The following is a 56,733-nucleotide window of genomic DNA, read 5'->3' on the forward strand; positions in this document are numbered from 1 at the left end:
GCACATACAAAGAAGCACAACGCTTGCGCGGTTCGATCAGCACGTATGCCTGTGAACTGGATAATAAAGGAGTAACGATTGATGAATAAGATTCCCCTTATAGATAAAAGAAGTTTACTAGCTTTACTTAGTTTAGTTGTCATCGTCTTTCTGGCAGCTTGCGGAAACTCCAGCAGTGCATCAGGTGAACTAAAACAAATTCGCTTGGATTATGCCTACTACTCCCCAGCAAGTCTGGTGATAAAGAATAAAGGATGGGCAGAAGAAGCATTCAAGGATTCTGACATCGAAGTAACTTGGACACTCAGCCAAGGATCTAATAAGGCACTGGAATTTTTGAACAGTAACAGCGTTGATTTCGGATCTACAGCAGGAAGTGCCGCCTTGCTTGCCAAGGCGAATGGCAATCCGATTCAAGGTATATATCTGGCATCAAAACCAGAATGGACAGCATTGGTTGCTGCTAAGGACAGCGATATCCAAGAACCGGCAGATTTGAAAGGGAAGAAAGTCGCCGCAACTGTCGGGACTGATCCTTATATTTTCCTTCAGCGTTCTTTGCAGGAAGCTGGTTTGGACGAACAGGATGTTCAAATTGTAAATCTGCAGCATGCAGACGGAGCTAGCGCTCTACTGTCAGGTGATGTAGATGCATGGGCAGGACTTGACCCGCATATGGCGAAGCTTGAATTGGAAAATGACGCCCAGCTTTTCTATCGTAACGAAGATTTCAACACATATAATTTCCTGAATGTTCGGGAAGAATTTGCTGAAAATCATCCTGAAGAAGTGAAGGAAGTCTTGAAGCTTTATGACAAAGCAAGAGCATGGATCGAAGAGAATCCGGAAGAGACAGCTGAGATTGTTGCCAAAGAGGCGGGAATCAGCCAGGAAGTTGCTGCAAAACAGCTGGAACGGAATGATTTCTCGGAATCTGTACCAGGTGATACACAGCGGGAGATTCTGAATCAGTCAGGCGCTGTACTGGAAAAGGCGAATCTATGGAAAGGCAACAAAGATGTAGCGGAAACGGTTGATTCGTATATCGAACCGAAATTCGCACAAGAACTTGGAGAGGAATGATGATTTATGTGGAAGAAATTAAGAACACATCCTGTACTGCTCGGTTCCCTGCTGCCGATTGTTTTGCTGGCAGCATGGGAGATTCTGAGCAGAGCAGGAGTCATTCCTGCCTATCAGCTTCCCGCGCCTAGTGCCATTTTGTCGACTATCATTACATACTTGCAGGATGGTACGCTGCAGGATCATGTATTACTTACTGTTTACCGGCTGTTTGTCGGTTTCATCATCGGAACTATCGTAGCAATTCTATTAGGAACACTTGTCGGCTATTCTGAGCTTGCGGAAAGATTTTTCGATCCGCTGATCCAAGCATTCCGGAGCATCCCATCACTGGCCTGGGTTCCATTATTCATCCTTTGGATGGGTATTGGAGAAACATCGAAAGTTACATTGATTGCAGTCGGTGTGTTCTTCCCTGTTTATTTGAATATCGTTGATGGTATTCGCGGAGTGGATCGAAAACTGATTGAAGTAGGCAGAATGTACGGCCTTGATGGAGTAGCGCTTGTAAGAAGAATCATTCTTCCGGCGTCCCTGCCGTCTTTCCTAACCGGTTTACGAAGCGGTCTTGGATTAGGCTGGATGTTCGTTGTAGCAGCAGAGATTATGGGTGCCAGCCAAGGGCTTGGTTATTTGCTTATTTTAGGGCAGAACACATACGCTCCCGATGTGATCATCGCCAGCATTTTCTTGTTTGCACTGCTTGGTAAATTGACGGATTGGGTACTGAAGCTTATTCAGAAGCGATCGCTTCATTGGCAGGATACAGCATTAGCGAAATGAGGGGGGATCAGTATGACACTACAAGTGAAGGCACTTGGACGACGCTTCGGCGAAAAACAAGTATTGCAGCAAGTGGATTTCTCAGTCGGAAAAGGAGAAATCGTAAGTCTGCTCGGTACAAGCGGATGCGGCAAGAGTACTGTTCTGCGGGCACTGGCAGGTCTTGATTCGGATTATGAAGGCAATATCAGCATCCCTTCTGATCAGCGTGTTGGCTTTATCTTTCAGGAACCACGGCTCCTGCCTTGGAAAACAGTCTTAGCCAATGCCACTTTCGGCTTGAAGGGCGACCGCAAAGAGAATGAGGCAAAGGCACGGCGGTATTTGGAGCTAGTTGGATTGAAAGATGCAGAAAAACTATATCCACGGGAGCTTTCCGGCGGTATGGCACAACGGGCAGCTATTGCACGCGCGCTTGTGACAGAGCCCGATATCCTGCTTCTGGATGAGCCATTCAGCGCGCTGGATGCATTTACGAAAATGCAGCTGCAAGAGCTGCTATTGAAGATCTGGGAAACAACTGGCGCAACAATTATTCTCGTTACGCATGATATCGATGAGGCTTTGTATCTGAGTGATCGTGTACTGCTCCTGCAGGGGCGGCCATCGACTTTGGCCAAGGACTTGAAAATAGCTTTATCAAGACCGCGTTCCAGAGGGAGTGCAGCGCTAGGAAAATGGAAAGAAGACATTCTGGATTCACTGGAAGGGAAGGAACAGACATATGACTACAGCCTTGTCACCGAAATCGGACAGAAAGCATAATCTGCCAAGCTATCAAGAGGCAGTTAACACCCATGACTGGAAGGCGCTGGAAGAAGAGTTGTCCAGCAGGAAAGATGGCAAATGCAACGCATCCTATGAAGCTGTCGACCGTCACGTCGAGGAAGGCTATGGTGCGAAAACGGCCTTGCATTATGTGAAAGATGGAGTGCTGCAATCCAGTTTGACATTCGAACAGCTGCAGCAGAAAATTGAGCATTATGCAAAGGTCCTCCGCTCACATGGAGTGGAAAAAGGCGATCGCGTTTTTATCTTTTTACCGAAGAATCCGGAATGCTATGTTGCTATCCTGGCGACGATCCGCATCGGTGCCATCGCAGGTCCTTTGTTTGAAGCCTTCATGGAAGATGCAGTGCGTGATCGGATCAATGATTGCGGTGGTACGCTGCTCATAACGGATCAGGACTTGATAAACCGAGTACCGGCCGAGGATATCCCTTCCTTGCAGGAAATTCTTTTAATAGAAGAAATTGATGCAGCCGAGCCTGATGCGGCTGTTTCTGGAGAAGTGGAGTGGGTCGACAGAGAAGACGGTCTGCTGATACATTATACGAGCGGCTCGACTGGTAAGCCGAAGGGCGTCCTGCATGCCCACCGTTCTTTCATCCATCATGCTGTATCCGGCAAGTGGGTGCTTGATGTGCAAGATGATGATGTGTATTGGTGCACGTCCCATCCAGGTTGGGTGACTGGCAGCGTCTACGGTTTGTTCGCGCCATGGCTGAACCGAGCGACGATAGTTATCCAAGGAGGACGCTTCCAAGCAGAATCATGGTACAAAATCATTGAAGAGCTTAAAGTAACGACACTTTATAGTGCACCTACTGCTTTCCGTCTGCTCAAGGCAAAAGGAGATTTGTACAAGGATTATGATTTATCCAGCTTGCGTCATATCCTCAGTGTAGGAGAACCGCTCAATCCGGAAGTCATTACTTGGGCGTGGGATAACTTACAGCTGCGTATCCACGATACGTGGTGGATGACAGAAACCGGCGGGCATATCATTGTAAATCTGCCTTCTGAACCCATCAAACCGGGATCAATGGGTCGTGCATTCCCAGGTATTCAGGTTGGTATCCTCGATGAAGAGGGGAATGAGCTGCCGGCGAATTCAATTGGTCAGCTTGCCGTTAAGACCCCATGGCCGGGTCTTATGCAGGATATCTGGGGCGACCGAGGAAAATATGAGAGTTACTTTGTTTATCCAGGCTGGTATATTTCGGGGGATCTAGCATTGAAGGACGAAGAAGGATATATCTTCTTCCAAGGCCGAAACGATGATATGATCAATTCTTCCGGTGAGCGAATCGGTCCTTTTGAAGTAGAAAGCAAACTGATTGAACATCCTGCAGTTGCAGAAGCTGGGGTAATCGGAAAACCAGATCCTGTTCGCGGGGAAATCGTCAAAGCTTTCATCACGTTGCGTGACGGGTATGAGGAAACACCAGAGCTGCTGGAATCTTTACGACTGTTTGTCCGTAAGAACCTGGCTGCTCATGCTGCTCCAAGGGAAATCGAAGTAATGCAAGAACTGCCGAAAACACAAATCAGCGGGAAGATCCTGCGCCGGGAATTGAAGCAGCAGGAAATAGAAAAACAATCAGCTCTAAAAACGCCTTCCAAATAAGGAAGGCGTTTTTTAATTTGTTTTCACCACAAGTCAGCTCAAATAATTGATAAAAGTGAGCATAGGTTGTCAATGAAATGCAGCGAAAGGAGTTAGAGGATTTGTTATTTTTCTTTGAAAACGCTTCCTGTAAAATTGTGAGAATACTCACTAAACAGCGAGGGGATAAGCGCTTATAGAGTTGTTGTAGAGTCAAAAAATAATTTTTGTCTTTTTTAGGTAAAGCCCTTTACATTCTCAAAAAAAGGATTAATATAGAGTGAGTTTGATTTTAACGAAAAGGAGAATGTCTGTTGGGTAACCCAACTTCTACATCTGAGCAAACATTGTTTCGCATCTCTTGGCCGCTGTTTATTGAATTAGCACTTCATATGGGAATGGGTATTGTTGCTACACTGATGCTGAGTCATTACTCAGATTTAGCTGCTGCCGGAGTCGGCGTAGCGAATCAGCTGATTAGCATTTTTATTTTGGTTTTTAACGTCACGTCTATTGCTTCTATGATCATCATCGGCCAGAAGCTCGGTGCAGAGGATTTGGCGCATGCCCGGCAGACAGCTCGGACAGCGTTCGGTATGAACTTTTGGTTTGGCTTGATCGTTTCTGCTGTTGTCGTTTTGTTCGGTTCTGTATTTTTAAGTTTCTTTGATTTAAAAGGTGAGACACTCGCTTATGCTACCACCTTTGTGAAAATATGCGGTGCATCTTTATTCTTGGAATCTCTATCATTAACACTTAGTGCAATCTTACGGGCAAATGGCCGGACGAAGGTTTCCATGGTTGTTGCCGTATTGATGAATGTTCTGAGTGTGCTAGGCTATATGATTGCTATCTTTGGATTGTTCGGTATGCCGATCACCGGTGTTGTCGGAGTATCCTGGACAATCGTGATTGCCCGTATTTTTGCGGTTGTTGTATTGTTCTACTTTGTTTATCGTTATCTGGCAATCCGTTTTACAGGTACACATTTGATTAAGCTGAACGTACAAGATATCAAGGATATCCTGGTAATCGGTGTACCTTCTGCTGCAGAAAACTTATCTTATCAATATTCGCAGATTGTCATCACAGCTATTGTAGCGAATTTCGGCGATGCTTCACTGGCTGCGCGTGTATATATCAATAATATTTCCATGCTATGCTACCTGTTTACATTGTCTATTGCGGAAGGTACGCAGCTGCTTGTATCTCGATATATCGGCGGCAAACAATTCGATCGTGCGCTCAAACGAGGCTTGCGTACACTGAAGATAGCAATGGTTGCTTCTTTCATTGTTTCATTAGGATTTGCATTGACTGGAGCACCTATCCTGGAAATGTTCACAGATGATCCGGCTATTCTGGCAGTAGGTATCCCGATCCTTTGGGCAGTTGCCTTCACGGAGCCTGGCCGTGCAATGAATATCGTCTTGATGAGTTCACTCAAGTCTGCTGGAGATGCGAAATTCCCAGCAATCATCGGAGTCATCAGCATGTGGGGTATTGCTGTACTCCTTAGCTACACACTTGGCGTATCTTTTGGTCTTGGTTTACTTGGGGTCTGGATCGCGATGGGTGTGGACGAATGGTTCCGCGGCTTCTTCGCTTACCGGAGATGGCGTTCCCGTCCTTGGGAAAAGAAAGAACAGGCAGCTGTACCAGAAACTGCATTAACATAATATATAGTAGGAAGGCATCGACTTGTGGTCGATGCCTTTTTGTTATGAAAATGTTAAGTTAAAAAAATATATAAATAAATTGTTTATTTCGATGGATTTAAGTTGAATATAGCGAATCTTACTGTTATGATAATCGTGCAAGAGGAATTTTTTTTATAGCAAGTGGGACAATATATGACATACTGGGACATTTTTGACCCATTAAGCTTTATGAAGAAGGGGTATGTTATGCGATCGATAATAGATCTACAAAAAAAGCTTTTCCCGGATGTTCTGGCAATTATGCAGCGAAGATACGGAATCCTGCAGTTTGTCAAAACAATGGGACCGCTGGGACGTCGCACACTTGCTGAAAACATGAATCTTGCAGAACGAGTCGTCAGAGGTGAAATTGACTTCCTTCAGAACCAAGGATTGATCTATATCACGACAAAAGGGGTACAGATAACCGAGTTCGGTCTGGAAGTTCACGAGCAATTGGAAGCTTTTATGCTCGAAGCCTCTGAAATAAGTGTTTTGGAACAGCGAGTCCGGGAAACACTAGGAATAGATAATTGTATTGTTGTCCCCGGTAATAGTGATACCCAAGATTGGGTAAAACAAGAGATGGGAAAACGGTGTGCCCAGCTTCTGGAAAAGACATTGCATCCGAACTATACGGTTGCAGTGACAGGAGGCACCACCATGGCCGCGCTGGCAGCAGCGATGCCGCCGATTCATACAGCTGAAAATGTCATGTTCGTACCTGCCCGCGGCGGTATTGGTGAGCAGGTGGAAAACGAAGCGAACACAATTTGTGCTGCTATGGCAAAGCGAGCCAGAAGTCAGTACCGGTTGCTGTATGTTCCTGATCCGATCGGGGAAGAATCATATCAGACAATTATCGAAGAGCCTTCCGTTAAGGAAGTCCTGTCCATCATCAACCGTTCGAATGTAGTCATTCACGGTATCGGTGACGCCATGACGATGGCGGAGCGGAGACGGACGCCTGCGCCGCTTGTCGAAAAGATAAAAAGCGGTGTTGCAGTAAGTGAGGCATTTGGTTATTACTTCGACGCTGAGGGGAATGTAGTCCATCGTGTCCGCACAGTCGGATTACAGCTGGAGGACTTAGATAGAGCAGAACATGTAATAGCTATTGCAGGCGGTGCCTCGAAAGCTCGTGCAATCGCCTCATACTTCAAACTGGGAAGAAACAATATTCTGGTAACGGATGAGGCGGCAGCGAACCAGTTAATAAAGGGCCATTGAACCCTTTAATCATTCAGTTATTACAAGGAGGAAATTTTCATGACAGTAAAAATTGGTATTAACGGTTTTGGACGTATTGGACGTAACGTATTCCGTCAGGCGCTAACTAACAGCGAAGCAGAGGTAGTTGCAATTAACGACCTTACTGATGCGAATATGCTTGCCCATTTGTTAAAGTATGATTCTGTACACGGTATCCTTGATGCAGAAGTATCCGTAAACGGCTCTAACTTAGTTGTTGACGGTAGAGAGATCAAAGTTCTTTCTGAGCGCGATCCTGCTAACCTTGGCTGGGGAGATCTTGGTGTAGAAGTAGTAGTTGAATCTACTGGTATTTTCACAAATGGTGAAGATGCGAAGAAACACATCGAAGCTGGAGCGAAAAAAGTTATCATCTCTGCACCAGCTAAAGGTGAAGACCTAACTGTCGTAATGGGTGTTAACGAAAACAGCTATGATCCATCCGAGCATACTGTAATCTCTAACGCTTCTTGTACTACTAACTGCTTGGCGCCGGTTGCAAAAGTACTTCATGATGCATTCGGAATCAAACGCGGTCTAGTAACAACAGTTCACGCTTACACAAATGACCAGCAAATCCTTGACTTGCCGCACAAAGACTACCGTCGTGCACGTGCAGCAGCTCAAAACATCATCCCAACAACTACAGGTGCTGCGAAAGCTGTATCTCTAGTATTGCCTGAATTGAAAGGTAAATTGAATGGTATGGCTATGCGTGTGCCAGTTGCTGATGCTTCCATCGTTGACTTGGTTGTTGAATTAGACCAAAACGTATCTGCTGAGCAAGTTAACACTGCATTGAAAGACGCTGCTGAAGGCGATCTTAACCACGTTCTTGGTTACAGCGAAGAGCCGCTTGTTTCTTCCGACTACATCGGAAACAGAAACTCTTCTACTGTAGATGCACTTTCTACAATGGTATTGGAAGATAACATGGTGAAAGTTGTTTCTTGGTACGATAACGAAATGGGTTACTCCACTCGTTGTGTAGATTTGGCTGTGTTCTTGAAAAGCAAAGGCATCTAATTCTTAACGAGCAGTGGTAGAAAGGGAGGGGGGAGCACCTCCCTCCCTTTTAACCTATGCCTGTTCTTTTTCTGTGTATTCGACAAGAAGGAACAGAACCTGCCAATGGCGAATACATAGAAGGAACAGATACATAGGTAACAAGTATTCGAGGAGGCGTAGATATGAACAAGAAATCAATCCGCGATATCGATGTAGCCGGCAAGAAAGTTTTCTGCCGTGTAGATTTCAACGTACCAATGGAAAATGGCACAGTAACCGATGATACACGGATCAAGGCTGCCCTTCCGACAATCAAGCATCTCACAGAGCAAGGTGCAAAAGTTATTCTAGCAAGCCACCTTGGCCGTCCGAAAGGCGAAGTAAAGGAAGATTTGCGTTTGGACCCTGTTGCACAGCGTCTTAGCGATTTACTTGATAAAGAAGTTGCAAAAGTAGATCAGGTTCATGGCGAAGAAGTGAACGAAGCAGTAGCTGAGCTAGCTGACGGCGAAGTACTTCTTATCGAGAACGTACGCTTTGAGCCAGGTGAAGAAAAGAATGACCCTGAATTGGCAAAAGCTTTTGCTTCCATGGCAGATGTGTATGTGAATGATGCATTCGGTGCTGCACACCGTGCGCATGCTTCTACAGAAGGTGTGGCAAAACATCTTCCAGCTGTTGCAGGTTTGCTTTTGGAGCGTGAGCTGGAGGTACTTGGCAAAGCACTATCCAATCCGGAACGACCATTCACAGCTATCATTGGCGGTGCAAAAGTAAAAGATAAAATAGGTGTAATCGATAACCTGCTTGATAAAGTAGATAATCTGATCATCGGCGGCGGCTTGGCTTATACATTTGTTAAGGCACGTGGCTACGAAATCGGAAAATCCTTGCTTGAAGAAGATAAGATCGATTTAGCAAAAGAATTCATGCAAAAAGCAAAAGACAAAGGCGTCAATATGGTTATGCCTGAGGATGTTGTTGTTGCTGATGATTTCTCGGAGGATGCCAACAAGCGTGAAGTGAGCATTGAAGAAATTCCTGCTGACTGGGAAGCTTTGGACATCGGACCGAAAACTCGTGAGACCTACAAACAGATTGTCAAAGACTCCAAATTGATCATCTGGAACGGACCAATGGGTGTGTTCGAGTTGAATGCGTTCTCTGGTGGAACAAAAGCAGTGGGTGAAGCATTGGCAGAAGGAGAAGGATTCTCTATCATCGGCGGTGGTGACTCTGCTGCTGCAGTAGAGAAATTCGGCCTTGCTGACAAAATGGATCATATCTCCACTGGCGGCGGTGCCAGCCTTGAATTCATGGAAGGTAAGGAGCTGCCTGGTGTAGCTGCATTGAACGATAAATAAAAAGACTGAAGGGATGGAGAACTATGCGTAAAAACGTCATCGCAGGAAACTGGAAAATGAATAAGACAATTTCTGAAGCAAAAGAATTCATCGAAGCGACGAAAACGAAGATTCCATCCAGTGACAAAGCAGAAGCAATTGTTTGTGCACCAGCATTGTATTTGACTGAGCTAGTGAAGCTTACAGAGGGTACGGACCTTAAGATCGCTGCTCAAACAATGCATTATGAAGAAAGCGGCGCTTTCACTGGTGAAATCAGCCCGACAGCGCTGAAAAGCATCGGTGTGGAATATGCGGTGATCGGACACTCCGAGCGTCGTGAATACTACAACGAAACAGACGAGTCTGTAAACAAGAAGACACATGCAGCATTGCAGCATGGAATCACTCCAATCGTCTGCATCGGCGAAACGCTTGAAGAGCGTGAAGCTGACAAAACGAACGAAGTAGTCGGCGGCCAAGTCGAAAAGGCTTTGGAAGGTCTGTCTGCTGAGCAAGTTTCAACAGTAATTCTTGCTTATGAGCCAGTATGGGCTATCGGTACTGGCAAAACTGCAACTGCACAGCAAGCGAATGAAGTCTGCACCTTCATCCGTAATGTTGTGAAAGAGAAAGTATCTGCTGAAGCAGCTGATGCTGTACGCATCCAATACGGGGGAAGCGTAAAGCCAGCAAACGTGGACGAACTTCTTGCAGAATCTGATATCGACGGCGCTTTAGTCGGCGGTGCAAGCCTGGAAGCAGATTCCTTCCTAGCGCTTGTGGAGGCTGGTGCAAAATGAGTCAGGACAAACTAGCTGCCCTCATCATCCTCGACGGATTCGGTATCCGCGATGAAGAAAAGGGTAATGCAGTGAAGCATGCCAAAAAGCCGAACTTCGACCGTTACTGGAACAAGTATCCGCATAACGAACTTACTGCTAGCGGAGAGGCTGTTGGTTTGCCGGAAGGCCAGATGGGTAATTCAGAGGTGGGTCACTTGAATATCGGTGCCGGACGCATCGTGTATCAAAGCTTGACTCGCGTGAATAAATCCATCAAAGATGGCGACTTCTATGATAATGAAGTGCTTCTTAAAGCAGTCGACCATGCGAAAAAGAACAACAAGAGTCTGCACCTCTTCGGTCTTTTATCAAATGGCGGCGTGCACAGCCATATTGAGCATTTATTCGCTCTTTTGGAGCTTGCGAAAAAGCATGACTTGGAGAAAGTGTACATCCATGGTTTCCTTGACGGCCGTGATGTCGGTCAGAAAAGCGCCAAAGAATTCATTGATCAGACAGAAGCTAAAATCAAAGAACTTGGTGTTGGAAAGATTGCAACACTTACAGGCCGCTATTATTCCATGGACCGCGACAAACGCTGGGATCGTGTGAAAAAAGCGTACGATGCGATGGTTTACGGAGAAGGACCTGCCTATAAGAGCCCTTATGACGTCATCGAAGATTCCTATAAAAATGAAATCTATGATGAATTCGTCCTTCCATCTGTCATCACAGAGGAAAACGGTGAACCGGTAGCGAAGATACAGGATGATGATGCTATCATCTTCTATAACTTCCGTCCGGACCGAGCTATCCAGATTTCCCGGACATTCGCAAACAAAGACTTCCGTGACTTCGATCGTGGTGAACACCCGCCAACGATCAATGAATTCGTCTGCATGACGAACTTCAGTGAAACGGTAGACGGCGATGTTGCGTATAAGCCAGTCAACTTGGATAACACGGTTGGTGAAGTGCTTTCCCAGAACAACATCAAACAGCTGCGCATTGCAGAAACAGAGAAATACCCGCACGTTACATTCTTTATGAGCGGCGGCCGCGAAGAAGAGTTCCCTGGTGAGGATCGGATCCTGATTAACAGCCCGAAAGTGGCAACATATGATCTGAAGCCTGAAATGAGTGCTTATGAAGTGACGGACGCGTTACTTGATGACTTGGATCAGGACAAACACCAAGCGATCATCTTGAACTTCGCAAACCCTGACATGGTTGGACATTCAGGTATGCTGGAACCGACTGTGAAGGCAATTGAAGCAGTTGACGAATGCCTCGGTAAAATCGTCGACAAGATTATTGAAAAAGGCGGTCACGCCATCATCACGGCTGACCACGGCAACTCGGATGAAGTAGTTACGCTTGAAGATAAGCCAATGACTGCCCACACGACCAATCCGGTTCCTGTAATTGTGACAAAAGAAGGCGTTGAACTCCGCAGCGGCGGTATCCTGGCTGATTTGTCCCCAACATTGCTGGATCTATTGGATGTTGAGAAACCAAAAGAAATGACAGGCACAAGCCTAATCCAAAAATAAGAGGAGAGAAAAAATAATGCCATACATTACTGACGTATATGCACGCGAAGTCCTTGACTCCCGCGGTAACCCTACTATCGAAGTAGAAGTACTAACAGAATCCGGAGCTTTCGGTTCTGCAATCGTTCCAAGTGGTGCGTCCACTGGTGAATACGAAGCAGTTGAGCTTCGTGACGGCGACAAAGATCGTTACCTTGGCAAAGGTGTTCAAACAGCAGTTGCTAATGTAAACGAAAAAATCGCTCCAGAATTGATCGGTATTGATGTTACTCGCCAAGTAATCATCGACCAGCTTTTGATCGAGCTTGATGGTACTGAAAACAAAGGTAAACTAGGTGCCAACGCTATTCTTGGTGTTTCCATGGCAGCAGCACATGCAGCAGCAGATCATCTTGGAGTACCTCTTTACACTTATCTTGGAGGATTCAACTCCAAAACACTTCCAACACCAATGATGAACATCCTTAATGGTGGGGAGCATGCAGATAACAACGTTGATATCCAAGAATTCATGATCATGCCTGTAGGAGCTCCTACATTCAAAGAAGCACTTCGCATGGGTGCGGAAATCTTCCACAGCCTGAAGAAAGTTCTTCAGTCTAAAGGCTTGAACACTGGTGTAGGTGATGAAGGTGGCTTCGCACCAAACCTTTCTTCTAACGAAGAAGCTCTTGAAACAATCGTAGAAGCAATTAAAGCTGCTGGTTACAAACCAGGTGAAGAAGTACAGCTTGCAATGGACGTTGCATCTTCTGAGTTCTACGAAGATGGCAAATACAACCTTAAAGGTGAAGGCGTAGTTCGTTCTTCTGAAGAAATGGTTGCTTGGTACGAAGAAATGACAAACAAATATCCAATCATCTCTATCGAAGACGGTTTGGACGAAAACGACTGGGAAGGCCACAAGCTATTGACTGACCGCATCGGCGACAAAGTTCAGCTTGTTGGTGATGACCTATTCGTTACAAACACAAAACGTTTGAAACAAGGTATCGAGCAAGGCGTTGGTAACTCCATCCTTGTTAAAGTGAACCAAATCGGTACACTTACAGAAACTTTCGATGCTATCGAAATGGCGAAACGCGCTGGCTACACAGCTGTTATCTCTCACCGTTCTGGTGAATCTGAAGATGCAACAATCGCTGACATCGCTGTAGCGACTAACGCTGGCCAAATCAAAACTGGTGCACCATCCCGTACTGACCGTGTTGCGAAATACAACCAGCTTCTTCGTATCGAAGATGAGTTGAAAGCATCCGGCATCTACGGCGGACTTGCATCTTTCTATAACTTGAATAAATAAGTTGAAAAAAGAGGATGAGCTCATATGAGCTCATCCTCTTTTTTAATGCAAATAAGGATTTTCGTTGCTTTAAAAAATAGCAGGCGCTAGAATAAATAAATGAGGAAAGCGCTTTCTGAACAATTGAGTTATATCAGATAGGAGTGATCAGATGTCAAATCAATATCCGGTACTAAAAGATGCGGAACCTTTTCACTTCGAGGGAAACCGTATAGGAATTCTCGTATCCCATGGCTTTACAGGATCTACTCAGAGTATGCGTCCTTTGGGAGAGGCATATGCCCAAGCAGGTTATACGGTATGTGGACCGCGTCTGAAAGGCCATGGAACACACTATGAAGATATGGAACAAACAACGTATAAGGATTGGATAGCTTCGATTGAAGAAGGCTATCACTGGCTAAAGGAACGTTGTGATACAATCTTTGTTACTGGCTTATCAATGGGAGGAACTCTGGCATTATATATGGCGGAAAATTATCCGGATATCCATGCCATCATTCCAATCAATGCAGCAGTAACCGTGCAATCGATGGAAAACGTGCATGAATTAAGAGGAGTAAGGTACCTGGATGCTATCGGTTCAGATATCAAAAACTCTGAAGTGAAAGAGCTGGCTTATGAAAAAACACCGGTTCAGTCTGTCAAAGAAATCCTGCAATTGATGGAGAAGGTAAGAGGAGATCTTACTAAGATTACCTGTCCCGCACTGATTTTTGTTTCAGATGAGGATCATGTCGTACCACCAGTAAATGCACAGCTTATCTACGATGAAATTGAATCTGAAAGCAAAACAGTATACCCATTAAAAAACAGCTATCACGTCGCCACCCTTGATTTTGATCAGCAAATTATTATAGATAAAACACTCGAATTTATTGCATCAACCTTATAGTCTTATAGAACATATGCTCCAGAAGAATTGCCGGGCAAGGCCAGCAGTAAAGAACTGGTCCTGTCCCGTTTAATGCGTTAACATATAGTAATATCCAGAAACGTACTAAGTATGTTCTTGATAAAAATGAAGAAGAATACAATAAGAGCCTTAGTGCATAGCACTATTGGACAGCAATGCAGTAATGAGCATAACGCTTGTTGAGCCTGCATCAGGCTGATAATATAAAGCGAATGGTTTCATTGAAGGAGGAATTACATAATGGCACAATCATTACAAGGAAAAAGAGCTATCATTACAGGCGGCGGACGCGGCATTGGAAAAGCACTTGCAGAGGCACTTGCAGCAGAGGGTGTGCATATTGGCTTGATAGGCCGTACAGAAGAGCATGTAAAAGCAGTAGCTGCTAGTATAAATGAAGTGAAAACAGCTTACGCTTCAGCGGATGTTTCCAATCTGGAAGATGTCACAGCAGCAGTCAACAAGGTGAAAGAGGAATTGGGCGGCATTGATATTCTAATCAATAATGCAGGTATCGCTAAGTTTGGCGGATTCATGGATCTTGATCCAGAAGAATGGAAGCATATCATTGACGTAAACCTGATGGGTGTATACAACGTCACACGGGCACTATTGCCAGACTTGATTGAGCAAAAATCTGGCGACATCATCAACATTTCATCCACAGCAGGCCAAAAAGGTGCTCCAGCTACAAGTGCTTACAGTGCATCTAAGTTCGGTGTACTAGGTTTGACTGAATCACTTGCTATGGAAGTGCGCAAGCACAACATTCGGGTAACTGCCTTGACTCCAAGCACAGTGGCAACCGATTTGGCATTTGAAAACAAGCTGACAGATGGCAATCCTGAAAAAGTCATGCAGTCTGAGGATATTGCAGAGTTTGTCGTAGCACAGCTGAAATTAAACAGCCGCACATTTATTAAATCTGCGAGTCTCTGGTCTACAAATCCATAAGATATAATTAGTAAAGCGGGACATTCGATAGTTGTTATCGAATGTCCCGCTTTTTTTGTACGCTTCATCTTGGGGACTTGTGTTCCAGGGCACGAAATCGGGTATAGGAAGAGGGAGAAATTCTTTTCTTAGAATTAGAAGCCATACCTATTAATTAGGATAGAGCATGTACTAGTACATATGCTAGCTCATGACCTCCTTTTCGGAGGGAAACATGCCATTAAGGAGGAGAATCATCATATGACAGTTAGAATCGGAGTAATTGGAACAGGTGCTATTGGAAAAGAGCATATGAATAGAGTAGAACAAAGATTATCTGGAGCGAAGATTACGGCCGTTACAGATGTTAATCCAGCAGCTACAGAAGAGGCTCTTACTGAGTTGGGAATCAAAGCTAACTTTTATCCGGACGATCAGGCATTGATAGATGCAGAGGAAGTGGATGCGATATTCGTTACAAGCATCGGACCAGCGCATGAAGCAACAGTACGTAAAGCAATAGAAGCAGGAAAATATGTCTTCTGTGAAAAACCTCTTTCCGTTACCGCAAAGGGCTGCCAAACAATCATGCAGGATGAAATGGAATATGGTAAACGTATTGTGCAAGTTGGCTTTATGAGGCAGTTCGACAAAGGCTATGAGCAGCTGAAGCAAGCCATTGATTCCAAACTAGTAGGGGAACCGCTAATGGTCAAATGCGCGCATCGTGCTCCAGAAGTTGATGCAGCCTACACCACAGATATGGCGATCACGGATACCTTAATCCACGAAATAAATATCCTTCATTGGCTGTTGGCGGATAATTATGTATCTGTTCAAGTCCTATATCCACGAAAGAATAAACATGCTCTCCCACATCTGCGTGATCCGCAAGTCATCTTACTTGAGACAGAATCCGGAGTTCTTATCCAAGCAGAAGTGTCCGTTAATATTAAATACGGCTATGACATCCAATGTGAAGTAGTTGGAGAAGAAGGAATCGTGAGCCTTCCAGAGACAGAAAATCTTAAAATACGGCATAACGGGAAACAAAGCACCGACGTCTTACAGGATTGGAAAGTGCGTTTTCAAGATGCCTATGATAAGGAAATACAGGTATTTATTAATCAGGTGGCCAAGCAAGAGGCGCTGCAAGGTCCTTCTGCCTGGGAAGGGTATGTAGCTGCAGTTACATCTGATGCATGTCTGAAGGCACAGGAATCCGGTCAGAGAGAGCCGATAGAGCTAGGAAGCATGCCTGCTTTCTATAGTAAGGAAGAAGCAGCAGAAGCTCAGCTATTAAGATAATTGGAATATACATTACAGAAGATGTAGTAATAGGAGGATTATAATGAAACTGGGTTTTAATCAGGCTACAACATTGGAAAATTCAAATCTAGCAACTGACCTCGATATATGTGAACAACAAGGCTATGATTATATAGAAATCCGCACAATGGATAAGCTGCCGGAGTACTTGGAACAGCATTCGCTGGAGGATCTATCAAATTATTTCAAAGAAAATCATATCAAACCTTTGGCATTGAACGCTCTAGTATACTTTAATAATCGCAGTAAAGATGATTATAATCAATTGCTGAACGAATTCAAACAGATGCTGGAATATGCCGACAAATTGCAAGTGCCTTATATTGTTGTGGTTCCGCTGGTTACAAAGGATAAAATACTTAAAAAAGATATCAAAGCAAGCAGTGTGGAGGTACTGAATGAACTAGCCGGTCTTGCAGAACCGTACGGTATTAAGCTTGCATTGGAATTTGTCGGACACCCGGAATGTACAATCAATACATTTGAGCAAGCTTACGATATCGTACAAACAGTCGGTAATTCGAATGTTGGTTTAGTATTGGATTGTTTCCACTTCCATGCAATGAATTCCAGCATAGAAGCATTGAAACAGGCAGATATATCAAGTATATTCATTCTTCATATGGACGATACAGAGGATTTTCCGATCGGAAGCCTTGTAGACGAAGATCGAGTATGGCCTGGACATGGAGTGATAGATTTAAAAGGAATACTATCTGTGTTGAAGGAAAAGGGCTATGAAGGACCGGTGACTGTAGAGCTGTTTCGACCGGAGTACTATGAGATGAAAGCGGAAGAAGTCATTATCAAGGCAAAGGAGACAACATTGGAAGCAGCCAGCAAATACTTTGAATAAAAGAAACAGAGCCAGTTGCATTGCTCGCTGGCTCTGTATTTTTTTATTCAGTTGCCGAAAGAGATGTGACAACTGCTTCAGCTGCTTGTGCAATCAAATCGTCATCTGCTTTTGCATCAGCTTCGTCACGGTCGGACATAATGGCCAATACAATAGGTTCTTCATCAGGAGGCCAAAGAATAGCAATATCGTTTCTTGTGCCGTAAGATCCAGCACCGGTTTTGTCACCGACTTCCCAGTCTTTTGGAACGCCTGCCCGTATAAGTGCATCCCCAGTCGTATTTCCTTTGAGCCAATCTATAAGAAGCTGGCGCTTATCTGCAGCTAGGTGATCTTCTAGCGCAAAAGCACGAAGGCTTTCTGCCATTGCTTTTGGAGTACTGGTATCACGTGTTTCACCTGGTTCTGTATTATTCAGTTCCGGTTCAATGCTCTCGGAATTTGTCACTTGATCGCCAATCTTACGTAATCCTTCTTCAAATCCCTGTGGACCACCGATTTCTTCAAATATTAAGTTAGCAGCAGTATTATCACTGTAACTGATAGATGCCTCACTCAACTCTTTCAAAGTCATACCAGAATCCACATGTTTTTCAGTAATAGGATTGTAGTTTACAAGATCATCACCCGTAAACATGATTCTTTTATTAAGGTCTTCTATTGACTTTTGCTGCAATAAGACGGCAACAGATAATGCCTTATGAGTGGAAGCAAAACCAAAGCGTTCGTTTTCTCGATATGTGACTGTCCGCCCGGAACCAGTATCAATTGCAAAGACACCCAGGCGGGCATCGTATATCTCTTCTAAGCTGCTAAATGATGCCTTGTCATTTGATACGATGACATCCGTTGATTTGGTTTCGCCGGCATCACCCGAACACCCCGCCGCTATATAAAGAAAACAAAATGCAAAGAATATGTAGGTATACTGTTTCAATTTTCTTCTCCCTCTCCGATTTGGATTACAATTGTAGTCATTATTACACTTGTAATCCATAGCTGTCAACTGTACAATACAAATTATGAAGATAGGGGAAGGGAGAGGAAGAATGACATTTGTTCAATTGCTGCTGGCAATGACGTTAGCTTCCGTAACAGTTGGGATCATACTATTTATCCGAAGGTTTCTGAATTCGCAGCTGGCTCCGGCTTGGCGGTATTATTTGTGGTTTTTTCTGTTAGGCACGTTATTCCTGCCATTCCTGCCGCTGAAGCGATTCAGTATAAAACAGCCTACGTCTTTCACAAATACTGATAAGAGTGATGTGGGTAGTGTTGCTTTATCAGATACAACCGGAACTGGATGGATTAATGATTTCGGAAATTCCGTCACAAGAATAGATGCTTCAAGTTTGGACCAGCTAACCAGCGGTCTCTGGATAGCAGGAGTGGCTGTTAGTGTATCGGCTCTTCTATTCACACAGATGAAAGTAATGCACCTAGTAAACAAGGCAGAGGTTATCAAAGATGAAAAGGTAATCGAGTTGTTTCAAAAATGTAAAATGGAGCTGAACATACGGAAACAAATTAAGCTAAAGCAATCAGCTGATGTGTCAGCACCATTCATTTTTGGTTTGTTCCGTGCCTGTGTGGTTCTCCCAAGAAAAAGCGGTAGTTCGTCCAAAGAAATGAAGCATATCCTGCTTCATGAACTGCATCATTATAAGAGCAGACATGTGCACTGGAATTATCTCTTCTTGCTAGGGGGAATCGTTCACTGGTTTAATCCCTTTGTGCGGTACGCGATGAAGGAAATGCGATTAGATCGGGAGATTGCCTGTGATGCTGCTGTTTTGCGCTGTTTGACCGATGAAAAGGAGAAAACTGATTATGGACGGACAATATTGCACTTTGCTGAGAAGTCGAGATGGTCGATGGTCGACCAACATACCACTTCCATTAGAAGTACCAAGCAGCATCTTAAGAAACGTCTGATACATATTATGTCAGGACGTCCTACTGCCAAGAGGCTTCATGTAAAGAGCCTTGCTATATTTACTGTACTGGGCCTTATCGTTGCTTTTCAAGTGCCTGCTTATGCAGCTGTCCTAACGGATGAACAGTATACAATAGGCAGAAAAAATATAGCGGAAGCGAAAGTCAGTACATATCTTAAAGGCGATAACAGCAGTTTTGTTTTATACAGCATGAAACAAGACAAGTATTATATCCATAATAAGAAGCAAAGCATTAAAAGGGTTTCTCCCAATTCCACTTATAAGATATACAGTGCCTTAACAGCATTAGAAGCGGGAGTAATGAAACCAGTCTCCACAGATATGGAATGGGACGGAAACAATTACAAATATAAGAGTTGGAATGCAAGCCAGGACTTACAATCTGCAATGCAGTATTCCGTAACGTGGTACTTTCAGAATGTCGATAGGCAGGTCGGGAAGCAGACCATCAAAAGGATGTTATCAGAATACCATTACGGCAATGAGGATGTATCTGGTAAGATAGAGGACTTTTGGCTGGAATCCACGTTAAAAATATCTCCCTTTGAACAGGTGGAATTACTACATAATTTATATGAAAATAAATTTAATGCAACTCCAAAGAATATTGAGGCAGTCAAGACATCAATAAAGCTGGAAGAAAAGGATGGAGCCGTCCTCTATGGCAAGACAGGAACAGGTATTGTTAACGGAAAGGCAGCTAACGGCTGGTTCATTGGCTTTGTGGAAACAAAAATTGATACCTATTTCTTTGCAACGAACATTAGAGATGGGGATGCAACCGGAAGCAAGGCTGCAGAAATCACACTGAGAATATTGAAGGAAAAGGGTATATATAAATAAGAAAGAGGAATAACCATGACCAAAAATGTACCAAATATTTCAGAATCAGAGTGGGAAATAATGAAAGTGCTTTGGGATAATTCCCCCCGTACAGCAAATGAGGTTGTTACCTCCCTTCAGGGGAAAGCGGATTGGAAACCTAAAACGATTCGCACTCTGCTTGACCGACTGACAAAAAAGAACGTGGTGGGCGTGAATAAAGAACAACGAGTATATACATTTTATCCGCTTTACGCCGAGGAAGAGTGTCAGCGTGCTGAGACTAGATCATTTATCGACCGGATCTATGGAGGAACGATGAAATCGATGCTGGTACAGTTTATTGAAGAAGATGATTTATCGGAAGAAGACATGAAGGAGCTTCGTCAGATTTTGGAGGAAAAAACAAGAGAGTAAACGATAAAAAAACAGCTCTCCATTACGGAGAGCTGTTTTTTATTGACCTGTCTTCTGACGGACAAGCTCTTCCACTTCATCAGCAGTGCTTAGAGTCAATGCCTGTTGGCTTAGCTCTTGCATGTCTGCTTTAGAAAGCTTCGTGATTTGTGTTCTTGCTGGCAGGATGCTTGTTGCACTCATGCTGAATTCATCAAGGCCTAGGCCGAGAAGAAGCGGGATTGCGATTGCATCGCCTGCCATCTCACCGCACATACCAGCCCATTTTCCTTCTGCATGTGCTGCCTCGATGACATTATGCACAAGGTTCAGGATAGCTGGGTGGTAAGGCTGGTACAAGTAGCTGACGCGTTCATTCATGCGGTCAGCTGCCATTGTGTACTGGATTAAGTCGTTTGTTCCAACGCTGAAGAAATCAACTTCCTTCGCAAATTGCTTCGCAGCAACGGCTGTAGAAGGAATCTCAACCATGATACCAATCTCGATAGAATCAGAGACTGATACGCCATCTGCAACAAGTTTTTCTTTCTCTTCCAGAAGGATTGCTTTTGCTTGGCGGAACTCTTCCAATGTAGCGATCATTGGGAACATGATCTTCAGGTTGCCGTATACGCTCGCACGCAGTAGGGCACGAAGCTGCACACGGAAGATATCATCACGCTCCAGGCAAAGGCGGATAGCACGGTAGCCTAGGAACGGATTCATTTCTTTAGGGAGCTGCAAGTAGCTTAGCTCTTTATCGCCGCCGATGTCTAGTGTACGAACTACGACAGGCTTGTCTCCCATGTTTTCAAGAACAGCTTTATAGGATTCGAATTGTTCGTCTTCACTTGGAAGCTCACTCTTACCCATGTAAAGGAATTCTGTGCGGTAAAGGCCAACGCCTTCGCCTCCGTTGTTTTGAACGCCAGCAACGTCTTCTGGTGTACCGATATTAGCAACAAGCTCTACGTGCACGCCATCTGTTGTAATAGTAGGTTCGTTCTTCAGCTTCGCCCATTCTTGCTTTTGCTGTTCGAAAGCTTCTTGTTTCGCTTTGTATGTTGCTAGTTCATCCTCGGTCGGGTCAATGATGACAGTACCTTCGATACCATCAACAATGATCATCACATCGTTAGCAGCAGAAGATGTAATTGACTTCGTACCGACAACAGCAGGAATCTCAAGAGAGCGGGCCATGATAGCAGAGTGGGAAGTACGTCCGCCGATATCAGTTGTAAACCCTTTCACAAATTGCTTGTTAAGCTGTGCCGTATCGGAAGGAGTCAGGTCCTCAGCGATAATGATAACTTCTTCGTCTATAAGTGCAGGATCCGGGAAGGAAACCTGTAACAGATGTGCCATAACGCGTTTCGTAACATCCTGGATGTCAGCCGCGCGTTCCTTCATATATTCATTATCCATGCTGCGGAACATGTCGATGAACATTGTCGCTGTCTCGTCAAGAGCAGCTTCTGCATTAATGTTGTTATTGCGGACATTGTCTTTAACGGGATTGATCAGTTCGGGATCTGCCAATACAAGCAAATGAGCCGAGAAAATCTCGGCATGCTCGTCGCCAAGTGACACACGAGCATTCTCGCGGATTTTCTCCAACTCTTTTTTGCTGATCTCGAGGGCAGCATCCAAACGGCTGATCTCTTCTTCCGCATTCGCAACAGTTGTCTTATCGAAAGAGAGGTCTGGTACAGCTAGATGGTATGCTTTTGCAATCGCAATACCATTTGAAGCTGCAATTCCGTTTATCATGCTCATCGGAATTATTCTCCTAGGCCTTCGCTTTTGATTGTTTCCGCAATTGTGTTGACTGCTTCTTCTGCATCGTCGCCTTCAGCAGAGATTGTGATCTCAGCACCTTGTGGAATACCTAGGCTCATAACACCCATGATAGATTTAAGGTTAACGCTTTTTCCATTGTATGCAAGCTGGATATCGGATTTGAAACCGCCCGCTTTATTTACTAAGATTGTTGCCGGACGAGCGTGTACGCCAGTCTCATCTGTGATAGTCATTGTTTTTTCTGCCATGGTAAATACCTCCAAAGAATTTTTATGTGAATGCTTTCATCCTATTTTTGTGAATGCTTTCATTCTATCTTATTTTATACTTTTCTTAGGTCTTTTTTCAACAGTCCTACAATAATAGCTGTGACAAAAGAACCGATAATGATGGAAAGGAAGTAAAGCAATGGGTTTCCATCTACAAGACTTGCTGAAATAATGCCGCCATGTGGTGCATTCAGGCCAATTGCGAAGAAGGCTGATAGACCTCCTGCTACTGCAGCACCGATAGCTGTCGCTGGAATGACGCGAAGCGGGTCAGCAGCTGCGAAAGGAATGACACCTTCTGAGATAAAGAATGCGCCCAGTACGTATGCTGTCTTACCTGTTTCTCTTTCCTGTTTTGTAAACTTATGACGGAATAGGGAAGTTGCCAGTGCAAGTCCAAGCGGTGGTACCATACCACCGGCCATAACAGCAGCCATGAATTCCAAGTTACCAGCATCAAGCATCGCAATACCAAATGTGTAAGCAGCTTTGTTGATCGGACCGCCCATGTCAATTGCCATCATGGCACCAAGAACGATTCCTACCAATACTAAGTTCGTGCCTCCAAGACCTTCAAGGAAGTCAGAAAGTGCTACATATACTTGTGTCAAAGATGGGTTGATCAATAGCATGATCATACCTGTAATGAAAATACTTAGTACTGGGAAGAAGAGGATTGTTTTCAATCCTTCTAATACAGGTGGAAGACCAGATAGTGCTTTTTTAATACCAAGTGTTACATAACCAGCTAGGAAACCAGCAATCAAACCGCCGAGGAATCCGGAACTAGTTGCATCGCCATGACCATAAGTGACAGCAATCAAACCGCCGATAGCACCAGGTGCGAAACCAGGTTTGTCAGCAATACTGCTGGAGATGAAACCAGCAAGTACAGGAACGATCAGGAAGAACGCTTGGCTGCTTCCGATTTCATTGAGCATTTCAGCAAAGCGGCTGTCCGGGAACAATTCTCCGAATAGGATGCTGAGTGCGATCAGTATACCACCGCCGACAACGAATGGGAGCATGTTGGAAACACCATTCATGATGTGCTTGTAGAATCCGGAACGCTGTTCTTTCTTTTGTCCGCCCTCAGCTGCTGTTTCTGTGCTGCGACCGTTGTTGTGATGAACTGGTGCATCTTGGGCAAGTGCTTTTTCAATCAGTTCTTTCGGTATTTTCAGTGCACGTCCAACTGGTACTTGCAGAACGTGCTTGCCTTCGAATGGGCTAAGATCTACATTGACATCAGCTGCAACGATGATCGCAGTTGCATCTTTAATATCTTCATCTGTAAGACGGTTTTTAACTCCGCCGGCTCCATTCGTCTGGACTTTAATCGGAACATTCATCTCTGCTGCTGTCTGCTTCAGCTTATCCGCAGCCATGAACGTATGTGCGATACCTGTAGGGCAAGCAGTGATGGCAAGTACTTTACCTTGTGTGCCTGGTGCATCCTGTGCCAATTCTACAGCAGGATTTTCTTGTGCTTCTTCTTCACCTAGCTCTTCTTTTTCCTTTGCATCGATGATGCTCATGATTTCTTCTTCAGTCTTTGCATTTTCAATGTTAGACCGGAACGTGCTATCCATTAAGAAAGAAGAGAGTCGGGACAATGTTTCCAGATGCGTCTGGTTTGCACCTTCTGAAGCAGCAATCATGAAGAATAGGTGGGATGGCTGTCCGTCCAATGCTTCATAATCCAAGCCTTCCTTAGAACGACCGAAGGCGATGGCTGGTGTTTTAACAGCAGCGGATTTACCATGCGGAATGGCAATTCCTTCACCGATTCCTGTCGTAGATTGTGCTTCACGTGCAAGGATTGCGTCTTTGAATCCTGCTTTATCATTCAGTTTGCCAGCTTGGTCCAGTTTGGAAACAAGCTCCTCGATCACATCTGCTTTTGATTGAGACCCGAGCTGCAAAATGATGGTATCTTTTGTTAGTAGTTCTGTAATGCGCATGATTAACACCCCTCTTAAATAGATGTGAGTTTGACTTGGCTGACTAATTCTTCTATATATTGTCTCTCGCCGAGGTCATCACTGAATGCCGTAGCACTTCCTGCTGCTACTGCGTAGGTGAAAGCTTGTTCGTAATCACCTGATTTTTCATATGCGGCCAGGAAGCCTGCCACCATACTATCACCAGCACCAACGGAGTTCTTAACTGTTCCTTTTGGTGTCTCTGCTTTCCAGGCATGATCTCTGTTCACGAAGATGGCACCCTCACCACCCATGGAAACAATGACATTTTCGATGCCTGTTTCATGCAGCTTCCCGGCGTAGCTGACGATATCTTCAATAGAAGAAATGGTTGTATCGAAAAGCTCTCCTAATTCATGGTGGTTAGGTTTTACGAGGAACATCTTCTTGCCGATTAAATCACGAAGTGCCGCACTCGATGTATCAGCAATGAACCTAGTTCCATTTTCTTCACAGATATCAGCCATTCTCGCATAGATGTCAGCTGGAACGGAGCCAGGTGCATTGCCTGCCGCAACCAGGGCATCCTGTTTGCCTAGGCTTCTGATCTGTTCGAAAAGCAAAGCTAGCTGTTCAGTTGTGATGGACGGTCCAGGACCGTTAATTTCTGTTTCTCCGCCTGACTTCAACTTAACATTTACCCGTGTCGGTTCATTTATTTCAATGAACTGATGTGCAATTCCAGCACTTTCAAGGGTTTCCCTGATGAAGGCACCGGTAAAACCACCGATATATCCTAATGCCGTTGTATCCACATCAAGTCGTTTCAGCAAGCGGGAAACGTTAATACCTTTTCCGCCAGCAAAATAAGCTGTCTGTGTAGCACGGTTCAAATCTTCTGCTTTGAAATCGGCCACATGCATGATGTAGTCGATGGATGGATTCAGCGTACATGTGTAATTCATGAGTCCACAACCTTTATTGATGTAAGTTTCTTGTAAGCAGTCTGCTGTTTTGAACTGACAGTGTCGACGATAAGTTTCGCCTCTGTCAGATCCGCTATATGGGCGAAGGTTGTCTTGTCCAGTTTGCTGCGGTCAGCTAAAACAAAAGCCTCATCTGATCGAAGCAATGCCTGGCGTTTAATGGCAGCTTCCTCCGGATCCGGTGTTGTATAGCCGTTCTCCGGATGAACACCGTTGGTTCCGAGAAAGCATTTATCAAAACGATACTGGGCAAGTGCTGTCATTGCACCTCTGCCGATCAAAGTTCTCGTTTTATCCTTTACTAAACCGCCGGTTACATACACGGTGATGTCCTTTCCATATAGTGCATCCAAATGTGTCAAACCGTTTGTGACGACGGTTACATTTCTGCCTGATAAGAAAGGAATCATCTGAAATGTCGTCGTACCTGCATCCAAGAAGATGCATTCTTCTTCACCGACAAGACTTGCCGCATAAGCGGCGATTTTTTGCTTACTGGTTTGGTTTTGGGTTTCCTTCTCCGTATAGCTCATTTCGTAGCTTAATGATGATACAATCGTCGCTCCGCCATGTACCCGCTGCAGCAGCTTCTGCTTCTCCAGTTCAATAAGATCTCGTCGTATTGTCGAGATGGAGGCGTCAGTTGCCTTCACGAACTCTGGAATCGTTACAACGCGCTGCTCTTGCAGCATCTGTAAAATCATTTTCTGCCGCTCAGGTGTAAGCATTTCCATGACCTCCTCCTGAACTTAAGTACACTATAAAGGAAACGGTTTCACCTTGCAACCAAAAAAGTTCAAAAAACTTCATTAAAATTCATTTTTCGTAAAAATAGTTCATAATTTTGTCGCATACCGTCGATCGGACAAGAACATCTTGCCAATTATCTGACACATATGCTACAGTTGACACAGGTATTTGCTGTTATAGGAGGTGCTGGGATGCAAACAACTTTAGTAGTTCTATTGATAATCGATGCCATTGCGCTAATCGCGCTAGTCCTTTTACAATCTGGTAAGAGTGCAGGCTTGTCTGGAGCAATATCTGGCGGTGCAGAGCAATTATTCGGTAAACAGAAAGCCCGTGGACTGGACTTGTTCCTCCATCGTGGAACAATTGTAACAGGAGTAATCCTTTTCATTTTGACGTTCCTTTTGGCGTACGTCCTGCAATAATCGAATAGCCAATTTCATCCCTCGTCACACTTCTGTGGTGGGGGATTATTTATTCCCGATGAAGGGAAAACTAGTGCGGAAATCTACTATAAATAATAGAAATAACAGGGGAGATACATATGGTCACAATGAAACAGCCAGAGCCGTTCACATTTGAGGGAGAGGGAGATCGCGCTGTTCTGCTGCTGCACGGCTTTACTGGTCATTCAGCTGATGTACGGATGATGGGCCGGTTTCTTGCTGGTAAGGGATACACGGCGCACGCTCCGATTTATCGCGGGCATGGAAAAACACCCGATGATATCGTTGCCTCCAGTTCGGATGAATGGTGGGAGGATGTCCAAGCTGCTTATCAGCATTTGAAGGATAAAGGCTATGAAAAAATCGCAGTTGCCGGCTTATCCCTGGGCGGGGTGCTTAGTTTAAAACTTGCTTATTCCTATCCGGTAAAAGGCGTTGTAACGATGTGTTCACCAATGTTCTTTGATAACGAAACCCAGTTGAACAAAGGATTCAAGTTATATGCAAGACAACATAAACAGCTGCAAGGTAAAGATAATCAGGAAATAGAGCAGGAATTAGCTGAATTGATGGAAGCACCAGCAACATCAGACATGTTTCAGCGTCTTGGTGCTTTTATCACCGATGTGAGCAAGCATGTAGATGAAATCTATGCACCACTCTTCGTTGTGCAAGCAACAGAAGACCAAATGATCAATACAGACAGTGCGAATTTCATTTATGAGCACGCAGAGTCAGATTTGAAGGAAATCAAGTGGTACGAAAACTCTTCCCACGTCATTACGATGGGGAAAGAAAAGGAACAGCTGCATGAAGATGTGTATCAGTTTCTCGAATCGCTTGATTGGGAATAGTTCATACTAGATGAAAAAAGAGCCGAAAAGAAGGTGAAGCAATAATGGAAGAAATCAAACAGAAAATATTGGCTTATTTCAAAGAAAATGCGGCTAAACCATTAACCGTTGAAGAAATCGAGGAGCAATTGGCGCTCGATGATACAAGTGAATTCACTGTCCTTGTCAAAGGGCTGAATGAACTAGAAGCAGAAGGACAGCTTGTGCGGACAAGAAGCAACCGCTTCGGACTGCCTGAGAAATTGAACCTCGTACGAGGCAAGATCCAGATGCATGCGAAAGGCTTTGCTTTCCTCATACCAGAGGAAGAGGGAGTGGCTGATGTTTATATCCACTACTCCGATCTGCAGTCTGCCATGAATAATGATACAGTGCTGGTACGCATCGAGAATCAGGCTGAAGGCGGACAGCGTCAAGAAGGACAAGTTGTTCGTATACTGGAGCGAGCAATACAGGAGGTAGTCGGTACGTATGAAGATAATGGCCGTTTTGGCTTCCTTATTGCCGATGATAAACGTATCCCGAATGATATTTTCATACCGCGCGGTGCATCAGGCGGAGCGACTGACGGCCACAAAGTAATTGCTAGGATCACAAAGTATCCAGAAGGCCGCATGAGTGCCGAAGGCGAAGTCATCCGAATACTTGGTCATAAGAATGATCCTGGCATTGATATACTGTCCATCATTTATAAGCATGGTATTTCTACTGAGTTTCCCCCAGAAGTACTGGAACAGGCAGCAAATACACCAGATACGATCGATCCTGCCGAGATAGAGAACCGTCGGGACATTAGAGATATGATGACTGTTACAATCGATGGAGCAGATGCAAAGGATTTGGATGATGCAGTTTCTGTCAGCCGTCTTGAGAATGGGAACTATCGTCTTGTTGTTTCCATTGCGGATGTCTCTTATTATGTGGAAGAGAGCTCTCCTATTGATGAAGAAGCTTTGGAACGAGCAACTAGTGTTTATCTAGTAGACCGTGTCATACCGATGATCCCTCACCGTCTTTCCAATGGCATCTGTTCCTTGAATCCACAAGTAGACCGCCTAACCTTGACATGTGATATGCAAATCACACCGCAGGGAGAAGTGGTGGAACATGAGATTTACCAAAGTGTCATCAAGACGAATGAAAGGATGACCTATGGTGAAGTGAACCGAATTTTGCTGGAGGATGATCAAGAGCTGAAAGAACGATATTCAGATCTTGTCCCGATGTTCCAGCAAATGGAGGACCTAGCGGCTATCCTTCGTAAGAAGCGTATGGACAGGGGAGCAATCGACTTCGATTTCCCAGAAGCGCGGGTTGCTGTCGATGAGGAAGGAAAGGCCATTGATGTTATCCTTCGGGAGCGCTCTGTAGCAGAGAAGCTGATTGAAGAATTCATGCTGGCTGCCAATGAAACAGTAGCGGAACATTTCCATTGGATGGATGTACCGGCCATTCATAGAATCCATACTGATCCGGACCCAGATAAACTGCAGAACTTCTTCGAGTTCATTACGAGCCTGGGCTATACAGTCAGAGGGTCATCTTCGGATATTCATCCGCAGACCCTGCAAAAGATCGTGGAACGGGTAAGGGGAACACAGGAAGAAATGATCATCAACCGCCTAATGCTGCGTTCCATGCAGCAGGCGAAATATGATCCGCAAGGGTTGGGGCACTTTGGTTTGGCTACGAAATTCTATACGCATTTCACTTCGCCAATCCGCCGTTATCCCGATTTAATCGTGCATCGGCTTATCCGCACGTATATTGTCAACAATCAGCTGGATAAAAAGACACAGGATCATTGGAAAGAACGGATGCCTGAAATCGCGAGACAGTCGTCAGAACGCGAGCGTGCTGCTGTCGATGCAGAGCGGGAAACGGATGATCTGAAAAAAGCTGAATATATGCAGGATAAGATCGGTGAGGAATTCGATGGCGTCATCAGTTCCGTAACAGGCTTCGGATTGTTTGTCGAGCTGCCGAATACGATTGAAGGTCTTGTTCATGTCAGTTACCTGACAGATGATTTCTATCACTTCGATGATAAGCGTTATGCGATGGTAGGAGAACGTACTGGTAACCAATTCCGCATCGGTGATGAAATCACTGTTCGTGTTGTGAAGGTGAATATTGAAGAGCGTGTCATCGACTTTGAAGTAGTAGGCATGAAGCCGCGCAAGCCGCGTGAGAATCGTGACCGTCCAACTATAATCAAAGCGGAAAAGAAAAACAAGCCAGGTGATCATCGCCCGCCGAAGAACAAAGGAAAGCGGAAACCGCCGGCAAGAGGGAAGAAGAGCAAAAAACGCAATACAAGGAAAAGACCATAAACAACAAACGCCCCGACTTTCATAGTCGGGGCGTTTATTATCTGATATATCTTCCGTAAATGAGCCAAGGATCATCATCTTCCGTAAAGCTGCCACTAAAGGCTGCCGGTATGCTGGAGGCATTTTCGGATGACACATCCAGCTGCGGTACCAGCGGCTTGTCCGATTGTTTGAGATAGTTGAACACAGCAGCCCATAAGCCGTCTTGCTGAAACACATCTGGCCAGAGATATTGGATCTGAGCTATATCCATGCCTTTATGGTCTTCTTGAATTGCCATGACGCGGCTGGAATCAGGATCACGGAATACAGCCAGCTTTTCTATATATGCATCCTCTAATATAGCGGAAGCATAAGGAATCGGGAAATATGCCTCAAATGGATAGAAAGCGGCTTTTGTATCAACAGCAGCTTGTTCGATGGCAGCTCGCTTATTCTCTGTTCCTTCAATCAATTCCCATGGTGCAGCAGAAGGGCTGACAAATTTCTCAGGCGCTTCCATCAGCAGACTGATAAAGGAGCTCTCAGCATGTATATGGAGCTTATCCAGTACCCTCTGAGCAGGAAGATTGGACTTGCGGGTGATCGCACCGACCCAATTCATCGTTGGATCTTTTTCGCAAAAGGCAATAATATGCTGCAGCAAAGCAGTAGCATTTCCTCTGGAATGAAAACGGATATCACTGCGCAATCGGCCGAGAATTCCATTTCCGTTCGGTAAACGATACACTCCCGCCAATGCAGCAATACCTTCTTCCGTTTCCAAGCCGAATAAGGTTTGGGCTGGATTCTCGATCAGCTGAGGGAAGATCCGGAGTACATAGTCGTCCTCAATACCGGTCTGCATGTTGAGCACTGCCCGGTAATCATTTATTGTCAATTGTCTAATGGTTGTCATGTATGTACACTCCAATCAATCGGGATCACTTGTGTATACCCGTTTCAGTATTTGAATCGTTAGGATTATCATACAGTTTCTGATAAAATAAAGCTCGTAGTTAGGAGGAAGAAGTCTATGGCTAAGGGACAAGGTAAAGTACTCGCACAGAATAAAAAAGCTAATTTCGATTATGCGATCGAAGAGACGATCGAGGCTGGTATCGTCTTGCAAGGTACCGAGATCAAGTCGATCCGTGCAGGGCGGGTGAATTTAAAGGATAGTTTTGCTAGGATTGACCGCGGCGAAGTCCGTATCATCAATATGCACATTTCCCCTTATGAGCAGGGAAACCGATTCAATCATGATCCGACAAGGACTAGAAAGCTGCTATTGCATCGCAAACAGATAGATAAACTGATCGGTCAGACACAGCAGCAAGGGTATTCTTTGGTGCCGATAAAGCTGTATATAAAGGATGGCTTTGCGAAGATATTGATCGGTGTTGGTAAAGGGAAGAAGAAATACGATAAGCGTGAAGACCTCAAGCAAAAGCAGATGAAACGTGACGTAGATCGTGCTGTGCGCGACCGCGATTACTAAACTTGCATTTTCTAATAAAGATGATATAATGGAAGTTGTCTGGGATTTGATTATCCTGATTGAACGGGTTACTTCCTGTAGCTCCCATTATCATGGGGACGTTACGGATTCGACAGGGATAGTTCGAGCTCAGGCTGCGTGTCGAGGTTACGGCTCGTAAAACGTTACGCCTAAATATAACTGGCAAAACTAACAACAACTACTCTCTAGCAGCTGCGTAAGTAGCACTGGAGGATCCTTGCTGCTATCGCCCATGTGGCAGATTTGAGGGTCTCAAACTTAAGTGGGCTACGCCATTATTCTCGGCTTGCGGATAATCGGAAGAAGACAATCAAGCTAGCCTCGCTGAAAGCCTGTCGTTAGGTCGAAGCGTGTGCGAACTATAATATAACGACTACACACGTAGATGCCTGAGTGCCGTTATCTTTGGACGTGGGTTCGACTCCCACCGTCTCCACTTATGTGTAAAATCCATTGATATCAAAGGCTTTTGAAAGTCGTGGTAACATTAGTGGTAACAAATAATCTAATTAGCGCCTAATTGTATTATTTCAGCAGGTTTGAAGTCGTCTTCCATTTTGAGGACGGCTTCTTCTTCTGTTGACGGGTATAAGTGGCTGTACACGTTTAAAGTTGTGGCAACATTTGAATGGCCAAGACGTTTTGCAATGACGGAAGCAATAGTACCTTTATTGATCAAGTAGCTTGCGTGCGAGTGACGAAAATCATGCAACCTGATTTTATTTACTTTTGATTCTTTAACCCATCGTTCATATTTACGGTCAAGTGTTGTTGTTGAAATGTGATCATGGAATTCCCCAAATACTACATAAGACATTTTCGGATTACTTTGCGCTTTAAGTTGCGACAATAATCGCATCACATGTTTTGGCATTTTGATTTGCCGAATTGAGGATCGTGTTTTCGGTTTAGTTATCACCCTGTTATAAGCTGTTTTGTCGACATTAATCAGGTTGTTATCAAAATCAATATCAGCCCAGGTTAATGCCAATAGTTCCCCTTTACGCATTCCGGAGTAGTACAATACCATAAATAATGTGTAGAACATAAAGTCATCAACATGCTTGATGAATGTTTTAAACTCATCCAATATCCAAAAATTAATATGCTTGTCTTCCTCTAATTCCACATTTCCGACTGTCCTTGCAGGATTATCTTTTGTATACTCCTGTTTAATTGCATAATTGAATATCGCTGAAAGAACTGTGTGGATTTTCTTAACATGCGACGGAGCAAATTTGTCTATAATACTGTCTTGATAAATTGTTATGTGACGCGGCCGGATAGCGTTTAATTTCTTCTTACCAAAGTAAGGAATCAAATGAATATTAACTATGCTGCTGATTTTTGTGTAGGATGATAACTTTCTTCTCTTTTCATACCAATTCAGATACTCTTCAGCAATCTTCTCGAATGAAGGATTCTCATCATTCATTTCTTCAAAATCAAGAAGTGCTTTTGCTTCAGCTCGTTTTGCTTCTGACTTTGTTTTAAAACCTCTACGTTTTACTTGCTTACCATTTATCCTCGTTATGAAATAAAAGGTCCCTCGCTCACTATCTTTATATACTGTCATGATGATCCTCCTATAGATGAAATAGGCAGCGAAAAAAAAGTATAATTAAACGCTGCCTATGTAATTAATCCAATTCAACGATATAGACAACGACTTTTCCATGTATTCGTAATCCATTATTATCTTTGGGTGAAACATGATCTGTAAATCGAATATCATGTGAATCAGGTCTAAATACAATATGACTGTCGTACTGATAAAACCTCTTTACTGAATATTCATTACCGTCACTGTAAACTACAATATCTCCATTTTTTAAATGATCAAGTTCTGTTTTCTTAACTCCAATTAATGAACCGTTTGGAATAACTTTATTCATGGAATCTCCATTGACCCTTAACATATATACATCTCTGTTGCCTGCCCACTTACCCATGATTGCATCAGGAATTGATATAGACGATAAGTCTTCGTTTGTTATTGGATCCACTACTGTAGGAAGACCAGCTGATACAGAACGCGGGAAATAGTTATATGTGGTTTTAGTTTCTTGAATAGTATTGGAATCATCTTCAGTTATTGCCGATCTATATACTCCGAAATAATCTGCCATAAGTTGAATTTTATCTATTCTGGGATACCGTCCTCCATTTAACCAACTTGATACAGTTGTCTCCGATAGCCCCAATTCTTTAGCCATATCTGTTTGTGTTTTACCTTTTGTTTTCAATAATTTTTTTATGTTATCTGCTAAGATTCGTCGTTGATTGTCTAATGTTTTATTCTGCTTCATCTAATAGCGCTCCTTTCAATGATTATTCTACACAAAAAGTGAAGATAATACAACATCAAAACGTGATTTTACTTCACTTTTTGTGTTGACAGTACACTTTAAGTATAGTAAATTGAACTTACCCGAAGGGAGGCTATTCAATGAATGAACCGATTCTACAAGCAGATTACTCTCTTAGTTTAAAGGCGGCTAGGGTCGAAAGGGGTTATACCCAAGAAGCACTTGCTGAAAGGCTCGGAATCACTACTCGTTCGTACATTAAATGGGAGAATGGCGAAGTCTTGGTGAAGCCGTACATGGTTTATGCAGTGGCTTATGTATTGAAAATGGAACCAGACAGAATTAGGGTTCCGATAGTAAGTTGATTTCATTTATACAAAACTGCACTTTAAGTGTAGTTAGGGGGTGATAGAGTGAATGGCAAACTATATGTCGTTCGTCGCGAGAAGGGTCTTAAGCAGAAAGAAGTTGCAAACATGCTTGGAATACACCCTCAGACATACCATTTAAAAGAAAAAGGAAAAGAGCATTTCACTATTCCGGAGGCTTTAATGGTAGCAAGAATTATGGGTGTAACGTTGAATGATCTCTTTTGGGAAAACAGCGAGGAGGTTGTTGGATGAATGATTTAGTCATGGTCGAACAGAATGGAATTATTTTTACGGATAGCCGTAAAGTTTCAGAAATGCTTGAAAGGCGGCATTCAGATTTAATTCGGGATATCGCAAATTACGTAGAGATTTTAGAAAACGCAAAATTGCGTTCTCAGGATTTCTTTGTTGAATCATCTTACAAAGTTGAAGGAAACAACAAAACATACAAGAGTTACCTGCTGACCAAGATTGGTTGCGACATGGTGGCCAACAAAATGACTGGAACAAAAGGTGTTCTTTTCACAGCTGCTTATACAAAAAAGTTTGAAGAAATGGAGAGGCGCCTTCAGGGGCCAAAGTTACCTGGTACTTACAGAGAGGCACTGCAGCAACTACTACTAGAGGTAGAACAAAAAGAGAAATTGGAAACACAGAATCTTGTACTTTCTCAGCAGGTTCAGGAATTTCAACCAAAAGCCTCCTACTATGATTTGGTTTTGCAGACAAAATCCCTGCTGACCATTACCAAGATTGCCAAGGATTACGGGATGAGCGGAACTACATTGAACCGTAAATTACACGAACTGCGAGTCCAATACAAACAGAGCGGCACTTGGCTGCTGTATGCAGAACATCAGGACAAAGGATACACCCAAACAACAACTCATGTTATCGATGCGGACAAGTCCAAGGTGAATATGAAGTGGACGCAAAAGGGACGATTGTTCTTGTATGAGCTGCTGAAACAAAACGGTATTTTACCAGCAATCGAAAGGGAGGCTGAACTCAGTGGCATACAAGCTTAAACCATATATGGAGATGGAGAAGCCAGAGCTGAGAGAAGGGAAACTCAAGTTACTCGAAAAGGCTTACGCTGAACAACAAGAAGAATTGAACAAAATGAAAGACAATGACGCTCATGGTAATAGAGTGAGTATTCAAGAAGGTCGAGTACATGGCATAGAATTAGCAGCTATATACTTGGGATATGAATTCGTGGAGGTAACTGATAATGTCAAATCCTCGTAAGGATTACTACAAAGGACTGCTTGCTATAGCAGCCTCCGATCATTTGGATTTTACATCAAAAGCTTCAGAAGCTTCGTTTGATGGTGATGAAAAGAGCGCTCTGAGATATCAGCAACGAGCAAATAATTCATTAAACACAATGCTGACTATTCAACGTTGCATAATCCGCTTAGAAGTGGCCGAGAACAATCGGAAGTTGAGGTTAGTGCGATGAAGTTTGATAAGATCGATTACTTTTATCTGATCTTAGGCGGGATGGTATGGTTATTCCTCTACGTATCTGGGATTATCGGAAGCTAATGAAGGAGGTGCTGCGAAGAACATATATAGAAAAAAAGAAAACACTGATCAGCCGCCAAGCAAAGATCAGTGCCTAAAAAAATACCTTAATTCGATTTTACCCATTCGTAACAGATTATTCAAGGGAGGTTCGCAGTATGACTGATGAAATCAAAAAGTTGGTGCGGAATTTTTTGAAGGAAGATCTGGCTAAACAAATTGTTGAACTGCAAAAGACCATCACTGAAATGGAAAAAGTGTTTAACCAAACGGAAGAAGAGAACGTCTCACTACGATCTAGATTGAAGACTATACAGGATAGCAAACTAATTATTCTTACCGACGGCAAGTCCAGTGGAACTCAGGTTATTTGGGAAGGCGAGCCTATCCGTGATTTGAATACAGTCAAGCTATTCGTAAGTCATAAGGCAGTAAATGCTTCAGTACAAAAAATGATTCCATCAAGCGACGGCAGTATTAATCGCCCAATCGTCAACCTGATTGGAGAAGGGTATAAGCCTGCAGCTAAGAAGCAGCATAAGCAAGTTATTAAAGAACCATTGACTAAAACAATATCGCCTAAAGCAAAGGAGACTCATCGAAAAAAGTCTCCAGCCAAGATAATTAAGAAAGCTAATCCTGAACCTGCCACTAAGAAAGAAGTACTTACGACATTCAATCAACCTGATGCATGGACATGCTTCGAATGTGGGGCTGTGAATGATAAATCGAAAAAGAAAAAAGGTAAGGTGCAGTGCTACAGCTGTAAGACATGGACAAAAGAGGATGAGCTTTGAAAATCCCAATTCCTTACTTCTATCACAGTTTAGCTGCTAACGCATATCCAGCAGATACTGACATCGATGAAGTAAGGAAGAAATTTAAAGCCTATGTCACTAGTTATGTCTTAAACACTCATCCAGGATGGGAGTTAGATCGCATAGAAGAGAACTACGCATTACTTAAAAGGAGAGAGTAGCATGGCAAAATTCAGAATGGTTCACACTGAATTCTGGAGTGATCCAAAAGTAATTGAGGAGATGACACCGGAAGACAAATTGTTCTTCCTATATCTCCTTACAAACAGTCGCACTACGCAAATTGGTATTTATCAAATCACAAAAAAGGTGATGGCTTTCGAAATTGGTTTTTCCACTGAATCAGCAAATGCCCTGATGGATCGCTTTATAAATCATCATAAGTTGATTAAATACAACTACGAAACTCGTGAACTTGCAATAAAGAATTGGGGCAAATACAACTTCAATAAGGGCGGGAAGCCAATCGAGGATTGTGTGAAAAGCGAGCTGTCAGATGTGAAGGATTTAAGCCTGATTAAGTATGTTGCTGCTGGAATTGCAAATGAAAAAATACGAACCATCTACGATACGTATTACGAATCGTTAACGGCACGTATTACGATAAGTGGTACTTCAGTAGAAGAAAAACCAGAATCCAGTAATAATGCGGGTTTGAACGATACGTCTACGATACGTACCACGATAAGGGGACAAGAAAAAGAAGAAGAAAAAGAAGAAGAAGAAGAAAAAGAAGAAGAATTAGAAGAAGAAAAAGAAGCGCCTTACGGCGAATCGGATACAACACCTACTCCTTCTGAATCCATTGTATTCTTCCAGAAAAATATAGGAATGACATCCGCATATGTTTCAGAAGAAATCCTTCACTGGATTGACGATGTTGGAGATGAACTTGTGTTATTTGCTTTAAAGCGAGCAGTAGATCAAAACAAACCAACCTGGGCTTATGCGAAAGCCATCTTAAAAAAATGGTTGCAAAACAATATTCGTACTGTCCAACAAGCACAAGATGAGCAGGAGAGATTTACAAACCAAAATCAGCGCAAGCAGAACAATTCTGTATCAAGCAAGCCAGCTGAGATTGTTCCAGAGTGGTTTCAAAATAAAACGATATTCATTGACCCTCCGCTGACTACATCTGAGGAAGCAATGGATGCTGCAGAGATGTTAAGGCAATTCAACGAACAAAAAGTAAAGGACAAGCAGTAATGCAAGCTCATTCTCGGCGGGTCATTATTTTAGAAGATTGCAAGTTTGATTGGGAATGGGAAGATCTCCACGAAGTTGCGGAGAGTTGGGAAGCAGGAGAAGAGCTTGAATCAATTGCTAAAAGGCATGCAGTAAGCCGGCGTTCTATGTTTCTAGCACTCTTTTATCTTGCTGACAAGAAAGTTATAAGCAGGCCTTTTGCTTATAGGATGGGAAGTGGAACAAATGAGTCCAAGTGACTTGAAAAGGCTCAGTGATGATGGATTACGTGAGTTGGCTAAGGATGCCTATTGCCGGATAGGTACTCACTCTGTGAGCGAATATCCAGATGAGAATTACTTAGAGCAGCAGAAGGGCATCATCGCAATGATTTCAGAAGAGCTAACCAGGAGGGATGTCTAGTGACAGAGATTATGACGGATGCAGACAAATGGGTAGCTGAAACAACACGTAGACTCCAGCTAATTAAGTATCTAAAAGCAGCAGGTATTAAGCAGACACCGGTTGGCAAAGCACTTCACAAAGCGTCCTTGGTTGATTTAGAAAGATTGAATATCAGCGTACAATGCGCGAATTCGTGAAGGGGTGGATCAACCTTATCATCGGTACCGGAAGTTAATGATATAGCTGCTACAGGCAACCAATACTACAGCTGCATAACTTGTCCTCTCAAAACAAGATATGCAGCTACTCTGACAAAAAGTACAGAAATGAGGTTGTACCGTGAGTTTAAGAGATATTCTCAAGCTGAATAAAGGAGACATTTTCTACGCTCCTATAAAAGTTGTAAAAGTAAAAAGAGAGATACCGACATCTGTAGTCATAAACGATAGAGAGTATGTGTTGAAGCCTGTTGGGCAGAAGAGGAGGAAGTAGGTACATGAAGAAAGCAATATACTCTTTAATTGCTACAGCAACTATTACAATCATGTATGTAATCAAAAAGGATGAGCACTTAAGTCATTATGAGAAGTTGGATCACGGGGAGGAAGTAGGTTGACCGCATTAGCAAATCATATACTCTGTGAAAAATGCGGCGGCGGTGGATTCTTTGGCGGAGATGAGATTGAGGAGGTGTTTCCATGCGAGTATTGCAATGGAATCGGAAGTCTTACTCCTGAGAAAGCGAAACAAATTAAGAAATGTTCATACTGCGATGAAATAGTAAAAGAGGTTCAACATACTCCGATTGTGTCTGACATGGGGCATGGACACAAGATATGCGAACCTTGCTGGAATATAAGCCGCGATGACATTAAAGGAACATACGGTAGGGAAATTGGAGTATTTAATCCAATCAGGGAGGAATTGTAATGAGCGAACCAGCATTTGTCGGAACTCCACTCGAAGGAAGAAAACGGAGATATACAGTTATAAATGAACAAGATGTGAAAAAATATGTACCTGAGAAAGCGGAAAGTGATTTCCAATTTGAGTTCAATAATATATGTGACCTGATTGAAGAAGGAAGAACCAAAGACGGTAAGCAACGGTACAACTCTTATATTGTTATTAATGTCGTGAGCCATATGTAAATGAAATCATAGAAGTCATGAAACGTCATGGTCACTGGGAGGAATCCAAATGATAGATTTTATCAAACTTGCACCATTTCAGAAGCAGCTGGACGCTCACATCATACAAAAGCGTGGTCTGGAAGGACAAGACCTGCTACTGAATACAATTTTTGCTTTACAAGTCGAAGTCGCTGAGCTAGCAAATGAGGTTCGCTTCTTCAAGCATTGGAGTGCAGATCAAGAGCCAAGATTAACAGTAATAAAGGATTGTGAAGTATGTAATGGAGAGGGACGCTTTAAAGCTATTGACGAATATTACGAATATGAAACATGTTCTCAATGTTCAGGAACAGGTCACGATGGTGTTCGAAATCCCGTTGCAGAAGAGTATGTAGATTGCCTTCATTTCGTGCTATCGATTGGTAATCAACTTGGGGTTGATTGGAAGCAGATAGATGTATCTGATGATGGTACCTTTGGAATTCCAAGAGCATTCGGGCTTTTAATTTCAAGCATATCCTCAATGTGGAAGGCAGCAGATGCTTATAAGATGTCAGGTTCAATAAGAATGAAAATCGAAATGATAAGACTCCTCATGCCTGTAACTGAGTTACTCATTGATATTGGTAGGCTGCTTGATTTTACAGCTCAGGACATCGAATCAGCATACATGGACAAGCACGAGGAAAATTACCACCGGCAAGCAAACGGATATTAATAAAATGGTTTGAGATCAAATTCAATGTTCTTGTCTACCCAGTAGCGATGGCTTGCCTTAGCAGTCAGACGTAGTAGCTGCTGACCGGATAATCGAAAAGTACCGCTGCCATATCTGGTACGCCATTGATATTCACGAGAATCTTCGGTAGTATGTATGACTTTGACGGCCAAACGGTTTGCGCGCCGCATCTGCTCTTGATCTTGCTGAATCAGTCTAATGGCGGCTTCAGTTCTAGCTATGTAAATGCGTTTCCCATGAAGCTCCGACTTCTCATACAGTTTTATGTCATTCTCAAAATTTTTACAAGCCAGAGATAAGCCTATGTAGCCAAGAACAATTTTCAATTGATCATCCAAGGTAATCACTCCTTTATAAGGGCATTATAACACGAACAAGTGTTCTGAATAAGTGCATGAATTACACATATTAATACTCAATTAGACAGTGCGGTGGTATAATGGAACAAAATAAACAGAATGTAGAAATTGATTTGAACACTGATGCAGTATATATGGTCTCAAATGGGACGTTAAAAGAATTGGACAAACCAAAGTCCGGATATGGTAAACAACAACTTACCTGGCAAAAGAATAAGTTGGTTAATGTAGAAGTAAGCTACACAATTAAATAATGCTACTGGAACAACCAGGGCGCTTAGGACGATCCGGAATAGGATGCTCCTTAGTGCTCTTTTTTATTTAAAGGGGAGGAATTACATATGGCTCAACAATTGTCATTTGTGCTGCCTGAAATCGATCGAGTAGGTACTAAGAACCGAGTGGAGAACTTGTTGGAGCAATACCGCATCTTATTGCTGCAGGTTGATATAGAATTTTTACCAAAGGTGACGGCTGGATACAGTCTCGTGCCACCATCAAACACCAATGCCTTTCATTCCTCTACGGAAGATGCTGCCATAAAAATAGTCGATTACCAGAGGAATCGAACTGAGTTTATCCAACGAATGCAGGAGTCCGTTAATCGGCTTTCATATCAGGAGAGAAGCATCATTATTAGGCGGTATATGTTGCACGAAGAGTACTATGATTATGAGGTATATAATGAGCTTGGTATGTCTGAAAGAAAGTATTACCGAATAAAGGCGCGCGCCTTCTTAAGGCTTGCTTTTGCATTGAGGGAAGAAGTGTACGTGCAGGATGGACAGGCGGTGCCGGCGGAATGAAATTTGTACAACCAATTCGGGATCCTGAAGTCATTCGGGTTATGAAAGCATTTTTAAAAGAAAAGAATATGCGCAACTATATGCTGTTTGTTACTGGCATTAACAGCGGTCTGCGTATATCTGATATATTGCCCTTGCGTGTCAGTGATGCTAAAAGAAGTTACTTAAGCCTTAAAGAGAAGAAGACAGGTAAGCAGAAACGATTAGATATGACACCCGCACTGCGTAGGGAACTACGTGAATATATCATCGGTAAAGAGGACCATGAATTCTTATTTAAGAGCCGGGAAGGAATCAATAAGCCTATCGGACGCAGCATGGCATATAAGATATTGCAGGAAGCTGCTGAGTACGTAAGCCTTGAGGAGATTGGTACACATACGTTGCGTAAAACATTCGGGTATCACTTCTATAAACAAACAAAGGATGTAGCTATGCTGCAGACAATATTTAATCATTCCAGTCCAGACATTACGCTGAAATACATCGGTATCAATCAGGACGGCATCGATAAAGCAATGAAGGAATTCAAAATCTAAGCTCATCCCATGATAAAGGGATGGGCTTTTTTGTTTGCCTAAAACTTCCTGCTCGATGATGTCCCACAAATAACCCTGTTAATTATCCATAAATAATGAATGTGTAACTCATTTTGGCAAAGTGGGATGAGAATAAGAGTAGCAAGGGATTCAGCGATTATGTTAGTTACACACAATGTAAGATATGAGTAATTAAACGACACTTTTCTACCAATCCATGGTAAAATGAGGATAAGTACTCATAGGGGCGTTGATTTTATTGGGGCATAATACAGATCATTACTTTTTAATTCGTTTCGGTTCAATTCTAATAACTTGGATTGCACTTGGTGGTACAATTGCTAGTGTAGAGAAACAGTCAACATTACTAAGCGCACTTGTTCTGTTTCTATTGCCCTTAGCCTTGGACTACTTTAGTCATCAACCGCTGCAAGCGAAAAACAGAAAAAGACAAAAAATCGGAGTATGCACTTCAGTAATTTTGTCTAGTCTGTTCGTAGGACTATCTTTTTCTGGAATGAACTTTGAATGGTTAATGGCTATTTTCACAAAGTGGGTACTTTTCGGAACCTGTGGTTTTTTTGTGTATATGGCAATGAACGATTTAGTTGCATATAGTACCATTGAGGAGCTTGAATACAGAAGAAGAGCAAGTGAGCATTATAGAAAAATGCGAGAAACTGAAACTTTGGCTGAAAAAGCAGAGTATTATCGAGGGAAAAAAGGGAATTGAACTAATGGATTGGAATATTATTATTATGGCCAAATTTGAAGGGAGTGAGTATAATGACAATTCTAATTGGGCTGGCTATCTTGCTTTTTGTTGTATTTGCTGGTTTGGTAAGTGGAACAAGGCAAAAATTTGAGTCGAGTGGAATAGACATTACGGGATCAGCGAAATGGTTTTTCTTCATTATTCCATTAGACATCATCTACATCCATTTGAGATTGGCGTTTAAATCACTTAAGAAAGATAAAGGCTTTGCAATGTATATGTTTAAGCTTATTCTCTTCAAATATCCGATAGCTGTAGGCGTACTTATTGAACTAATGCTTGAAGATATGGCCTTTGAATTAAGTGAGAATGAAAGAATAGCTAGGCTTAGAAAACGAAGAGATAGGGTCCGGGTGATAAGAGGCGAGAAGCATGATATGTCTTTATCAGATGTCACTAAAGAAGAAAATTCTGAAAAGCTCATTGAAGTTTATAAAGGTAAACTGGCAATGACAGTATAAAGTCCGCTAAATGCGGGCTTTTTTTATTTCTCTTTATCATCGCATTATTACACTTTGGCAGAATAATGGCAGACAAATGGCAGAATGATGGCAGGTTATTTGGTACTGGATGAGTTAATATGATATTAGGCAATACAACGAAGGCGCACTTCCACAGGATGGAAGGCGTCTTTTTCTATGTTCATGACTGAAGGTGATCAGTATGAAGAAAGACAAACCTAAACCAGAGAAGAAGCGGGGAGTGGCTCGTGAGTTATCGTCAAGTGAATGGCGTGAAATAATGGGCACTAATCGCGACACATACAAGCGCGGTCCGGGCGGAGCATTCAGAAATAAGAGGAGGAGATAATTTGGGTCAACCTGGTTCGATAAAGTATGAGTGTTTAAAGTGTAAATCAACAAGATCAACTACTGGTGAAAAATATGGAGAAGTAATCGTATGCGCGGTATGCAATGGAGCAATGGTAGATCTGTCCAAGATTGCTGAATATAAAGCAGCTGCAGAAACAAAATCAAAGGATAATAAAACAATCTTAATGAGTTCAGAGAATCATGATGGTTGGAAACTTGAGGAGTTATTGGATCAAGTAGAGTACGAGGTCGCGCATAAGATTAACAAGATCATTGACGATCCATCACCACAAGCACAACTGGTTGTAAGGAATAACCTTTCAATCATTGAACATTTGGGTGCAGCTGCAGTATTGCAAAGGTCATCTGGTATTGTACTAGATGCACTAAGAGCAAACGAAGGACCTGCAGGTAAACCGAGGATAGGGAGGGATAAGGGTTGATACCTTTTGATTTAATACGAGATGCCAAAGACGAATATGATTTGCGCCGTGATACATCAGATAGGTTTAATAGTGCTTTGTCCACGTTAGGCTTAGAAAGCAGGGAATCGGATGTCGGTATTATCATAGCCAAACTGAAAGAGTTTCCGGAAGGTGAACAAAAGATTAAGCTAGGCCTAGTACTGTTCGGGACTATGTATGAAGATATGGCTCAACATCTCACTGTAGAAGAAGACCAGGATGAACTGCTAATGATAAAGCTTAGCGATATCAATAGTGTACCTGAAGTATGGTACAAAGGTGAGCGCATTAAACCACTATATAGACTGCGCCTTGACTGGCATACCCGAACTGATGAACCTCTGAAAGATATGAATCAGTTAGACATTACTTATATCGCAAAAGAAGACGGGCCGAACTTCAGGACTATTGGATACAACCTGTGAAGTGTCGTAGTTGTAGCAGCCATATCCAAGCAGGTGATAAGTACTGCAACAGTTGCTGGAGTAAGCAGAGCTTCTACAAGTCCAAAGCATGGGAGCTATGCCGGGCTAAGGTATTAGCCAGGGACAATCACCTATGCCAAGAGTGTATGAAGGTCAAGAGATTAACTCCTGCATCAACAGTGCATCACATCATCCATCTACTTGATGATTGGTCGAAGCGATTGCATGATGACAACTTGATCAGTGTATGTGCTGCTTGTCATAATCGGTTGCATCCAGAGAAGCATGACAAACGAAAATTTAATCAAAAAAAGCGAAAAAGCATTAAAAATAATACAAAAAACAAAGTAAAACCAATGAAAATGGCTCAAAACCCAGACATATACTAAGCCCCCCTCCCTTGAAAAGTATAGGAACGACACAGCGGGACCGGAGGGAGGCCCTTCGTTTTCACCGCAGGAACTTTTCATGAGGGGGGGTAACGCCAGAGGAAGGAGGTAAAAGAATGGCAGTTCCGACAGCAAAATTGCTTCGCGATTATCTCGGAGATTCGTATAAGGAATCAGATGAAGAACTGATTTTACTGTATGTCGAAACCCATAGGTTTTATCGAAAGCTTAAAAAAGAGATTAACAAAACTGATTTGATGTACGAGTATACGAACAAGGGCGGCGCGACCAACCTCATCAAGAATCCTCTGGCGGTTGAGTTGACCAAGACGGTACAAACGCTGAACAACTTATTGAAATCTCTAGGGCTAACGCCGGCACAACGCAAGATTATATCGGACGGCGGTGGCAGCGATGACGGCTTCGACGATTTCTAAGAAAACATCGCTACCAAAAGGCTGGTATCAGCGTTGGTTGGTAGAGCAGAAACAAAAAGGCCATATCCTTGAAGCTGCAGCTAATCGATTACTGACAACCTGGTATGCTGAAAAACTTGTTGCTGGCGATATCTTAGCTAGCAAGAAGAACGTCATGGCAGCTCGGCGGCATCTAAATGACCTACAGAAGCAGGGTACCGATGATTTCCCATGGATATTCGTTGAAGACAAGGGACATCGCCCTATTCGGTTTATTGAAAAATTCTGTCGACCATCTAAAGGTGATTTCAAAAGTTTGGTCATCCAACCTTGGCAACATTTCATATTGGGCTCAATTTATGGATGGGTCCATAAGGATACTGGGATCAGGCGGTTCAGGGAAGCTATTGAGTTTGTAGGTCGGAAAAATGGTAAATCGACTATGATATCTGGTGTTGCTAACTATGCTGTTTCTAAAGATGGGGAGAATGGCGCGGACGTCTATCTCCTTGCTAACAGTAAACAACAGGCCAGTATCATTTTCGATGAAGCAAAAGCTATGGTGAAGAAGTCGCCTCCATTAAGGAAACGATATCAGACGCTCCGATTTGAGATAAAGCATCCTGAATCCTTCTCGAAGATAGAAGCGAGGGCTTCTGATAGTGAAAAGCTGGATGGATTGAACACGCATCTTGGTGTATTTGATGAGATACATGAATTTAAAGATTACAAGCTGATAAACATCATTAAGAAATCTCGCGGATCTCGTAAACAGCCACTGATTCTTTACATTACGACAGCTGGTTATCAGCTGGATGGTCCTCTTGTGAATTACTACGAGCAAGGTGCTGATGTATTAGAAGAAGTCATTGATGATGATCGTACCTTTTATTTCCTTGCTGAATTAGACAGCGAGGAAGAATTTGAAAATCCGAAGATGTGGATTAAGGCCAATCCGAATATTGGGGTCTCATTAGATTTGGAGACATTGGTTGAAGATTGGAACAAAGATAAGCGGACGCCATCTGAACGAACCGACTTCATAACAAAGCAGTTCAATGTCTTTGTAAATGCTGCAGCAAATCCTTTCTTAGAATTCCAAGTCCTTAAACGAAATGAAAAAGTCATTGATATGGAGATTCTGAGAGGAAAAGTTGCCATAGGAGGCTATGATTTATCATCAACTGAAGATTTCACCAGCGCTTGCTTGGAATTTCCTCTCTTGGACACAGGAGAGGTTTTTGTCTTGTCACACTCTTGGATTCCCCAGAGGAAAGTAAATGAGGGTAATGAAAAGATTCCGTATCAGGAATTTGCGGAAGCAGGGTACCTTACGATTGTCCCCGGTGATTATGTGAATGAAGAAGCTGTTTTTGATTGGTTTGTAGAACAAGCAGATCTATATAACGCCGAATTAATCACATATGATCCGGCAAATGCGTTCCGACTGAATAAGGCACTGGAAGCACACGGTTTCCAAACAGAAATAACGCGGCAAGGTTACGTTACTCTAAGCCCGGCACTAAAGGACCTGAAAAATCTTTTTATTGATGGCAAAGTGATTTCGAATAAAAATCCCTTGCTTCGTTGGTATATTAACAACGTTGAGTTGATAAAAGACAGGAACGGTAACCTTTTGCCTACCAAAACCAACCGTTACCGTAAGATAGATGGCTTTGCTGCATTACTGAATGCACATACCAGAGTCATGGAGCGTTTGGTTGAACCTGCAGGCAATGGCGATATTAGCGTCGTTTCCCTTGCAGATTTAATGAATTGAAGGAGGTGAGATATTGAAGTTATATCAGCGTGTCAGAAGTGCAGTGTACGGGGCGTATATGGCTTGGAAAGGAGTAAGTTACGACTTTTCTCCTTGGCGAGGTAAGATATTTTGGGGTATTGAGAACTCTACATTAGCCACAAACGAGACAATTTTCAGCATCATTACAAGACTTTCCAATATCATGGCGACTTTACCGTTGAAGTTATACAAATCATTTGATGTAGTCGATACCGATACATCAGATACCTTGATAAATTCGCCCAATGTAAATGCAACTGGATTTGATTTTATCCGACAGCTGGAAGTATCGCGGAATGAGTCCGGCAATGGCTATGCTTTAATTCAACGAGATATCCGAATGCAAGTTGAAAACTTATGGATCCTGCAATCGAATTACGTTGTTCCAGTACTGGATACAGATACGCGCGAGCTATGGTACGAGGTAATGGGGGCAAACAACCAAAGATACCTCGTTCATAACATGGATATGATTCATGTAAAGCATATTAGCGGCAGCGGCAGCTTAAAAGGCATCAGTCCAATTGATGTATTAAAAAATGCAAATGACTTTGACAAGGCAGTGCGTGAATTCAGTTTAAAAGAAATGCAGGGTGCTCAGAATTCTTTCATTCTAAAATACGGGGCAAACATTGACGAGAAGAAGAGGCAGGCAGTTATTGATGATTTCAAGCGATTTTACCAAGATAACGGCGGTATCCTCTTTCAGGAACCAGGCGTTGAGATCAATGCCTTGGATAGAAAGTATGTAGCTGCAGATACCTTTACATCTGAACGGATAACACGTTCCCGGGTTGCTAACGTATTTAATGTACCTACAACTATGCTGAATGATACTGAGGGGCAAAGTTACTCCAGTAACGAGCAGTTGATGCGTATGTTCGTGGATTTAACACTGATGCCTATTGTCCGACAGTACGAACAGGAATTTAATCGTAAATTATTGACACCGGCCGAGCGCAAAAGCGGTCGGTATTTTAAATTCAACGTGAATAGTTTGCTCCGTGGGGACACAGCAGCAAGGACGTCCTTCTATAACATGATGCTTCGTTCTGGCGGTATGAAGCCGGATGAAGTGCGAAGGCTTGAGGATCTTCCACCAGAAGGCGGAAATGCGGACAAGTTATGGGTTAGTGGTGATTTATATCCTATTGATATGGACCCAAGCCAACGTAAGTCTTCAGCAAGCGCAGCACCATCGAAAGGAGGTGAGGAGAATGAGCAAGGATAAGAAGAATAAAAAAACCAAAAAATATTGGGAGATGAAGATGTCTGCAGGAAGTAATAACACTGCAGACATTTATATTTACGGTGACATTGTACGGTATCAGTGGGAAGAAACTGATGTAACGGCTGCTGGATTCAAGAAAGAGCTAGATGATTTAGGAGAAGTTGACACAATCAATCTATATATCAACTCACCTGGAGGCTCTGTATTTGAAGGTCTGGCCATTTACAACATGTTAGCCCGGCACAAAGCTACGATTAATGTTTATGTCGATGCATTAGCCGGATCCATTGCTAGTGTGATTGCTATGGTCGGGACGATTCATATGCCGAAAAACGCCATGCTTATGATTCATAACCCATGGAATATTGTAGTTGGCAATGCTGCAGAGCTTAGAAAAGCTGCAGATGACCTTGATCGCATTGGCAACTCAAGTGTCCAGTCTTATCTCCAGAAAGCAGGGGATAAGCTGACAGAAGAAAGTTTGCAAGAGTTGCTTGATGCAGAAACATGGCTGTCAGCTGATCAAGCATTATCATACGGTCTGTGTGATGTAGTTCTTGAAGAAAACCAAATGGTCGCTTCCATCAGTGATGAATTTCTAGAACGATACAAGAATGTACCAGAAAAATTGAAGAAACCAGAACAAAGAGCTGGTATCTCAGCTGAAGAACTAGTAATGCGTCAACAAATTGCTGACGCGGCAAAATCAAACAAATCTTATTTGGATGTATACCTAGGAGGTATTTAATTATGTCATTTAAAAGAACAGCACTTCATCAAGCAAAAAAGTACAAGTTGCCACTCGGATTGCAAATTCAATTCTTCAGCAAGCAAACACTGTATGAATTGAAACAAAATATGTCTACTGTCGGTCAGCAGCTTCAAAAGGTGGAGCAAAACCTGGCAGATAAAGCCATGGATACAACAGCCACCATGGATGACATTAAACAGTTGCAACAAGAACGTGATGGGTTGCAGATGCGCTTTGACGTAATCAAACAGCAGCACGATCAAATGGAGAAAGAAACGAAGCAAAAACTGCAGCAGAATCAGAACTCCTTTGAAGGACTCTCCACAGAAGAGCGGACGGTAAAAGCTAAAGCTGAATTCATCCGTGCATCTGTTCAACAGAGACAGATTTCTGATGATGTTAAACAGCTAATTGCTATTCCGGCTGGCAACTCAACAGGTGGAGATAATTTCTTGCCGACAAATATGCAAAAAGAATTGGTTCATGAGCCGTTCGCAACAAACAAGCTGCGTGAAGTATCTAAGGTAACAGGAATCAAAGGCTTGGAAGTGCCACGTATCAGCTACACTTTGGACGATGATGATTTTATTACGGATGAACAAACTGCCAAAGAACTTAAATTAAAAGGTGATACCGTAGCTTTTGGCCGTAATAAGTTTAAGGTTAAAGCTAAAATCTCAGACACAGTCATTCATGGTTCTGATGTAGAGCTTGTCACGTATGTAGATAATGCTTTAGCTTCCGGACTTGCTGCCAAAGAGAAGAAGGATGCTCTTGCGGCAACTCCTAAAGAGGGACTTGAGCATATGTCCTTTTACGAAGGCGCGAAAGTCAAGCGTGTTTCTGGTGCCACAAAGTACGCTGCAATTAAAGCGGCAATTGCGGATCTTCATGAGGATTACCGCGAAAATGCCAAAATTGTAATGAGCTACAAGGATTATACCGATATTATCGAAGATCTTGCTAACGGCAATGCTACGTTCTACCAAGCACAGCCAGAACAAGTACTTGGGAAACCTGCAACCTTCGTCGATGCAGCTACTGAACCAATCGTCGGTGACTTCAATTACTTCGGTATTAACTATGATGCCATGACATATGACACTGACAAGAATGTGGACACAGGCGATTATCTATTTGTTCTTACTGCTTGGTACGATCAGCAACGTACGCTTGATTCTGCATTCCGTATCGCGACAGTAGAAGCACCTACACCCTAATGCGCCCCAAGGTCTGACGCTAAGCTCCAAGTCGGACACGAGTGTGAGTCTGACTTGGGATGCTGTCAGTTATGATGGGGGCATTAAGCAATACGAAGTGTTCCGTGATGGGGCAAGTATCGGGACTAGGGTGGGCACCAGCTTTGCTGATAGCGGTTTGACAGCTGGTACTTCCTATGAATATACCGTTCGAGCTATCTCTAATGATGATTTGTACTCTTCAGAAAGTGATTCACTTACTGTGACAACGGATCCTGCACCTGGAAATGAAGGTACAACGTAATGGCTACAGCAGAAGAATTACTGCCAGAAGTGAAGGAATGGCTTCGAGTGGATGGGGATGATGAGGATAAAACAATTCTAACCCTCCTCTATTCTGCTAAGTCAATATTAAAGGGTTCTGGAGTTCCGGAAGTTACTGATACTGATGATAAAGAGCTTTTCGAGCAATACAAGCTAGCTATATTCCTATGCGCCACTCATTTCCATGAAAATAGGATACCTGTTGTTACGGGCATGACTGCGGCTAATCTTCCGTTTAGTTTGCAGAATATTATCCTCCAGTTAAAGGCAGGTGCATTGCCATATGAACCCCGGGAGACTTGATCAACGTATTACATTCACAGAAAAGGGTTATGTAGAAGATGACGATGGTTTTGGAGTGGAGAAGGATGTGGAGTTTACTAAAGCTTGGGCAGAACTGAAAACACTCCGGGATCGTTCCTTTTATGCAGCTGCACAAACCAACAATGAGGATAACCTTCAGTTTCTAATCCGTTATAGAAAGGATATAGCAAAGCGTGATGAACAAGGAACGCGAATGGGTATCCGGTGGCGGAAGAGAGATTATGAAATTGTCTCTATTACAGACGATGACGGGAAAAAGAAGACCATGACCATCGTTGTTAAGGCAGTTAATGCCAGAATTCAATCTGAAGAGGAACAACCTGATGAGATTTGAATTTGAAGGTATTGATGAATTGATCCGTAAAATTGAGTCGCTTGGACAAGATACCACTCAAGCAAAGGAAAAAGCAGTAGAAGCTGCGGCAAACATCTATCGCGATGAAGTCGAATCTTTGATTCGTGCTCGAGGATTAGTCGCTACGGGTAAGATGGCCAAGTCCATTATCGTAAAGAAAGTTGATGGTGAAATAGCATTCGACGTAGGACCTTCCGATGATGGTTGGTACCTTATCTTTCATGAGATAGGAACATCAAAGATGAAGGCCACGCCAACAATGCTGCCGGCTTTCGAAAATACAAAGGCACAAATGATAAGCGTCATGGCTGAAACCCTGCGGAAGGAGCTGAGGCTATGACCATAAAGGAAATTTTGACACCACTAGGATATCCGGTTGATAAGTTTCGTAGAAGAAGCACCAAGCTTCCGAGTATCTCATACTTCTATGTTCATCAGGGTACTGCATTAGCTGCGGACGACGCAGAGAAGAAGACGAAACATATTGTTCAGGTAGATGTGTGGGCAAATGAAAATATCAATACGGTCGTGAGAAAAATAAAGGAAACGATGATTGCTGCCGGGTACTGGCGAACATTTGAATATCCGGATTATGAAGAAGATACGAAGCTCCTGCATACGGCGCTTCGTTTTTCTATTGATACAAAACCAGAGGAGGAATTATAAATGGCATCTGTTGGCGTTAGTAATTTACACATTGCAAAACTATTGACAGACAATAAGGATGGAGTGACATATGATACACCAAAAAAAGTAGCTCCGTCTATTACAGTCGGAATGGTACCGACAACAAATTCAAACAACCTATACGGTGATGATCAAGTTGTTTCTGCAGACACGACTCTTGGTCCGGTGGAACTCACACTCAACACAACTGACTTGCCGGCAGGCATTGAAGCTGAGATGCTCGGTCATACAATTAATGAAGACGGGGTTATGGTTTCGAACAGCCAAGATCAGGCACCTTATTTCGCAGTTGGGTTCAGCTCTAAGCAGACAGATGACGGGAAAGAGCTATTTGTGTGGCTTTTGAAAGTTAAATTCCGAGTCCCTGATTCCAACCACCAGACGAAGGGTGAAAACGTTGAGTACCAAACACCGACAATCATCGGTTCAGGTATCCCACGTACGTCTGATGGTGACTGGAGATACAAGGTTAAAAGTGGAGACGAAGGTGTAAATCAAAGCAAGATTGAGAGTTGGTTTACACAGGTGTACGATAAGTCAACGGCAGAGGCTCCAGCTTCAACTCAAACTTTTAATACAGAAGAGGAAACAACTGATTCAACAATTTAAGGAGGCTAATTAGCCTCCTATTTTTTTAGAGGAGAGGATAAGTTATGGCGCTGACATTGAAACTTACAATAACTGATGACAAAGGAAAACAAAAAGAGAAATTATACACTATTAACAAGGTGAAGGCTGTGTTTCTTCGAAAGGCTTTAGAACAGGATATGCGCATCGACTATACAGAAATGAAGCTGGAAGTAGTAGATGAGCTTGTTGGATTTTGTGTAGATGTATTCGGACACCAATTCTCAGCTGATGAGTTTTATGAAGGTCTAAACACAGATGAATTATTCCAAACAGTCGGCCGAATCAAAGCATACTGCCGTGGTGTACAGGGTATCACTGAAGCAAATCCTCCAGCTGCTGACGAAGAGATCGAAGAAAATCAAGATACGGAGCCAGTGGGAAAGTAAAAAGTGTCGCTGAGCAGTACAGCGACATAAAAACTTTTTATAAAAGAAGAATGAGTGAAGGGATGTCTATTTCCGAAGTTGACGAGATGGATATCTTTTTCTTTTTTGAGCTTTTCGAAGAGCCACAGGTTTCTATTGAATGGATTTTGTAAGGGGGGTGTCTATTCGTGGCTGAAGAAATTGCTGCTTTACGGACCAAGGTGTCCATGGAGGATGCCCAGTTTACCCGATCAGCTAAGTCAATGGCTGCTGATCTCCGTCAATTAAAGTCAGAAATGAATATGGTTAAAGCGAGCGGCAAGGAATACGAGAACAGTATGTCCGGCATGAAGCAACAGTCTGATATTCTTTCTAGGACTCTAACAGTGCAGCAACAGAAGCTTGCTGAAATAAAGAAGCGGTACGATGAAAGTGTCCGAGTAAAAGGCGCAGATGCGGATGAAACAAAAAAACTAGCAGCTCAATACAATAACGTAGCAGGACAAATCACTAGGACTCAAACAAAGTTGAAGGCTTTAACTGCAGAAATCAAGGAACAGTCAAACCCATGGAATCAGCTGAGCCAAGATATAAGTGCGGCAGGAGATAAGATACACTCTGCTGGAGAGAAAATGTTCAGTACTGGTAGAAGTATGACAGTAGGCGTAACTACTCCTATACTCGGATTTGGGGCGGCGAGTGTAAATGCAGCTTTAGAATTTGATGGAGCTGCAGGTAAGATCCAAGCTCAATTGGGTTCAACATCACAAAGAGCTGAAGAACTAGCCGGTATCAGTAAAGGTCTTTGGAAAGATGCCGTAGCAAACAATGTATCAGAAGCATCCGAAGCTATTCGGACAGCTGATACTCTGCTAAAAGGATTGTCGAATGAACAGCTTGAGAATGTAGCTATTGGCGCCTTAGATCTTCAAAGGGCATTTGAATATGATGTGAAGGAAAGTATACGATCAGCTAAGTCATTAGTAGATAATTTCGGTGTTGATGGTGCGAAAGCTTTTGATTATATTACTGTGGCAACACAGAAAACGGGCGATTACTCCAATGACTTACTTGATACCATTAATGAATACAGCCCTCAATTTAAAGCTGCGGGTATAGATGTTAACGGTATGTTTAACATACTTGTACAAGGTGCACAAAACGGAGCATTCAACATGGATAAGGTAGGAGACGCTGTCAAGGAATTTAACATCAAAGCTAAGGACGGATCTAAGACAACTGCGGATGGATTTAAGGCTATTGGATTAAATGCGGATGAAATGGCCCAGGCAATTGCCAAAGGCGGCGAGGATGGGGAAAGGGCATTTATGGCTACCATCACTGCACTGGCTGCTGTAGAAGACCCGGTAAAAAGAAACACTGCAGGTGTTGCACTTTTCGGTACGCAATTTGAGGACCTTGAATCAAAAGTCATTTCTTCATTGGACCCAACTAAGGATATGCTGGGTGATGTGGAAGGGGCTACGAAAAAAGCCGGAGATGCTATGCGAGACAATTTTGGAACAGAAGCTTTGAAGGTATGGCGCGATTTACAAGAAGAGCTTCTTCCTGTGGGTGAACAGCTTCTTGATATCGCGGAAGATGTCATGCCTCGTATTGTCGATATGGTTGGTGGAATGACAGATGCTTTTAGTAATCTTTCTCCGGAAATGCAAACATCAATCATAACCATAGCCGGTATCACTGCTGCGGCAGGTCCTGCGTTAATGGGACTTGGAGGGTTAGCGCAGGGTATTGGCGGCCTAGTTACAGTCAGCGGCACACTAATCGGCGCAGTGGGCGGCAGTGCAGGATTGGGCGCTACTTTAGCGACTTTAGCTACAGGTCCAGTAGGTATTACAATTGGAGCATTAGCACTGCTTGCAGGTGGAGTTTATGCTGTAAATGAATCCGTTGAGAAGAGTAAAGAAGTAAACTTGGAAAATGCTGAATCAATGATTGAACAACAACAATCGTTTGAAGGTATGATCGGTAAATACGAAGAGCTTAGAAATCAGAATCAGTTAACTAACGAGCAGCTTTTACGGTTCCGTGACATCCAAGCAGAATTGAAGACCGCTTCTTCAGCTGATGAAATTGCAAGATTAAAGGACGAAGCAGGTAAACTTCAAGAAAAGTCTGGTATGTCAAATGATGAACTAAACAGGATGTTGGAGCTTAATGATGAGATTATAGCTCAAGCACCTGAAACTAGCCAGTCTTTCTCGGATAGAGGTCAATCCATTATAGAAAACACGGACCAGTTGGCTGCAGCTAACGAAAAAATGAAAGAACAGCTCGAACTCGAACTCGAACTTCAAAGGACTAAAGCTGAAGCAAAGATGGATGAAAGTATACGAAACCAAATTGAGGCGATGGAAGAGCTAAATCAAAAAATAATTGAGCAGAACGATGCGCAAGTAGAAGTTGCAGCTGCGCAATACAATTTAGATCAACTAAAGAAGCAACAACAGGATGCATACAATGCTGGACACAAAGAAACTGCTGAGATGATGCAGACTCAAATCGACAATCAGCAGGCGCTAGTAGATAACTCAAAAAATGTTGTGGCCGGAATCGCAGATGAAGTGGAAGAGAAAAGGCAGTCATTAGAACAAAGCGAACAAGAAATAGCGAAGAATCAGCAATTGTACGATCAGCTTATTGATTTGCAGCTTGCTCAAGCAGGTATTAATGAAAAGGGTGCTGAAGGCATAGCGCAATTGGACCAATCTATTGAAAAAACTAACAACAAACGTAATGAGCTTATTAACGTAAGACAGGAACAGGGTGGACTTAACGCAAAACAGGAAGAAGAGCTTGAAAACCTAAACACCTCATTGAATAAATACAGTCAGGCAAAATCTTCTATTAAGGAGATTCAAGGTGAACAGTCCACAGTAAACAAAAGAATTGAAGAGGGTGCTGCTAAAGCTGGCGACATGTCTGATACACTCAGTGAATCTGAGGCAAAAAATATCACCTTTACAGGTGATGGTTATGAAGAAGCGAAAATTATTAGTGATGAGACTGATAAGGACACTATGAAAAAAGTAGATGTTACTGACTATGGGAAAGCGAAAGCAATCTCTGATGAAGCCGGCAAAAGTGTAACCAAGAATGTCAGTATTGTTCAAACAATTACACAGAAGATAAAAGGTGCAGCAAAGACAGTCGGTGGTTGGTTTGGATTCGCGGGCGGTACCAGATTTGCGCCTGGAGGTATGGCATGGGTTGGAGAGCAAGGTAAAGAGCTTATGCATACTGCCAACGGTTTGAACTGGGTAGGTGAACAAGGTAAGGAACTTATGTATGTTCCTCGAGGAGCTCAAATAATTCCCCATGGTGAATCAATGAGGATGGCACGCGTAGCAGAGAAGGATTATCCTGGTTATGCTACCGGTACATTGGCGGCTGCATCCAATGTAACAAATAGCCTGGACATGTTTGCTCGATATGCGGTTAGTCGTGTAAGAGTGCCGAGCAGAGAACAAAATACAGGTACTGTAACTATTGATAACAGAAATGAGTTTGATAAAGTTGTGCGTGAATTAAGACAGGTTAAAAGCGTGCTTAATAATATCCTAGCAAAAGATACAAATACTTATTTGGATGGTAAGTTGGTATCAGATCAGGTAGATAGGCACGGATTAGATAAACTGTCCTCAGCTGAAAGGGGGCTTGCTACATGATGTCAGGTATTGCATTCATGGGTAAACACTCCTTTAAGGATTTCGGCTATACAATATCTCCGGACAAGGAAATAGGTATTGCCGAAAAACAGAAGAACTTGATTACTGTTCCATTCAGTAACAGCTCATATGATTTCAGTGAGTTGTATGGTTCGCAGACGTATTCACCGCGGTCCTTAACGTATCCAATAAATATCGTGAATGAGGGCAACCCCTCGAGAAATGCTCTCATTTCGGCTCGTACAAGGTTACTGAACTGGTTGGCTAATTCACCCGGAAAGCAACCTCTACTTGATGACGACTACCCTGGATACTATTTTCTAGCTGAACTTGATCAGGGTGCGAGCTTTCATGACGATTGGCGAACCGGTATTTTGACAGCAAACTTTACTGCTTATCCGTTTATGATCGGTACTCGTCCAGAGGGCAATGATATATGGGATGAGTTCAACTTTGAATTGGATGTTGCTCAACAAGTACGTTTTGACGTTAATAGCAGTTTATCAGTGAACCTCTTGAATGTAGGAACACCGGATGTAATTCCTGAAATCGTCACATCATCTGGAATGTTCTTGCGTAAGGGTAATACGACATTAGAAGTGCCGACTGGCAGGAATAAGAGTG

The 56,733-nt window shown here is 43.0% G+C and carries 66 protein-coding genes and 1 other RNA gene (2 of these 67 running past the window's edge); 57 read left to right on the forward strand and 10 right to left on the reverse strand.

Annotated features, from left to right (window positions below):
• From ACH6C1_RS05025 to ACH6C1_RS05100, 16 genes are all read left to right on the forward strand, one after another.
• Positions 1–89, forward strand: the final stretch of a protein-coding gene (locus tag ACH6C1_RS05025) for a PLP-dependent aspartate aminotransferase family protein (protein ID WP_374075146.1). The gene continues 1,702 nt to the left of window position 1, outside the view; only the last 89 of its 1,791 coding nucleotides appear in the window; the start codon falls outside the window, past its left edge; its stop codon occupies positions 87–89.
• Positions 82–1,083: an aliphatic sulfonate ABC transporter substrate-binding protein gene (locus ACH6C1_RS05030; protein ID WP_286160810.1), complete on the forward strand. Its 1,002-nt coding sequence runs from the start codon at positions 82–84 to the stop codon at positions 1,081–1,083. The genes ACH6C1_RS05025 and ACH6C1_RS05030 overlap by 8 nt, the downstream gene beginning before the upstream one ends.
• 6 nt (positions 1,084–1,089) lie before the next feature.
• The gene (locus ACH6C1_RS05035; RefSeq protein ID WP_374075148.1) at positions 1,090–1,866 is read left to right on the forward strand and encodes an ABC transporter permease; all 777 of its coding nucleotides are present in this window, start codon (positions 1,090–1,092) and stop codon (positions 1,864–1,866) included.
• Positions 1,867–1,878: 12 nt separating this feature from the next.
• Complete coding sequence (locus ACH6C1_RS05040; protein ID WP_374075150.1) at positions 1,879–2,631, forward strand: ABC transporter ATP-binding protein; 753 nt, start codon at positions 1,879–1,881, stop codon at positions 2,629–2,631.
• Positions 2,591–4,276, forward strand: coding sequence for an acetate--CoA ligase (gene acsA, locus ACH6C1_RS05045; protein WP_374075152.1), 1,686 nt, complete (start codon positions 2,591–2,593; stop codon positions 4,274–4,276). The genes ACH6C1_RS05040 and acsA overlap by 41 nt, the downstream gene beginning before the upstream one ends.
• 293 nt (positions 4,277–4,569) lie before the next feature.
• Positions 4,570–5,934, forward strand: a complete 1,365-nt coding sequence (locus ACH6C1_RS05050; protein WP_095224414.1) for an MATE family efflux transporter — start codon at positions 4,570–4,572, stop codon at positions 5,932–5,934.
• 228 nt (positions 5,935–6,162) lie between these two features.
• Complete coding sequence (locus tag ACH6C1_RS05055) at positions 6,163–7,185, forward strand: sugar-binding transcriptional regulator (protein ID WP_095224413.1); 1,023 nt, start codon at positions 6,163–6,165, stop codon at positions 7,183–7,185.
• A 39-nt stretch (positions 7,186–7,224) separates the two neighbouring features.
• Positions 7,225–8,232, forward strand: a complete 1,008-nt coding sequence (gene gap / locus ACH6C1_RS05060; protein ID WP_095224412.1) for a type I glyceraldehyde-3-phosphate dehydrogenase — start codon at positions 7,225–7,227, stop codon at positions 8,230–8,232.
• A gap of 164 nt (positions 8,233–8,396) precedes the next feature.
• The gene (locus tag ACH6C1_RS05065; protein ID WP_095224411.1) at positions 8,397–9,578 is read left to right on the forward strand and encodes a phosphoglycerate kinase; all 1,182 of its coding nucleotides are present in this window, start codon (positions 8,397–8,399) and stop codon (positions 9,576–9,578) included.
• 23 nt (positions 9,579–9,601) lie between these two features.
• Positions 9,602–10,360: a triose-phosphate isomerase gene (gene tpiA / locus ACH6C1_RS05070; RefSeq protein WP_374075156.1), complete on the forward strand. Its 759-nt coding sequence runs from the start codon at positions 9,602–9,604 to the stop codon at positions 10,358–10,360.
• Entirely contained in the window at positions 10,357–11,895 is a 1,539-nt protein-coding gene (gpmI, locus tag ACH6C1_RS05075; protein WP_374075158.1) for a 2,3-bisphosphoglycerate-independent phosphoglycerate mutase, read from the forward strand. The genes tpiA and gpmI overlap by 4 nt, the downstream gene beginning before the upstream one ends.
• 16 nt (positions 11,896–11,911) lie before the next feature.
• Entirely contained in the window at positions 11,912–13,198 is a 1,287-nt protein-coding gene (gene eno / locus ACH6C1_RS05080; RefSeq protein ID WP_095224408.1) for a phosphopyruvate hydratase, read from the forward strand.
• Positions 13,199–13,349: 151 nt separating this feature from the next.
• Positions 13,350–14,093, forward strand: coding sequence for an alpha/beta hydrolase (locus ACH6C1_RS05085; RefSeq protein WP_374075160.1), 744 nt, complete (start codon positions 13,350–13,352; stop codon positions 14,091–14,093).
• Between the two features lie 261 nt (positions 14,094–14,354).
• A complete protein-coding gene (locus tag ACH6C1_RS05090; RefSeq protein ID WP_374075162.1) occupies positions 14,355–15,068 on the forward strand; it encodes a 3-ketoacyl-ACP reductase in 714 nt (237 codons plus the stop codon).
• Between the two features lie 240 nt (positions 15,069–15,308).
• A complete protein-coding gene (gene iolG, locus ACH6C1_RS05095; RefSeq protein WP_374075165.1) occupies positions 15,309–16,355 on the forward strand; it encodes a bifunctional inositol 2-dehydrogenase/D-chiro-inositol 1-dehydrogenase in 1,047 nt (348 codons plus the stop codon).
• A gap of 43 nt (positions 16,356–16,398) precedes the next feature.
• Positions 16,399–17,232 carry a sugar phosphate isomerase/epimerase family protein gene (locus ACH6C1_RS05100; protein WP_374075168.1) on the forward strand — a complete coding sequence of 278 codons (834 nt, stop codon included), beginning with the start codon at positions 16,399–16,401 and terminating at the stop codon, positions 17,230–17,232.
• Positions 17,233–17,275: 43 nt separating this feature from the next.
• Here the strand turns inward: ACH6C1_RS05100 and bla are convergent, their stop codons facing one another.
• Positions 17,276–18,169 carry a class A beta-lactamase gene (bla, locus tag ACH6C1_RS05105; protein ID WP_374075170.1) on the reverse strand — a complete coding sequence of 298 codons (894 nt, stop codon included), beginning with the start codon at positions 18,167–18,169 and terminating at the stop codon, positions 17,276–17,278.
• A gap of 112 nt (positions 18,170–18,281) precedes the next feature.
• Between bla and ACH6C1_RS05110 the strand changes: the two genes are divergently transcribed.
• The gene (locus tag ACH6C1_RS05110; RefSeq protein WP_374075172.1) at positions 18,282–20,033 is read left to right on the forward strand and encodes a BlaR1 family beta-lactam sensor/signal transducer; all 1,752 of its coding nucleotides are present in this window, start codon (positions 18,282–18,284) and stop codon (positions 20,031–20,033) included.
• Between the two features lie 15 nt (positions 20,034–20,048).
• Positions 20,049–20,429, forward strand: coding sequence for a penicillinase repressor BlaI (gene blaI / locus ACH6C1_RS05115; protein WP_374075175.1), 381 nt, complete (start codon positions 20,049–20,051; stop codon positions 20,427–20,429).
• Between the two features lie 39 nt (positions 20,430–20,468).
• On the opposite strand, the gene ptsP is transcribed toward blaI, so the two are convergent.
• The 5 genes from ptsP to ACH6C1_RS05140 form a co-directional block, all read right to left on the reverse strand.
• Positions 20,469–22,184 carry a phosphoenolpyruvate--protein phosphotransferase gene (gene ptsP / locus ACH6C1_RS05120; RefSeq protein WP_374075177.1) on the reverse strand — a complete coding sequence of 572 codons (1,716 nt, stop codon included), beginning with the start codon at positions 22,182–22,184 and terminating at the stop codon, positions 20,469–20,471.
• A gap of 5 nt (positions 22,185–22,189) precedes the next feature.
• Positions 22,190–22,456 carry a phosphocarrier protein HPr gene (locus ACH6C1_RS05125; protein ID WP_038564763.1) on the reverse strand — a complete coding sequence of 89 codons (267 nt, stop codon included), beginning with the start codon at positions 22,454–22,456 and terminating at the stop codon, positions 22,190–22,192.
• A gap of 74 nt (positions 22,457–22,530) precedes the next feature.
• Positions 22,531–24,441: a PTS fructose transporter subunit IIABC gene (locus tag ACH6C1_RS05130; RefSeq protein ID WP_374075180.1), complete on the reverse strand. Its 1,911-nt coding sequence runs from the start codon at positions 24,439–24,441 to the stop codon at positions 22,531–22,533.
• 14 nt (positions 24,442–24,455) lie between these two features.
• Entirely contained in the window at positions 24,456–25,367 is a 912-nt protein-coding gene (pfkB, locus tag ACH6C1_RS05135; protein WP_374075182.1) for a 1-phosphofructokinase, read from the reverse strand.
• Positions 25,364–26,116: a DeoR/GlpR family DNA-binding transcription regulator gene (locus ACH6C1_RS05140; RefSeq protein ID WP_374075572.1), complete on the reverse strand. Its 753-nt coding sequence runs from the start codon at positions 26,114–26,116 to the stop codon at positions 25,364–25,366. Before ACH6C1_RS05140 ends, pfkB begins: the two co-directional genes overlap by 4 nt.
• A 213-nt stretch (positions 26,117–26,329) precedes the next feature.
• Between ACH6C1_RS05140 and secG the strand changes: the two genes are divergently transcribed.
• From secG to rnr, 3 genes are all read left to right on the forward strand, one after another.
• Positions 26,330–26,563 carry a preprotein translocase subunit SecG gene (secG, locus tag ACH6C1_RS05145; protein ID WP_038564772.1) on the forward strand — a complete coding sequence of 78 codons (234 nt, stop codon included), beginning with the start codon at positions 26,330–26,332 and terminating at the stop codon, positions 26,561–26,563.
• A 119-nt stretch (positions 26,564–26,682) separates the two neighbouring features.
• Positions 26,683–27,438 (forward strand): alpha/beta hydrolase, encoded by a 756-nt coding sequence (locus ACH6C1_RS05150; RefSeq protein ID WP_366247529.1) that lies wholly within the window; start codon positions 26,683–26,685, stop codon positions 27,436–27,438.
• A 44-nt stretch (positions 27,439–27,482) separates the two neighbouring features.
• On the forward strand, positions 27,483–29,771 hold the full coding sequence (rnr, locus tag ACH6C1_RS05155; protein WP_374075185.1) for a ribonuclease R: 2,289 nt from the start codon (positions 27,483–27,485) through the stop codon (positions 29,769–29,771).
• Positions 29,772–29,808: 37 nt separating this feature from the next.
• On the opposite strand, the gene ACH6C1_RS05160 is transcribed toward rnr, so the two are convergent.
• Positions 29,809–30,669 (reverse strand): GNAT family N-acetyltransferase, encoded by an 861-nt coding sequence (locus ACH6C1_RS05160; RefSeq protein WP_374075187.1) that lies wholly within the window; start codon positions 30,667–30,669, stop codon positions 29,809–29,811.
• A gap of 117 nt (positions 30,670–30,786) precedes the next feature.
• On the opposite strand from ACH6C1_RS05160, the gene smpB reads away from it, so the two are divergent.
• Positions 30,787–31,251: an SsrA-binding protein SmpB gene (smpB, locus tag ACH6C1_RS05165; protein ID WP_095224394.1), complete on the forward strand. Its 465-nt coding sequence runs from the start codon at positions 30,787–30,789 to the stop codon at positions 31,249–31,251.
• A gap of 94 nt (positions 31,252–31,345) precedes the next feature.
• Positions 31,346–31,711, forward strand: a transfer-messenger RNA (tmRNA) gene (ssrA, locus tag ACH6C1_RS05170).
• A 66-nt stretch (positions 31,712–31,777) separates the two neighbouring features.
• On the opposite strand, the gene ACH6C1_RS05175 is transcribed toward ssrA, so the two are convergent.
• On the reverse strand, positions 31,778–32,848 hold the full coding sequence (locus tag ACH6C1_RS05175) for a tyrosine-type recombinase/integrase (protein WP_374075189.1): 1,071 nt from the start codon (positions 32,846–32,848) through the stop codon (positions 31,778–31,780).
• A 64-nt stretch (positions 32,849–32,912) separates the two neighbouring features.
• Positions 32,913–33,581: a LexA family protein gene (locus ACH6C1_RS05180; RefSeq protein ID WP_374075191.1), complete on the reverse strand. Its 669-nt coding sequence runs from the start codon at positions 33,579–33,581 to the stop codon at positions 32,913–32,915.
• 140 nt (positions 33,582–33,721) lie between these two features.
• Between ACH6C1_RS05180 and ACH6C1_RS05185 the strand changes: the two genes are divergently transcribed.
• From ACH6C1_RS05185 to ACH6C1_RS05240, 12 genes are all read left to right on the forward strand, one after another.
• Entirely contained in the window at positions 33,722–33,946 is a 225-nt protein-coding gene (locus ACH6C1_RS05185; protein WP_374075193.1) for a helix-turn-helix transcriptional regulator, read from the forward strand.
• 48 nt (positions 33,947–33,994) lie between these two features.
• Positions 33,995–34,204 carry a helix-turn-helix transcriptional regulator gene (locus ACH6C1_RS05190; RefSeq protein WP_374075195.1) on the forward strand — a complete coding sequence of 70 codons (210 nt, stop codon included), beginning with the start codon at positions 33,995–33,997 and terminating at the stop codon, positions 34,202–34,204.
• A complete protein-coding gene (locus ACH6C1_RS05195; RefSeq protein ID WP_374075197.1) occupies positions 34,201–34,980 on the forward strand; it encodes a phage antirepressor KilAC domain-containing protein in 780 nt (259 codons plus the stop codon). Before ACH6C1_RS05190 ends, ACH6C1_RS05195 begins: the two co-directional genes overlap by 4 nt.
• Entirely contained in the window at positions 34,964–35,203 is a 240-nt protein-coding gene (locus tag ACH6C1_RS05200) for a hypothetical protein (protein ID WP_374075200.1), read from the forward strand. The genes ACH6C1_RS05195 and ACH6C1_RS05200 overlap by 17 nt, the downstream gene beginning before the upstream one ends.
• Positions 35,204–35,640: 437 nt before the next feature.
• The gene (locus tag ACH6C1_RS05205) at positions 35,641–36,279 is read left to right on the forward strand and encodes a hypothetical protein (RefSeq protein WP_374075202.1); all 639 of its coding nucleotides are present in this window, start codon (positions 35,641–35,643) and stop codon (positions 36,277–36,279) included.
• A gap of 183 nt (positions 36,280–36,462) precedes the next feature.
• Positions 36,463–37,509, forward strand: a complete 1,047-nt coding sequence (locus ACH6C1_RS05210; protein WP_374075205.1) for a DnaD domain-containing protein — start codon at positions 36,463–36,465, stop codon at positions 37,507–37,509.
• A 225-nt stretch (positions 37,510–37,734) separates the two neighbouring features.
• Positions 37,735–37,911 carry a hypothetical protein gene (locus ACH6C1_RS05215; RefSeq protein ID WP_374075207.1) on the forward strand — a complete coding sequence of 59 codons (177 nt, stop codon included), beginning with the start codon at positions 37,735–37,737 and terminating at the stop codon, positions 37,909–37,911.
• Positions 37,911–38,090 carry a hypothetical protein gene (locus ACH6C1_RS05220; RefSeq protein ID WP_374075209.1) on the forward strand — a complete coding sequence of 60 codons (180 nt, stop codon included), beginning with the start codon at positions 37,911–37,913 and terminating at the stop codon, positions 38,088–38,090. The genes ACH6C1_RS05215 and ACH6C1_RS05220 overlap by 1 nt, the downstream gene beginning before the upstream one ends.
• Positions 38,091–38,232: 142 nt before the next feature.
• A complete protein-coding gene (locus ACH6C1_RS05225) occupies positions 38,233–38,385 on the forward strand; it encodes a hypothetical protein (RefSeq protein WP_374075211.1) in 153 nt (50 codons plus the stop codon).
• Positions 38,386–38,505: 120 nt separating this feature from the next.
• A complete protein-coding gene (locus ACH6C1_RS05230) occupies positions 38,506–38,823 on the forward strand; it encodes a hypothetical protein (protein WP_374075213.1) in 318 nt (105 codons plus the stop codon).
• Positions 38,823–39,044, forward strand: coding sequence for a hypothetical protein (locus ACH6C1_RS05235; protein WP_374075215.1), 222 nt, complete (start codon positions 38,823–38,825; stop codon positions 39,042–39,044). Before ACH6C1_RS05230 ends, ACH6C1_RS05235 begins: the two co-directional genes overlap by 1 nt.
• Positions 39,045–39,093: 49 nt before the next feature.
• Positions 39,094–39,744, forward strand: a complete 651-nt coding sequence (locus ACH6C1_RS05240) for a dUTP diphosphatase (protein WP_374075217.1) — start codon at positions 39,094–39,096, stop codon at positions 39,742–39,744.
• On the opposite strand, the gene ACH6C1_RS05245 is transcribed toward ACH6C1_RS05240, so the two are convergent.
• Entirely contained in the window at positions 39,741–40,103 is a 363-nt protein-coding gene (locus tag ACH6C1_RS05245; RefSeq protein ID WP_374075219.1) for a YhjD family protein, read from the reverse strand. The genes ACH6C1_RS05240 and ACH6C1_RS05245 overlap by 4 nt on opposite strands.
• 101 nt (positions 40,104–40,204) lie before the next feature.
• On the opposite strand from ACH6C1_RS05245, the gene ACH6C1_RS05250 reads away from it, so the two are divergent.
• From ACH6C1_RS05250 to ACH6C1_RS05355, 22 genes are all read left to right on the forward strand, one after another.
• On the forward strand, positions 40,205–40,378 hold the full coding sequence (locus ACH6C1_RS05250) for a DUF3954 domain-containing protein (protein WP_175074646.1): 174 nt from the start codon (positions 40,205–40,207) through the stop codon (positions 40,376–40,378).
• An 87-nt stretch (positions 40,379–40,465) separates the two neighbouring features.
• Positions 40,466–40,930 (forward strand): ArpU family phage packaging/lysis transcriptional regulator, encoded by a 465-nt coding sequence (locus ACH6C1_RS05255; protein WP_374075222.1) that lies wholly within the window; start codon positions 40,466–40,468, stop codon positions 40,928–40,930.
• A complete protein-coding gene (locus ACH6C1_RS05260) occupies positions 40,927–41,469 on the forward strand; it encodes a site-specific integrase (protein WP_374075224.1) in 543 nt (180 codons plus the stop codon). The genes ACH6C1_RS05255 and ACH6C1_RS05260 overlap by 4 nt, the downstream gene beginning before the upstream one ends.
• A 259-nt stretch (positions 41,470–41,728) precedes the next feature.
• Positions 41,729–42,202, forward strand: coding sequence for a hypothetical protein (locus tag ACH6C1_RS05265; protein ID WP_374075226.1), 474 nt, complete (start codon positions 41,729–41,731; stop codon positions 42,200–42,202).
• Between the two features lie 53 nt (positions 42,203–42,255).
• Positions 42,256–42,705 carry a hypothetical protein gene (locus ACH6C1_RS05270; RefSeq protein ID WP_374075228.1) on the forward strand — a complete coding sequence of 150 codons (450 nt, stop codon included), beginning with the start codon at positions 42,256–42,258 and terminating at the stop codon, positions 42,703–42,705.
• Positions 42,706–43,055: 350 nt separating this feature from the next.
• Positions 43,056–43,499: a hypothetical protein gene (locus ACH6C1_RS05275; RefSeq protein WP_374075230.1), complete on the forward strand. Its 444-nt coding sequence runs from the start codon at positions 43,056–43,058 to the stop codon at positions 43,497–43,499.
• The gene (locus ACH6C1_RS05280; RefSeq protein WP_374075233.1) at positions 43,496–43,945 is read left to right on the forward strand and encodes a hypothetical protein; all 450 of its coding nucleotides are present in this window, start codon (positions 43,496–43,498) and stop codon (positions 43,943–43,945) included. The genes ACH6C1_RS05275 and ACH6C1_RS05280 overlap by 4 nt, the downstream gene beginning before the upstream one ends.
• Before the next feature lie 146 nt (positions 43,946–44,091).
• Entirely contained in the window at positions 44,092–44,334 is a 243-nt protein-coding gene (locus ACH6C1_RS05285; protein ID WP_374075235.1) for an HNH endonuclease, read from the forward strand.
• Positions 44,335–44,450: 116 nt separating this feature from the next.
• Positions 44,451–44,771 (forward strand): P27 family phage terminase small subunit, encoded by a 321-nt coding sequence (locus tag ACH6C1_RS05290; RefSeq protein ID WP_175074652.1) that lies wholly within the window; start codon positions 44,451–44,453, stop codon positions 44,769–44,771.
• Positions 44,749–46,530: a terminase large subunit gene (locus ACH6C1_RS05295; RefSeq protein WP_374075237.1), complete on the forward strand. Its 1,782-nt coding sequence runs from the start codon at positions 44,749–44,751 to the stop codon at positions 46,528–46,530. The genes ACH6C1_RS05290 and ACH6C1_RS05295 overlap by 23 nt, the downstream gene beginning before the upstream one ends.
• Before the next feature lie 13 nt (positions 46,531–46,543).
• Complete coding sequence (locus ACH6C1_RS05300) at positions 46,544–47,782, forward strand: phage portal protein (protein WP_374075239.1); 1,239 nt, start codon at positions 46,544–46,546, stop codon at positions 47,780–47,782.
• The gene (locus ACH6C1_RS05305; protein WP_374075241.1) at positions 47,769–48,530 is read left to right on the forward strand and encodes a head maturation protease, ClpP-related; all 762 of its coding nucleotides are present in this window, start codon (positions 47,769–47,771) and stop codon (positions 48,528–48,530) included. The genes ACH6C1_RS05300 and ACH6C1_RS05305 overlap by 14 nt, the downstream gene beginning before the upstream one ends.
• Positions 48,531–48,640: 110 nt before the next feature.
• A complete protein-coding gene (locus ACH6C1_RS05310) occupies positions 48,641–49,753 on the forward strand; it encodes a phage major capsid protein (RefSeq protein ID WP_374075575.1) in 1,113 nt (370 codons plus the stop codon).
• A 13-nt stretch (positions 49,754–49,766) separates the two neighbouring features.
• Positions 49,767–50,036, forward strand: coding sequence for a fibronectin type III domain-containing protein (locus ACH6C1_RS05315; RefSeq protein ID WP_374075577.1), 270 nt, complete (start codon positions 49,767–49,769; stop codon positions 50,034–50,036).
• On the forward strand, positions 50,036–50,359 hold the full coding sequence (locus tag ACH6C1_RS05320) for a head-tail connector protein (RefSeq protein ID WP_374075243.1): 324 nt from the start codon (positions 50,036–50,038) through the stop codon (positions 50,357–50,359). Before ACH6C1_RS05315 ends, ACH6C1_RS05320 begins: the two co-directional genes overlap by 1 nt.
• The gene (locus ACH6C1_RS05325; protein ID WP_374075245.1) at positions 50,340–50,714 is read left to right on the forward strand and encodes a phage head closure protein; all 375 of its coding nucleotides are present in this window, start codon (positions 50,340–50,342) and stop codon (positions 50,712–50,714) included. The genes ACH6C1_RS05320 and ACH6C1_RS05325 overlap by 20 nt, the downstream gene beginning before the upstream one ends.
• Complete coding sequence (locus ACH6C1_RS05330) at positions 50,704–51,075, forward strand: HK97-gp10 family putative phage morphogenesis protein (protein ID WP_175074658.1); 372 nt, start codon at positions 50,704–50,706, stop codon at positions 51,073–51,075. The genes ACH6C1_RS05325 and ACH6C1_RS05330 overlap by 11 nt, the downstream gene beginning before the upstream one ends.
• Positions 51,072–51,401, forward strand: a complete 330-nt coding sequence (locus ACH6C1_RS05335; RefSeq protein WP_374075247.1) for a hypothetical protein — start codon at positions 51,072–51,074, stop codon at positions 51,399–51,401. The genes ACH6C1_RS05330 and ACH6C1_RS05335 overlap by 4 nt, the downstream gene beginning before the upstream one ends.
• Positions 51,402–52,031: a major tail protein gene (locus ACH6C1_RS05340; protein ID WP_374075249.1), complete on the forward strand. Its 630-nt coding sequence runs from the start codon at positions 51,402–51,404 to the stop codon at positions 52,029–52,031.
• 44 nt (positions 52,032–52,075) lie between these two features.
• Positions 52,076–52,438: a phage tail assembly chaperone G gene (gene gpG, locus ACH6C1_RS05345; RefSeq protein WP_374075251.1), complete on the forward strand. Its 363-nt coding sequence runs from the start codon at positions 52,076–52,078 to the stop codon at positions 52,436–52,438.
• A gap of 167 nt (positions 52,439–52,605) precedes the next feature.
• On the forward strand, positions 52,606–56,109 hold the full coding sequence (locus ACH6C1_RS05350) for a phage tail tape measure protein (protein WP_374075253.1): 3,504 nt from the start codon (positions 52,606–52,608) through the stop codon (positions 56,107–56,109).
• Positions 56,106–56,733, forward strand: partial view of a phage tail protein gene (locus tag ACH6C1_RS05355; RefSeq protein ID WP_374075255.1) — the 5' portion only. It continues 89 nt past the right edge of the window; 628 of the gene's 717 nt are visible here — the first part of the coding sequence; the start codon lies at positions 56,106–56,108; its stop codon lies beyond the right edge, outside the window. The genes ACH6C1_RS05350 and ACH6C1_RS05355 overlap by 4 nt, the downstream gene beginning before the upstream one ends.

Origin of the sequence: Terribacillus sp. JSM ZJ617 (genome assembly GCF_044383785.1) — a bacterium.
Taxonomy (GTDB): Bacteria; Bacillota; Bacilli; order Bacillales; family Amphibacillaceae; genus Terribacillus.

What these genes read in the sequence shown, in the direction of transcription:
- ACH6C1_RS05030 (WP_286160810.1), top strand. Translation starts at nt 82, where the DNA reads ATGAATAAGATTCCCCTTATAGATAAAAGAAGTTTACTAGCTTTACTT.
- ACH6C1_RS05035 (WP_374075148.1), top strand. Translation starts at nt 1,090, where the DNA reads ATGTGGAAGAAATTAAGAACACATCCTGTACTGCTCGGTTCCCTGCTG.
- ACH6C1_RS05040 (WP_374075150.1), top strand. Translation starts at nt 1,879, where the DNA reads ATGACACTACAAGTGAAGGCACTTGGACGACGCTTCGGCGAAAAACAA.
- acsA (WP_374075152.1), top strand. Translation starts at nt 2,591, where the DNA reads ATGACTACAGCCTTGTCACCGAAATCGGACAGAAAGCATAATCTGCCA.
- ACH6C1_RS05055 (WP_095224413.1), top strand. Translation starts at nt 6,163, where the DNA reads ATGCGATCGATAATAGATCTACAAAAAAAGCTTTTCCCGGATGTTCTG.
- gap (WP_095224412.1), top strand. Translation starts at nt 7,225, where the DNA reads ATGACAGTAAAAATTGGTATTAACGGTTTTGGACGTATTGGACGTAAC.
- ACH6C1_RS05065 (WP_095224411.1), top strand. Translation starts at nt 8,397, where the DNA reads ATGAACAAGAAATCAATCCGCGATATCGATGTAGCCGGCAAGAAAGTT.
- tpiA (WP_374075156.1), top strand. Translation starts at nt 9,602, where the DNA reads ATGCGTAAAAACGTCATCGCAGGAAACTGGAAAATGAATAAGACAATT.
- gpmI (WP_374075158.1), top strand. Translation starts at nt 10,357, where the DNA reads ATGAGTCAGGACAAACTAGCTGCCCTCATCATCCTCGACGGATTCGGT.
- eno (WP_095224408.1), top strand. Translation starts at nt 11,912, where the DNA reads ATGCCATACATTACTGACGTATATGCACGCGAAGTCCTTGACTCCCGC.
- ACH6C1_RS05085 (WP_374075160.1), top strand. Translation starts at nt 13,350, where the DNA reads ATGTCAAATCAATATCCGGTACTAAAAGATGCGGAACCTTTTCACTTC.
- ACH6C1_RS05090 (WP_374075162.1), top strand. Translation starts at nt 14,355, where the DNA reads ATGGCACAATCATTACAAGGAAAAAGAGCTATCATTACAGGCGGCGGA.
- iolG (WP_374075165.1), top strand. Translation starts at nt 15,309, where the DNA reads ATGACAGTTAGAATCGGAGTAATTGGAACAGGTGCTATTGGAAAAGAG.
- ACH6C1_RS05100 (WP_374075168.1), top strand. Translation starts at nt 16,399, where the DNA reads ATGAAACTGGGTTTTAATCAGGCTACAACATTGGAAAATTCAAATCTA.
- ACH6C1_RS05110 (WP_374075172.1), top strand. Translation starts at nt 18,282, where the DNA reads ATGACATTTGTTCAATTGCTGCTGGCAATGACGTTAGCTTCCGTAACA.
- blaI (WP_374075175.1), top strand. Translation starts at nt 20,049, where the DNA reads ATGACCAAAAATGTACCAAATATTTCAGAATCAGAGTGGGAAATAATG.
- ptsP (WP_374075177.1), bottom strand. Translation starts at nt 22,184, where the DNA reads ATGAGCATGATAAACGGAATTGCAGCTTCAAATGGTATTGCGATTGCA.
- ACH6C1_RS05125 (WP_038564763.1), bottom strand. Translation starts at nt 22,456, where the DNA reads ATGGCAGAAAAAACAATGACTATCACAGATGAGACTGGCGTACACGCT.
- ACH6C1_RS05130 (WP_374075180.1), bottom strand. Translation starts at nt 24,441, where the DNA reads ATGCGCATTACAGAACTACTAACAAAAGATACCATCATTTTGCAGCTC.
- pfkB (WP_374075182.1), bottom strand. Translation starts at nt 25,367, where the DNA reads ATGAATTACACATGTACGCTGAATCCATCCATCGACTACATCATGCAT.
- ACH6C1_RS05140 (WP_374075572.1), bottom strand. Translation starts at nt 26,116, where the DNA reads ATGCTTACACCTGAGCGGCAGAAAATGATTTTACAGATGCTGCAAGAG.
- secG (WP_038564772.1), top strand. Translation starts at nt 26,330, where the DNA reads ATGCAAACAACTTTAGTAGTTCTATTGATAATCGATGCCATTGCGCTA.
- ACH6C1_RS05150 (WP_366247529.1), top strand. Translation starts at nt 26,683, where the DNA reads ATGGTCACAATGAAACAGCCAGAGCCGTTCACATTTGAGGGAGAGGGA.
- rnr (WP_374075185.1), top strand. Translation starts at nt 27,483, where the DNA reads ATGGAAGAAATCAAACAGAAAATATTGGCTTATTTCAAAGAAAATGCG.
- ACH6C1_RS05160 (WP_374075187.1), bottom strand. Translation starts at nt 30,669, where the DNA reads ATGACAACCATTAGACAATTGACAATAAATGATTACCGGGCAGTGCTC.
- smpB (WP_095224394.1), top strand. Translation starts at nt 30,787, where the DNA reads ATGGCTAAGGGACAAGGTAAAGTACTCGCACAGAATAAAAAAGCTAAT.
- ACH6C1_RS05175 (WP_374075189.1), bottom strand. Translation starts at nt 32,848, where the DNA reads ATGACAGTATATAAAGATAGTGAGCGAGGGACCTTTTATTTCATAACG.
- ACH6C1_RS05180 (WP_374075191.1), bottom strand. Translation starts at nt 33,581, where the DNA reads ATGAAGCAGAATAAAACATTAGACAATCAACGACGAATCTTAGCAGAT.
- ACH6C1_RS05185 (WP_374075193.1), top strand. Translation starts at nt 33,722, where the DNA reads ATGAATGAACCGATTCTACAAGCAGATTACTCTCTTAGTTTAAAGGCG.
- ACH6C1_RS05195 (WP_374075197.1), top strand. Translation starts at nt 34,201, where the DNA reads ATGAATGATTTAGTCATGGTCGAACAGAATGGAATTATTTTTACGGAT.
- ACH6C1_RS05205 (WP_374075202.1), top strand. Translation starts at nt 35,641, where the DNA reads ATGACTGATGAAATCAAAAAGTTGGTGCGGAATTTTTTGAAGGAAGAT.
- ACH6C1_RS05210 (WP_374075205.1), top strand. Translation starts at nt 36,463, where the DNA reads ATGGCAAAATTCAGAATGGTTCACACTGAATTCTGGAGTGATCCAAAA.
- ACH6C1_RS05215 (WP_374075207.1), top strand. Translation starts at nt 37,735, where the DNA reads ATGAGTCCAAGTGACTTGAAAAGGCTCAGTGATGATGGATTACGTGAG.
- ACH6C1_RS05235 (WP_374075215.1), top strand. Translation starts at nt 38,823, where the DNA reads ATGAGCGAACCAGCATTTGTCGGAACTCCACTCGAAGGAAGAAAACGG.
- ACH6C1_RS05240 (WP_374075217.1), top strand. Translation starts at nt 39,094, where the DNA reads ATGATAGATTTTATCAAACTTGCACCATTTCAGAAGCAGCTGGACGCT.
- ACH6C1_RS05250 (WP_175074646.1), top strand. Translation starts at nt 40,205, where the DNA reads ATGGAACAAAATAAACAGAATGTAGAAATTGATTTGAACACTGATGCA.
- ACH6C1_RS05255 (WP_374075222.1), top strand. Translation starts at nt 40,466, where the DNA reads ATGGCTCAACAATTGTCATTTGTGCTGCCTGAAATCGATCGAGTAGGT.
- ACH6C1_RS05260 (WP_374075224.1), top strand. Translation starts at nt 40,927, where the DNA reads ATGAAATTTGTACAACCAATTCGGGATCCTGAAGTCATTCGGGTTATG.
- ACH6C1_RS05270 (WP_374075228.1), top strand. Translation starts at nt 42,256, where the DNA reads ATGACAATTCTAATTGGGCTGGCTATCTTGCTTTTTGTTGTATTTGCT.
- ACH6C1_RS05285 (WP_374075235.1), top strand. Translation starts at nt 44,092, where the DNA reads ATGAAGGTCAAGAGATTAACTCCTGCATCAACAGTGCATCACATCATC.
- ACH6C1_RS05290 (WP_175074652.1), top strand. Translation starts at nt 44,451, where the DNA reads ATGGCAGTTCCGACAGCAAAATTGCTTCGCGATTATCTCGGAGATTCG.
- ACH6C1_RS05295 (WP_374075237.1), top strand. Translation starts at nt 44,749, where the DNA reads ATGACGGCTTCGACGATTTCTAAGAAAACATCGCTACCAAAAGGCTGG.
- ACH6C1_RS05305 (WP_374075241.1), top strand. Translation starts at nt 47,769, where the DNA reads ATGAGCAAGGATAAGAAGAATAAAAAAACCAAAAAATATTGGGAGATG.
- ACH6C1_RS05310 (WP_374075575.1), top strand. Translation starts at nt 48,641, where the DNA reads ATGTCTACTGTCGGTCAGCAGCTTCAAAAGGTGGAGCAAAACCTGGCA.
- ACH6C1_RS05320 (WP_374075243.1), top strand. Translation starts at nt 50,036, where the DNA reads ATGGCTACAGCAGAAGAATTACTGCCAGAAGTGAAGGAATGGCTTCGA.
- ACH6C1_RS05325 (WP_374075245.1), top strand. Translation starts at nt 50,340, where the DNA reads ATGAACCCCGGGAGACTTGATCAACGTATTACATTCACAGAAAAGGGT.
- ACH6C1_RS05330 (WP_175074658.1), top strand. Translation starts at nt 50,704, where the DNA reads ATGAGATTTGAATTTGAAGGTATTGATGAATTGATCCGTAAAATTGAG.
- ACH6C1_RS05335 (WP_374075247.1), top strand. Translation starts at nt 51,072, where the DNA reads ATGACCATAAAGGAAATTTTGACACCACTAGGATATCCGGTTGATAAG.
- ACH6C1_RS05340 (WP_374075249.1), top strand. Translation starts at nt 51,402, where the DNA reads ATGGCATCTGTTGGCGTTAGTAATTTACACATTGCAAAACTATTGACA.
- gpG (WP_374075251.1), top strand. Translation starts at nt 52,076, where the DNA reads ATGGCGCTGACATTGAAACTTACAATAACTGATGACAAAGGAAAACAA.